This is a genomic window from Advenella sp. S44 (genome assembly GCF_002810445.1).
Classification (GTDB): Bacteria; Pseudomonadota; Gammaproteobacteria; order Burkholderiales; family Burkholderiaceae_B; genus Advenella.
Genome location: NZ_NEXS01000005.1, coordinates 115,344 through 173,014, shown reverse-complemented (window position 1 = coordinate 173,014; position 57,671 = coordinate 115,344). Strand labels below are relative to the sequence as shown.

The 57,671-nt window shown below is 54.0% G+C and carries 53 protein-coding genes, 1 pseudogene and 1 riboswitch (1 of these 55 only partly in view); of the genes and pseudogenes, 27 read left to right on the top strand and 27 right to left on the bottom strand.

Translation table 11 applies throughout. From position 1 onward, the window contains the following. Positions 1-107: 107 nt before the first annotated feature. The 5 genes from CAP48_RS12395 to CAP48_RS12380 form a co-directional block, all read right to left on the bottom strand. Positions 108-470, bottom strand: a complete 363-nt coding sequence (locus CAP48_RS12395) for a hypothetical protein (RefSeq protein ID WP_100697148.1) — start codon at positions 468-470, stop codon at positions 108-110. A 453-nt stretch (positions 471-923) separates the two neighbouring features. Further along, positions 924-1,292 (bottom strand): hypothetical protein, encoded by a 369-nt coding sequence (locus tag CAP48_RS12390; RefSeq protein WP_153045694.1) that lies wholly within the window; start codon positions 1,290-1,292, stop codon positions 924-926. 227 nt (positions 1,293-1,519) lie between these two features. Next, complete coding sequence (locus tag CAP48_RS20550; protein WP_255411709.1) at positions 1,520-1,651, bottom strand: hypothetical protein; 132 nt, start codon at positions 1,649-1,651, stop codon at positions 1,520-1,522. 292 nt (positions 1,652-1,943) lie between these two features. Next, the gene (locus CAP48_RS12385; protein ID WP_100697144.1) at positions 1,944-2,165 is read right to left on the bottom strand and encodes a hypothetical protein; all 222 of its coding nucleotides are present in this window, start codon (positions 2,163-2,165) and stop codon (positions 1,944-1,946) included. 355 nt (positions 2,166-2,520) lie between these two features. After that, positions 2,521-3,021 carry a 6,7-dimethyl-8-ribityllumazine synthase gene (locus CAP48_RS12380; protein WP_100697142.1) on the bottom strand — a complete coding sequence of 167 codons (501 nt, stop codon included), beginning with the start codon at positions 3,019-3,021 and terminating at the stop codon, positions 2,521-2,523. A 173-nt stretch (positions 3,022-3,194) separates the two neighbouring features. Further along, a riboswitch (FMN riboswitch) is annotated at positions 3,195-3,360 on the bottom strand. Positions 3,361-3,951: 591 nt separating this feature from the next. Between CAP48_RS12380 and CAP48_RS12375 the strand changes: the two genes are divergently transcribed. Both CAP48_RS12375 and CAP48_RS12370 read left to right on the top strand, forming a co-directional pair. Further along, positions 3,952-4,590, top strand: a complete 639-nt coding sequence (locus CAP48_RS12375; protein ID WP_100697140.1) for a class I SAM-dependent methyltransferase — start codon at positions 3,952-3,954, stop codon at positions 4,588-4,590. A 137-nt stretch (positions 4,591-4,727) separates the two neighbouring features. Next, on the top strand, positions 4,728-5,009 hold the full coding sequence (locus tag CAP48_RS12370) for an I78 family peptidase inhibitor (RefSeq protein ID WP_100697138.1): 282 nt from the start codon (positions 4,728-4,730) through the stop codon (positions 5,007-5,009). 593 nt (positions 5,010-5,602) lie between these two features. Here CAP48_RS12370 and CAP48_RS12360 read toward each other — a convergent pair. Beyond that, a complete protein-coding gene (locus CAP48_RS12360; RefSeq protein ID WP_100697136.1) occupies positions 5,603-5,782 on the bottom strand; it encodes a hypothetical protein in 180 nt (59 codons plus the stop codon). A gap of 535 nt (positions 5,783-6,317) precedes the next feature. Here CAP48_RS12360 and CAP48_RS12355 point away from each other — a divergent pair. Then, positions 6,318-6,554: a hypothetical protein gene (locus CAP48_RS12355; protein ID WP_100697134.1), complete on the top strand. Its 237-nt coding sequence runs from the start codon at positions 6,318-6,320 to the stop codon at positions 6,552-6,554. Between the two features lie 124 nt (positions 6,555-6,678). Next, positions 6,679-7,494: a hypothetical protein gene (locus CAP48_RS12350; protein ID WP_100697132.1), complete on the top strand. Its 816-nt coding sequence runs from the start codon at positions 6,679-6,681 to the stop codon at positions 7,492-7,494. Positions 7,495-7,763: 269 nt separating this feature from the next. Here CAP48_RS12350 and CAP48_RS20075 read toward each other — a convergent pair whose 3' ends face one another. Then, entirely contained in the window at positions 7,764-8,096 is a 333-nt protein-coding gene (locus CAP48_RS20075) for a hypothetical protein (RefSeq protein WP_153045693.1), read from the bottom strand. Positions 8,097-8,230: 134 nt separating this feature from the next. Here CAP48_RS20075 and CAP48_RS20645 point away from each other — a divergent pair. The 5 genes and pseudogenes from CAP48_RS20645 to CAP48_RS20225 form a co-directional block, all read left to right on the top strand. Next, a pseudogene (locus tag CAP48_RS20645) lies at positions 8,231-8,329 on the top strand (ESPR domain-containing protein); the annotation flags it as partial. Between the two features lie 42 nt (positions 8,330-8,371). Further along, the gene (locus CAP48_RS12345) at positions 8,372-12,886 is read left to right on the top strand and encodes a YadA-like family protein (RefSeq protein ID WP_153045692.1); all 4,515 of its coding nucleotides are present in this window, start codon (positions 8,372-8,374) and stop codon (positions 12,884-12,886) included. Positions 12,887-12,959: 73 nt separating this feature from the next. Further along, on the top strand, positions 12,960-13,784 hold the full coding sequence (gene bamE, locus CAP48_RS12340) for an outer membrane protein assembly factor BamE (RefSeq protein ID WP_192871331.1): 825 nt from the start codon (positions 12,960-12,962) through the stop codon (positions 13,782-13,784). Positions 13,785-14,156: 372 nt separating this feature from the next. Next, entirely contained in the window at positions 14,157-14,411 is a 255-nt protein-coding gene (locus tag CAP48_RS12335) for a CsbD family protein (RefSeq protein ID WP_100697128.1), read from the top strand. 83 nt (positions 14,412-14,494) lie between these two features. Beyond that, positions 14,495-14,641: a hypothetical protein gene (locus CAP48_RS20225; RefSeq protein ID WP_161495248.1), complete on the top strand. Its 147-nt coding sequence runs from the start codon at positions 14,495-14,497 to the stop codon at positions 14,639-14,641. A gap of 659 nt (positions 14,642-15,300) precedes the next feature. On the opposite strand, the gene CAP48_RS12325 is transcribed toward CAP48_RS20225, so the two are convergent. Beyond that, a complete protein-coding gene (locus CAP48_RS12325; protein WP_100697124.1) occupies positions 15,301-15,600 on the bottom strand; it encodes a hypothetical protein in 300 nt (99 codons plus the stop codon). A gap of 369 nt (positions 15,601-15,969) precedes the next feature. Here CAP48_RS12325 and CAP48_RS12320 point away from each other — a divergent pair, with 369 nt between their 5' ends. The 7 genes from CAP48_RS12320 to CAP48_RS12290 all read left to right on the top strand — a co-directional run bounded on the left by CAP48_RS12320 (position 15,970) and on the right by CAP48_RS12290 (position 23,520). Then, positions 15,970-17,001: a TRAP transporter substrate-binding protein gene (locus tag CAP48_RS12320; RefSeq protein WP_100697122.1), complete on the top strand. Its 1,032-nt coding sequence runs from the start codon at positions 15,970-15,972 to the stop codon at positions 16,999-17,001. A 41-nt stretch (positions 17,002-17,042) separates the two neighbouring features. Next, on the top strand, positions 17,043-18,881 hold the full coding sequence (locus CAP48_RS12315; RefSeq protein ID WP_100697198.1) for a TRAP transporter large permease subunit: 1,839 nt from the start codon (positions 17,043-17,045) through the stop codon (positions 18,879-18,881). Between the two features lie 55 nt (positions 18,882-18,936). Next, positions 18,937-19,710 (top strand): SDR family NAD(P)-dependent oxidoreductase, encoded by a 774-nt coding sequence (locus tag CAP48_RS12310; protein ID WP_100697120.1) that lies wholly within the window; start codon positions 18,937-18,939, stop codon positions 19,708-19,710. A gap of 47 nt (positions 19,711-19,757) precedes the next feature. Further along, positions 19,758-20,924 carry an acetyl-CoA acetyltransferase gene (locus tag CAP48_RS12305; protein ID WP_100697118.1) on the top strand — a complete coding sequence of 389 codons (1,167 nt, stop codon included), beginning with the start codon at positions 19,758-19,760 and terminating at the stop codon, positions 20,922-20,924. A 65-nt stretch (positions 20,925-20,989) separates the two neighbouring features. After that, positions 20,990-22,564, top strand: a complete 1,575-nt coding sequence (locus CAP48_RS12300; protein ID WP_192871330.1) for an acyl-CoA synthetase — start codon at positions 20,990-20,992, stop codon at positions 22,562-22,564. After that, positions 22,551-23,114 (top strand): PCC domain-containing protein, encoded by a 564-nt coding sequence (locus tag CAP48_RS12295; protein WP_100697114.1) that lies wholly within the window; start codon positions 22,551-22,553, stop codon positions 23,112-23,114. The genes CAP48_RS12300 and CAP48_RS12295 overlap by 14 nt, the downstream gene beginning before the upstream one ends. A gap of 13 nt (positions 23,115-23,127) precedes the next feature. Continuing rightward, entirely contained in the window at positions 23,128-23,520 is a 393-nt protein-coding gene (locus CAP48_RS12290; protein WP_161495247.1) for a PPC domain-containing DNA-binding protein, read from the top strand. A gap of 111 nt (positions 23,521-23,631) precedes the next feature. Here CAP48_RS12290 and CAP48_RS12285 read toward each other — a convergent pair whose 3' ends face one another. Then, positions 23,632-25,149 (bottom strand): UxaA family hydrolase, encoded by a 1,518-nt coding sequence (locus CAP48_RS12285; protein WP_100697110.1) that lies wholly within the window; start codon positions 25,147-25,149, stop codon positions 23,632-23,634. A gap of 43 nt (positions 25,150-25,192) precedes the next feature. Continuing rightward, positions 25,193-26,176 (bottom strand): FadR/GntR family transcriptional regulator, encoded by a 984-nt coding sequence (locus tag CAP48_RS20640; protein ID WP_100697108.1) that lies wholly within the window; start codon positions 26,174-26,176, stop codon positions 25,193-25,195. A gap of 162 nt (positions 26,177-26,338) precedes the next feature. Here CAP48_RS20640 and CAP48_RS12275 point away from each other — a divergent pair, with 162 nt between their 5' ends. From CAP48_RS12275 to CAP48_RS12260, 4 genes are all read left to right on the top strand, one after another. Continuing rightward, positions 26,339-27,022 (top strand): amino acid ABC transporter permease, encoded by a 684-nt coding sequence (locus CAP48_RS12275; protein WP_100697106.1) that lies wholly within the window; start codon positions 26,339-26,341, stop codon positions 27,020-27,022. Positions 27,023-27,038: 16 nt separating this feature from the next. Beyond that, on the top strand, positions 27,039-27,686 hold the full coding sequence (locus CAP48_RS12270; RefSeq protein WP_100697104.1) for an amino acid ABC transporter permease: 648 nt from the start codon (positions 27,039-27,041) through the stop codon (positions 27,684-27,686). 151 nt (positions 27,687-27,837) lie between these two features. Continuing rightward, positions 27,838-28,611, top strand: coding sequence for an amino acid ABC transporter ATP-binding protein (locus CAP48_RS12265; protein ID WP_100697196.1), 774 nt, complete (start codon positions 27,838-27,840; stop codon positions 28,609-28,611). Between the two features lie 209 nt (positions 28,612-28,820). Then, positions 28,821-29,627, top strand: a complete 807-nt coding sequence (locus CAP48_RS12260; RefSeq protein WP_100697102.1) for a transporter substrate-binding domain-containing protein — start codon at positions 28,821-28,823, stop codon at positions 29,625-29,627. A gap of 41 nt (positions 29,628-29,668) precedes the next feature. Here the strand turns inward: CAP48_RS12260 and CAP48_RS12255 are convergent, their stop codons facing one another. The 3 genes from CAP48_RS12255 to CAP48_RS12245 form a co-directional block, all read right to left on the bottom strand. Next, positions 29,669-30,601 carry a LysR family transcriptional regulator gene (locus CAP48_RS12255; RefSeq protein ID WP_100697100.1) on the bottom strand — a complete coding sequence of 311 codons (933 nt, stop codon included), beginning with the start codon at positions 30,599-30,601 and terminating at the stop codon, positions 29,669-29,671. A 72-nt stretch (positions 30,602-30,673) separates the two neighbouring features. Further along, on the bottom strand, positions 30,674-31,459 hold the full coding sequence (locus tag CAP48_RS12250) for an NRDE family protein (protein ID WP_100697098.1): 786 nt from the start codon (positions 31,457-31,459) through the stop codon (positions 30,674-30,676). 99 nt (positions 31,460-31,558) lie between these two features. After that, the gene (locus CAP48_RS12245) at positions 31,559-32,164 is read right to left on the bottom strand and encodes a PIN domain-containing protein (protein WP_100697096.1); all 606 of its coding nucleotides are present in this window, start codon (positions 32,162-32,164) and stop codon (positions 31,559-31,561) included. 225 nt (positions 32,165-32,389) lie between these two features. Between CAP48_RS12245 and clpB the strand changes: the two genes are divergently transcribed. From clpB to CAP48_RS12220, 5 genes are all read left to right on the top strand, one after another. Next, on the top strand, positions 32,390-34,987 hold the full coding sequence (clpB, locus tag CAP48_RS12240) for an ATP-dependent chaperone ClpB (protein WP_100697194.1): 2,598 nt from the start codon (positions 32,390-32,392) through the stop codon (positions 34,985-34,987). A 288-nt stretch (positions 34,988-35,275) separates the two neighbouring features. Continuing rightward, positions 35,276-35,485 carry a cold-shock protein gene (locus CAP48_RS12235; protein ID WP_014750808.1) on the top strand — a complete coding sequence of 70 codons (210 nt, stop codon included), beginning with the start codon at positions 35,276-35,278 and terminating at the stop codon, positions 35,483-35,485. Between the two features lie 440 nt (positions 35,486-35,925). Then, complete coding sequence (locus CAP48_RS12230) at positions 35,926-36,801, top strand: energy transducer TonB (protein WP_100697094.1); 876 nt, start codon at positions 35,926-35,928, stop codon at positions 36,799-36,801. Positions 36,802-36,816: 15 nt separating this feature from the next. Further along, entirely contained in the window at positions 36,817-37,611 is a 795-nt protein-coding gene (locus CAP48_RS12225; RefSeq protein ID WP_100697092.1) for a MotA/TolQ/ExbB proton channel family protein, read from the top strand. 17 nt (positions 37,612-37,628) lie between these two features. After that, positions 37,629-38,156: a biopolymer transporter ExbD gene (locus tag CAP48_RS12220; RefSeq protein ID WP_100697090.1), complete on the top strand. Its 528-nt coding sequence runs from the start codon at positions 37,629-37,631 to the stop codon at positions 38,154-38,156. A gap of 255 nt (positions 38,157-38,411) precedes the next feature. Here CAP48_RS12220 and CAP48_RS12215 read toward each other — a convergent pair whose 3' ends face one another. Together CAP48_RS12215 and glnE are read right to left on the bottom strand one after the other, a co-directional pair. Further along, positions 38,412-39,083, bottom strand: coding sequence for an epoxyqueuosine reductase QueH (locus CAP48_RS12215; RefSeq protein WP_100697088.1), 672 nt, complete (start codon positions 39,081-39,083; stop codon positions 38,412-38,414). A gap of 91 nt (positions 39,084-39,174) precedes the next feature. Then, positions 39,175-41,982, bottom strand: coding sequence for a bifunctional [glutamate--ammonia ligase]-adenylyl-L-tyrosine phosphorylase/[glutamate--ammonia-ligase] adenylyltransferase (gene glnE / locus CAP48_RS12210; RefSeq protein ID WP_100697086.1), 2,808 nt, complete (start codon positions 41,980-41,982; stop codon positions 39,175-39,177). 91 nt (positions 41,983-42,073) lie between these two features. On the opposite strand from glnE, the gene CAP48_RS12205 reads away from it, so the two are divergent. After that, positions 42,074-45,907, top strand: a complete 3,834-nt coding sequence (locus tag CAP48_RS12205; RefSeq protein ID WP_100697084.1) for a YhdP family protein — start codon at positions 42,074-42,076, stop codon at positions 45,905-45,907. Positions 45,908-45,969: 62 nt separating this feature from the next. After that, the gene (locus CAP48_RS12200; protein ID WP_100697082.1) at positions 45,970-47,343 is read left to right on the top strand and encodes an L-serine ammonia-lyase; all 1,374 of its coding nucleotides are present in this window, start codon (positions 45,970-45,972) and stop codon (positions 47,341-47,343) included. 290 nt (positions 47,344-47,633) lie between these two features. Here CAP48_RS12200 and ureG read toward each other — a convergent pair whose 3' ends face one another. The 12 genes from ureG to urtB all read right to left on the bottom strand — a co-directional run. Then, entirely contained in the window at positions 47,634-48,251 is a 618-nt protein-coding gene (ureG, locus tag CAP48_RS12195) for an urease accessory protein UreG (RefSeq protein WP_100697080.1), read from the bottom strand. 249 nt (positions 48,252-48,500) lie between these two features. Beyond that, positions 48,501-49,220 (bottom strand): urease accessory protein UreF, encoded by a 720-nt coding sequence (locus CAP48_RS12190; protein ID WP_242444474.1) that lies wholly within the window; start codon positions 49,218-49,220, stop codon positions 48,501-48,503. 9 nt (positions 49,221-49,229) lie between these two features. Further along, positions 49,230-50,126, bottom strand: a complete 897-nt coding sequence (gene ureE / locus CAP48_RS12185; RefSeq protein WP_100697078.1) for an urease accessory protein UreE — start codon at positions 50,124-50,126, stop codon at positions 49,230-49,232. A 26-nt stretch (positions 50,127-50,152) separates the two neighbouring features. Next, the gene (ureC, locus tag CAP48_RS12180; RefSeq protein ID WP_100697076.1) at positions 50,153-51,868 is read right to left on the bottom strand and encodes an urease subunit alpha; all 1,716 of its coding nucleotides are present in this window, start codon (positions 51,866-51,868) and stop codon (positions 50,153-50,155) included. Beyond that, entirely contained in the window at positions 51,865-52,173 is a 309-nt protein-coding gene (locus CAP48_RS12175) for an urease subunit beta (protein WP_100697074.1), read from the bottom strand. Before CAP48_RS12175 ends, ureC begins: the two co-directional genes overlap by 4 nt. Positions 52,174-52,182: 9 nt before the next feature. Then, positions 52,183-52,800: a HupE/UreJ family protein gene (locus tag CAP48_RS12170; protein WP_100697072.1), complete on the bottom strand. Its 618-nt coding sequence runs from the start codon at positions 52,798-52,800 to the stop codon at positions 52,183-52,185. Between the two features lie 60 nt (positions 52,801-52,860). Continuing rightward, complete coding sequence (locus CAP48_RS12165; RefSeq protein ID WP_100697070.1) at positions 52,861-53,163, bottom strand: urease subunit gamma; 303 nt, start codon at positions 53,161-53,163, stop codon at positions 52,861-52,863. Positions 53,164-53,218: 55 nt separating this feature from the next. Next, the gene (locus CAP48_RS12160) at positions 53,219-54,079 is read right to left on the bottom strand and encodes an urease accessory protein UreD (protein WP_242444473.1); all 861 of its coding nucleotides are present in this window, start codon (positions 54,077-54,079) and stop codon (positions 53,219-53,221) included. Positions 54,080-54,085: 6 nt separating this feature from the next. Next, positions 54,086-54,781, bottom strand: coding sequence for an urea ABC transporter ATP-binding subunit UrtE (urtE, locus tag CAP48_RS12155; RefSeq protein WP_100697068.1), 696 nt, complete (start codon positions 54,779-54,781; stop codon positions 54,086-54,088). 16 nt (positions 54,782-54,797) lie between these two features. Next, positions 54,798-55,646: an urea ABC transporter ATP-binding protein UrtD gene (gene urtD, locus CAP48_RS12150; RefSeq protein WP_100697066.1), complete on the bottom strand. Its 849-nt coding sequence runs from the start codon at positions 55,644-55,646 to the stop codon at positions 54,798-54,800. Beyond that, positions 55,643-56,791 (bottom strand): urea ABC transporter permease subunit UrtC, encoded by a 1,149-nt coding sequence (gene urtC / locus CAP48_RS12145; protein ID WP_100697064.1) that lies wholly within the window; start codon positions 56,789-56,791, stop codon positions 55,643-55,645. The genes urtD and urtC overlap by 4 nt, the downstream gene beginning before the upstream one ends. A 5-nt stretch (positions 56,792-56,796) precedes the next feature. Then, positions 56,797-57,671: the 3' portion of an urea ABC transporter permease subunit UrtB gene (gene urtB / locus CAP48_RS12140; RefSeq protein ID WP_100697062.1), read on the bottom strand. The gene runs 772 nt beyond the window's last position; the window shows 875 of its 1,647 coding nt (coding positions 773-1,647); its start codon lies beyond the right edge, outside the window; it ends in the stop codon at positions 56,797-56,799.

Genomic DNA, 57,671 nt, shown 5'->3' with positions numbered 1-57,671 from the left:
AAATAGGGAGTTTACTGTACAAATACCCGGAAAGTTTAGGCCTATACCAAACACCGATGCTCCATACTACATATAAATCTTGATCCAACAGTACGGCTAAAGCGCTCCTATTTATGTACTTTCTTTTTCACATACCAGTCAAAATAAAACCATTTCACTATCATCCCCCAAGATTCGCCGTTCCGGGTTTCATTTGATTCAGCGTACAGATTACCGTCGTAATGCTTGAGAATATGCCGATGGGCAACCGTCTCCAGCTTGTCGACCCACAGTGGCCAAGCGTCAAGGCCGCAATCATATTTGCCATAAATCGCCAGAAATCGGTGCAAAGCGTTTTTTCCGGTGTTGTTGATGTGCGAGATCAGTTGATATTGATTCAGTGATTCGCAACTGCAAAACAATTCCTTTACTTCCTCGCGCGTAACCTTGCGCTTTGGATTTGGGTCGTTTATTGACCAGTCGATAGCCATGTTAAAAAATACTGTATAAATAAACAGTATTTATACAGTAAGAAAAGTGCCGGAAGTATAAAAACAGGAGGGCGGTTACATGTGCGGAAGAATCATGCAGGCAGAACCATAATGTGAGTATATTTCCACGCGCTTCACAGGCATGAGCAACATATTCAATGTGGAGCCAGGTTTCAAATCCAATGTACCGCCGGGCTCAACTCCGATGGTGATTTGCAAACTGGCGGGCAGCGCGTCGATTGACCGCCAGTTTTGGAGGATGCGCTACTCTGGTATAAGCGATCACCGGCCAGTAATGCCCGCCTGAATAAGATTCAGAAGCAATGTGTCGTAGGCAGGTATGCGATCTGACTATGCTCTATGGCAAGCAGAGCAGACCAAGCATGTTTTTTTTTGTCGCAAGCGATGGCACAAAGTCTATGCTACTCCCAGTCATGGAAAGTAGCCGCCAGATTACAAAAAAGCGCCTGTTTTATTTCGCATTTCCTCGCTCTCGTCATAAGGCATCCAACCCATAACCGGCTCGTTGGTCTTTTTATTGATTCGGGGCATGCCATGTTTGTCGGTCACCGGGCCGCGATACATGATTTTTAAGCCGCGTGTGCGCATATGCTTCTTGGCAAGCTCAATCCAGTCCTGGCAGAATTGCGGCGCATCGAAGGTGAGGGATACCTGCCGGTGCGCGCCTGTTTTGTATATATGTTCTTCATAATTGTCATAGAAGGCCTCTGTAGAGGCATTCCATTCGGGCGGAGGGGCTTTCTTACTTGCCGATTGTCTAGCGATGACATCTGTCATGCCGAATACACAAAATGCACTCATAACTATAACGTCAGATGGGAAAGGGTAAAGATGCGAGATTTTATATGCGCCCCGCAGTTTAAGCAAACGGTATGCGTTTAATTCGGCCTCGCGATTAAACCCTGTCTGCGCAAATCCTCTTTCGCTTAGACCCGCGTTCACTCATTCGATGAAGAAATCAATGCCCGCGAGCTGCGCTAGCTGTTCATCGCTGACTGTTGCCGAATTGGATCCCATAAATGAACCGATCAAATAAGCGAATCAATCAATACCAAGATCAGGCAAACGATCACTAAGGCGGGCATAAAAACGATCGGGAAACCGTTGCCTTCCCATAGTTTCGGAACGCCAAACGGTTTGTTTTTGGTGTCGTCAATCATGAGTGTGCTCCTGTCGAATCAATTCTGTATTGGAATCGTTCAAACCAGTCTACCACAATTGGCATAAACGGCTCTTTTCTCTGATAGCGGCTATTGCCGATGTTGCGCGTTACTTGATTTAGTCATAAAAAGTGGCTGCGCGCTTGATGTTCGCCATGGGTGATTGCCGCAAGTCCAACTTGCGCATGTATTTCAGGCGCTTGCGTCCTGGAATAAACCCAAGCCAGTTCATTCAGAACAAACTGTAGACGCGTCGGCGGGCAACCGGCGCGTCAATATTGGTTAGTGATAATCAGCCTGATAATTTGACAGACGCGGGATCAATGCCTGCATCTGTCAGTATCGCGTCAAGTTTTTGCTCTAATGTCAGGCTGTCTTCTTTCGTGTCCGGCGCAGGTAACTTTAATTCAAAAACGAGTTCTTTTTTTAAAGTCACTGGCTCGGCGTCGTCCAAATCTTCGTCGGCGTTAATTATTTCACGCGACCCGCCAAATTTCGAATATGCGATGTCCATAAATAATCCTCCAAGTTAGATTGATCGTTTATTGTACTTCGATATAACCAACGACAGTCAAAGAACAACAGGTCGGCGCCTTGGTCGATTGTAGCCCTATCTTTGGTGAGTCTGGCTCCATCTTTGCCGAGTCAGCCCGCATGCTCAACGGAAGCGGTAGAAGAGTTTCTCGGCAATAGAGCACGAAAGCCCAAACCGATGGCGTAGGCAATACCAAGCACTGGTTTGGGCTTTTTCTTCCAAAAATATAACGTGGTTACTCTTCTGGAAAAAACGTGGTTTATTTACCAGAAATATAATGAGGCCGATCTTCCAGTTAATATATCGTGAACAAGCTTCCAGCAAGATCACGTTGTTAATTCACCTGTCGAGCATGACTAAGGTCTTCCAGGGACGCGATAGTTGCAATGCACGCCTGAGCGGCTTCTTTGCCCTTGATCCGGAAATGTTCGAAGAAATAGCGGTGTTGCTCCTCACCTTCAAATAATTCACGCGGAGTGAGCACGCAAGACAATACCGGTACGCATGTTTCCAGTTGAACTTGCATCAGTGCAGAAATGACGGCCTGCGCCACGAACTCATGGCGGTATATGCCGCCGTTGACCACCAGGCCGGCAGCCACTACTGCAGCGTAGCGTCCACTTTCGGCCAGCAGCTTGGCGTGCAGGGGTATTTCAAAGGCGCCCGGAACATTGACAATATCAACGCAGGAAGAATCCTGGTCAAGGCACGACAGTTCTTGCAGAAAGGACAATCTCGCCTGCTCGACGATATCGCCGTGCCAACCGGCTTCAATGAAGGCGATACGACGGGATTCGTGCACCGGGCAGGGCTGATTGACAACGTTTTTAAGCATGGTAAAACTCCTGTTTTTGAGAACATAAAAACAGGGCATGGATAGACAGGAGAGGCATGGCGCGCACAGTAAAACTTTGGGCTTGCATGCAAACCAAAAACAATGGCAGCAAGAACAAGCGCAAACAGTTCACCACAAAGCACCCGGCCAACACGCTGGCGTGACCAGCGTAGTCCCGCTCTCTCTTTATCCGGACTGTGACCGTCGGCTCTGGAATCTCACCAGATCTGCTGACCTTGCTAGTGCGTGAGGTATGCTGCACAGGCAAGCGCTCGCGGGCTTAGCGTCTAGGACGCCATTACCGCCGGTGGGGAATTACACCCCGCCCTGAGAACGTGCGGCTCTTTGTCAGCAACGCCGAAGAAGAGCCCGCGCGCAAATTGTAGCACTACGTTCCCATGCGCAGAGCGATATGTCGGCAACGAATATCACGAATCCAGCGTGTCCAGGTATCCGAACGTTCAAATTGCGACGTTATCCCAATTTGGATTGAGATTCCCACAGGCCAGAGCAAATAAGACGGCAGCTCGTCGCCGCGTGCAAAGAAGACTGGCGATGCATGCCTGGAAAGCCCGTATTGTTTTCCGTTGAGCGTTAACGGCCGGGTAAGCACCAATTAATACTAAAATTGAGCGTGTTTCACAAGTATTGACCCGACCTGACCTTATTGAGCGCACTCTACATATCAAGAGTGCATTTCATAAATTGCACGCATCCCACAAGGATTCAACGCGCACGTTTATTGAAAGCGCGTCACACCTACTGAGCGTACCTTGTTCCTAAGCGCGCCTTGGCACTGAGCGCACCTCCTCACGTATTGATGTCCCTAACGTAATGACAGTACCTTACATATATTGAACACACCCCGCATGTACACAACCCGCATGTATTAACCGTATCTCAGATGTGATTTTTAAAAAAAGGTAGTCGATGAAAGATTATTACGCAGCGCGAGCGAATGAATACGACAGAATCTATGCCAAGCCCGAACGACAGGCCAATCTCCAAAAATTGCAGCTTTGGCTGCCAGCGCTTTTTGCTGATCGGTCAGTTCTTGAGATCGCGTGTGGTACCGGCTATTGGACTCAGTTCTACGCGCCATTAGCAAAGCGGGTCGTGGCGCTGGACGCCGCAACGGAAACGCTGCGTATTGCAGCTGGCCGCATCGCCACAAGCAATGTGCATTTAATGCAGGCAGATGCATACGATCTGCCGGCTTTCGACGGCTTGTTCGATGCGGCTTTTGCCGGATTTTGGTGGTCTCATATTCCACAGGCGAGCATCGCCCCGTTTCTCGTTGGTCTTCATCAAGCGCTTAAGCCAGGTGCCAGGATCGTCTTTCTTGATAATCGTTTTGTGGCCGGCAGTAGCACGCCCATTGCGGACCGTGACAGTGACGGTAACATCTATCAAGTGCGCAGGTTGGATGATGGTGCAACACACCGGGTGCTCAAGAATTTTCCGACGCGTGAACAATTGCTCGCCGCAGTGTCTCCGTATTCGACATCTTGCAATTATCACCAGTGGCAATATTTTTGGGCGCTAGAGTACACTCTGGATTCTCCTTGAGCAGATCAGGAAAACAGACCAAACAAAGCAAGCGAGGGCTCGCCGTCCCAATTGCAAACGTAATCAAACCGTATGATTTGACAAAGTCACAGACCCATTTAGTGTATAAATGAAGGGGTCGATCAAAAGGAGCATTTATGAAACAACTCATCGCCGTCATTCCACTCTTTGTGCTTGCTGCTTGCCAGGCGCCCATGCCCACGTCTGCATCAGGACAGGCTCAGGCAGAAGATCAATGTGGCGCCAGTAGCCGCCAAAGCCTGGTGGGTACGCAGGAAACCGCTTTGGACAAATCTACCTTGCCCAAGACCACCCGGGTTATTCATCCAGACACCGTCGTCACGATGGATTATTCAGCACATCGTTTGAATATACATGTTGGCAAGAACGGAAAGATTGACCGTGTAACCTGCGGCTAGAACAACAGGGCATGACAATTGTGTTGCCGCATTCTCGCAATGTAGCAAGGCGGCTGGTGAGCGATGGCCGCGCGGGCAAGGCCGATATAGTTTAACCGACCATTGTCCAAGCCAGCTACTCAGATTGGAAGAAATTCATGCCATTTGCCCAGCTTACAAGGTAACGACCCCCATGCGCCGAGCAACAGGTTATTTCCTTAAATAACTCTTGCGCCCGGAATCGCTATAGCAAAACTTTCCGCCCCTGGGGCCGGTGCAATATGTGCCGCTACGGCAACGACAGTTGTCATCTTTTTGGGCAGACGGGGTCATGTTGCGATTATTGGAGAACAGGTGGGCTGCGGATGCGTTGCCGCGCCCGAGCGTTGCTCTGCAATCCTTTTTTGACGCACTCACGGACCCGTCGTTGCATATGAACGTTTCGCCCTGGCAATGGGATATACCGCCTTTGGCGCCAGAGCACGGATAGTTTCGGGCTTGCGCCGGCGGTATGAGCAGAATGGAAAGCATCACAAGCGTGCATACTAGCGCAGCGTTTCGGATTGATGACATATGAAAAATCCTGCTTTGCTTGTGCATGCTTTCTATAACTGTCAGCTAATCTTTCTGCCCCGGGCTGCATGATCCTCGCGCTGGCGCTCAAGGTACCATTTGCGCGATGCCAGGTCGGTTACATTCGTGTCCAGCCACCTGCGCAGCTCCGCTTCTTCCCGCTGAAACTCGCTCTCTAAAGTCGTCAGATAATTTGTATTTTGTTGACTCAAATCGTCCATCCTGGCCTCCTGGTTGTGGTTCGCGGTCAAGCATCAGGCCGCAAGAAACCTTTGCGAACGCCTCCTTCTGTGAATATAACATTTATCTAACAAAATACATATTCGGTTACGTGATGTCGTGATTTTTCAAATATCCGCCGCAAAAAATGGCGCCCGTCAATACAAATGAAATGAGAACAAAGTTGCGCAGCCCACAGCCGATAACGGTAGCAAAAGGGACAAGGTGTGAAGATCGCAAGTGTAATTTGCCGAAGCAGAGCTACCGACTTTCGAAGAATTGGTGCTACTTCAGGTCTCGATATATTGTTGCAAGTTCAATTCGTTTAATACTTTGACGGCCTCGTTAGCCCATTCTTTGCTCAAATAAAAGCATTTCAAGCTTAATCTCAATCATCATAAAACGACCCTCGCTGCCAGAACACAGCCCATAAACCCGCATGCGTGTTTACCCGTTTCGCGAGCTTGCTGTTTCCCGCGCCCTGTACCGGCGAACCTCCTATAAAATGGTTCTTTTTGATTCTGCAGGAGTACATCGGTGTCTATTCAATGGCTGCGTCGACTTGGCCTGATTCTGTGCCTGGCCATCTTCTTGTCCGGGTGTTCAGGAGGCGGTCGCATCGGTTCGGCTCTAGGCGGCGAGTGCGCTTGGTATCGCGGCGGCTGCTCTTATGAGGGGTCTTATGACGCCGATGAGCGAGACTACGCCGAAAGAGAAGCGGCAAGGCTAAACAGAGCCCAGTCTTCGCGGTTGGGCGGCGGTTGGTTCTGGTAAGCATTTTTTCTGATAAGCCTTTTTATCAAACTTGCAATATCACACCGCGGGCATACTACCATTACCTTTTTTTCCTGGCTTGCCAGGTCGAATCGGCAATTATCGGAAGCAAGGAGTATCACAAATGAAAGTTCCTGTTCTGGGTTTCACGATCGTGTTGGCCTCGTTCTTCTCGTACGAAGCCGCCGCCCAAAATATTGCGCTCGATTCCAGGGAATATAAGGTTGGACTTGCAGTCGAGCGCCTGCCGAAAGAGCCGGCTGCGGTTGATACGGCAATAAGAAAGCGTCTGGATTCGGTTCGAAGAATCGAACCCGGGCGCTCGAAGCAGGCGCAGGTGCAGTTTCTTGATACCGACTCGTGCGCGTTGACCAAAAACGCCTTGCTTTTGCGCGCTCGGTCCATATCAGGCAAAGAGCCGCGGCTCACGTTGAAGATCCGCAATTCGGACATTCTTGCCGTTGACACAATGCCCATTGCCTTGGCCAGCCAAAAAAGCGTGAGCATTGAAGACGACTTCAATATCGGAGAGGACGGCAAGCCGGCCAGTGATTTTTCGAAGTCACTGTCGTTCGATGGTCCCATTCCCAATCGCCTGGCAAACATCAAAAGCCATATTGTTAATCTCGAACACATTGGGCCAGGCGTCTTGCAGCAAGATCTGTACAGCGGGCCGCAGATTGCCGAGACCGTCTTTGTGTCCAAGCCCGTAGCCATTACAGATCCATTGGAAGCCGAAGTCGAGCTTTCGCTTTGGTATGATCAGGCAGGTGGGGCATTGCTGGCTGCAGACCTTTCCTTTACTGTGGAAGCGCCATTTGAATATCCGCAATTGCAAGCAGCGGAAAAGTTGCTCCTTGATTTTGCCGACGCTTTGGGCGACTTCAAGGGTCATTCTGCCGAAAAAGCGAAGGCTGCCGTTCCTGCTGCCTGTCGATAAAAAATCAATGCTGCAGGGTTGTTAATAATTCCAATAATTCCCTCGCACGCAAGGCGGGCACGTTTAACAATAGCATTGCGTATCTCATTAGGAATGGGGCGCACTACCGGGCTGAAGTGAACACGCCTACCTGCGCATGCTTCCCCTTGCGACAACGGCAATAAGTTGCCTGCCACCAGGTGCGACTGCTACGCCGGCCGTGCGGGTTCGCGTTTAAACCAAATGTTAGCGTCTGTCGTCTATTCCTGCGCGAATCTATTTTGCAACACTCAATGAGCAGTACCCATTTCAATTGAAAAGCTCCCCTTATCGTGATGCGCGTCCCATCCGGCCGATCTCGTGGTGGCATCGTGCCCGTATTCCCAGAATGCCGGGTGCTCGAATCGTGCGATGGTAATACCAGGATGGGCTGAGTTTTCTTCTGCGGAAAAAACAAACCGAGCAGATAACTGAAACGTATCGCGCCGGGCGGGTGTCTGAGTACAGCCGTGATGACACTGAAACCACAATTGCGCATAAGTTTTATATTGTTGACGATTCAAATCGCGAATCTTAATACAGATCAATTTACTGTTTTCCACATAACCGTAGGATTCTGTCACTGAAATGCTTGCGTCTGTGCAACGGGGACTGTTAGAGCCATACGCGTCACATGCTCTGCAGTTTTACTGGCGATGATTCTGCACAACGATAAATCATCGCCAATATTCAGATTGATTGAATTGAGGGTTTGCTTGTGAATAAAATTTTTCGCGTCATTTGGAATGCGACGACTGGCAGTTGGGTCGTCGTCTCGGAAATCGCCAAGACGGTATCATCAAAATCACATCGCGTTGGCTCGTCACGAAAGCGGACGGCGGATGTACGTCAAATAGCTATGAACTCACCGGGCCAGTGGAATTTAACGAAAATCACTGCCGCGTGCTTTGTTGCGGGAATGACGGCAACTGCTTCTCCGGTCAATGCACAGAACGTCCTGGGTACAATTTACACTGGTGTAGCAGGTTCGATAGGCTCCTCTCAACCGTCTCCGAATGGCAATGGGGTTGCTATTGCCGCTGCCGCTGCCCAGAATCTTGTCGACGGTTGCCGGCCTGCGGAGGCCCCGGACGTCGGAAGTGTTTCGATTGGTTGTAGTGCTAAGGGAGCACCTAGTGCCATTGCGATGACCGATAGAAGGAATCCATTCGATAAACACCCGGCCAGGACCGAAAATGGTGCTGTCGCGGGAACCCCTGCTACAGCGGTTGGCGCTTATTCTAATGCTGCCGGGTCGTCCGTTGCGTTGGGTGCTCATGCGAACGCCCTGGATGGGTTGGCGGTGGCAATCGGGCCGTTTGCGCGGGTGGAGACCTCCTCTGGTATAGCAATCGGCCCAAGAAGTTGGTCAACCGGGAACACCTCTCTTGCAGTGGGCCGGCAAACCGTAGCAACCGCAGACTTTGCTCAAGCGTTGGGGAATGTTTCGGCTGCAACGGGAAAGGCCTCCCTGGCTATCGGGCATTCAACAATTGCAACCGGAAAACGTTCAATCGCAATTGGCTCAGCAGATCCCGACTCTAGCGCCAGTGACTTTGCCGGAGTTTACCGTCCCTTAACACAAACCAAAGCAACAGCGATTGGCGCGGTCGCTATCGGGCCGAGCGCGGTTGCGACGGCTGATTCAAGCCTGGCCCTTGGAGAAAGCGCTAAAGCCGAACGCGCCAATTCTGTGGCCTTGGGCAGTGGTTCGACTGCCGAAGCTGGCGCGTCCGCGATTAGAGAGGCCACGGTTGGAGGAATGACTTACACTGGCTTTTCGGGTGTCGTGACCGATGAAAACAAAGTGGTATCAGTGGGCGCAGCAGGAGCTGAACGCCAGCTCAAAAATGTAGGTGCCGGAGAGATTTCCGCCACCAGTACCGATGGGATCAATGGCAGTCAATTGCATGCAGTCATGACTGAAGTCGGTAAGGGATGGAAGCTGCAAGCCAACGGCGATACCGCCAGCAAAGTGGCGCCTGGGGATACGGTGCAGTTCCTTGATGGTAGAAACATCAAGGTCACGCGTGCAGGTAACGACATCACCGTGGGTACGGCCGACGATCTGACGGCAAACAGCCTGACAATCAACAATGGCGGCCCAGTCATTAACGGCAATGGCATCGCCATGGGCGACAAGAAAATCACGGGTGTGGCAGACGGTACGGATCCAAAAGATGCGGTTAACGTCAAGCAATTGAATGCCGTGAACGAGACCGCCAACAAAGGTTGGAACCTGCAAGCCAATGGCGATACCGCCAGCAAAGTAGCTCCAGGCGATAAAGTTCAGTTTCTCAATGGCACCAACATCAATGTGACCCGTAACGGCAATGACCTGACTATCGCCACAACCCCTGCGTTGACGGCCGATAGCCTGACAATTAACAACGGTGGCCCTGTCATTAACGCCAATGGCATCGCCATGGGCAACAAGAAAATCACGGGTGTGGCGGACGGCACCGACCCGACAGATGCGGTTAACGTCAAACAATTGAACGCGATGAATCAAGCCGTTAACAAAGGTTGGAATCTGCAAGCCAATGGCGATACCGCCAGCAAAGTGGCCGCTGGTGATACGGTGCAGTTCCTAGACGGTAAAAACATCATGATCACACGTGCCGGTAACGATATTACCGTGGGTACGGCAGACGATCTGATTGCCGATAGCTTGACCATCAGCAATGGCGGCCCTGTCATCAATGGCGAAGGCATTAACATGAATGACAAGAAGCTGACCAATGTTGCCCGAGGCACCTTGTCTGCTGACAGTAAAGATGGTGTTAACGGTAGCCAGTTGTTTGCCGTCGGTGATAGCACTGCAACAGCACTGGGTGGTGATAGCACGTTTGACCCTGCAACGGGTAAAGTTACCGCTGCGCTGAAAGTGGGTGATCAAACCTTCAACAATGTGAACGACGCCCTGGGCGATGTTGCGACGACCGCCAACAAAGGATGGAACCTGCAAGCCAATGGCGACACCGCCAGCAAAGTGGCGCCAGGCGATACGGTGCAGTTCGCTGATGGTAAAAACATCAAGATCACACGTGCCGGTAACGATATTACCGTGGGTACAGCAGACGATCTGATTGCCGATAGCTTGACCATCAACAATGGCGGCCCTGTCATCAATGGCGAAGGCATTAACATGAATGACAAGAAGCTGACCAATGTTGCCCCGGGCACTTTGTCTGCCGATAGCAAAGATGGGGTTAATGGTAGCCAGCTGTTTACTGTCGGTGACAGCACGGCCAAAGCACTGGGTGGCGATAGCACCTTTGATCCCGCAACAGGCGTGGTTACGCCATCACTTAATGTAGGGGACAAGAAATTCACAAATGTGAACGAAGCGCTGGGTGATGTTGCGACGACCGCCAACAAGGGTTGGAACCTGCAAGCCAATGGCGACACCGCCAGCAAAGTGGCGCCAGGCGATACGGTGCAGTTCCTAGACGGTAAAAACATCATGATCACACGTGCCGGTAACGATATTACCGTGGGTACGGCAGACGATCTGATTGCCGATAGCTTGACCATCAGCAATGGCGGTCCTGTCATCAATGCCGAAGGCATCAACATGAATGACAAGAAGCTGACCAATGTTGCCCCAGGCACCTTGTCTGCCGATAGCAAAGATGGTGTTAACGGTAGCCAGTTGTTTGCTGTCGGTGACAGTACAGCCAAAGCACTGGGTGGCGACAGCACCTTTGATCCCGCAACAGGCGTGGTTACGCCATCGCTTAATGTAGGCGATAAGAAATTCACAAATGTGAATGATGCGCTGGGCGATCTGAACACCACTTTGGCCTCAACCACCGCTGAAGCGTCTAAAGGCTGGAACCTGCAAGCCAATGGTGATACCGTCAGCAAAGTAGCTCCTGGTGATACGGTGCAGTTCATCAATGGTGACAACATCAATGTGATCCGTAACGGCAACGATTTGACCATTGCGACAACGCCTGCGCTGATTGCCGATAGCCTGACCATCAATAATGGCGGTCCTGTCATCACTGGCGAAGGCATCGATATGAAGGACAAGAAGCTGACCAATGTTGCCCCAGGCACCTTGTCTGCCGATAGCAAAGATGGTGTTAACGGTAGCCAATTGTTTGTCGTAGGCGATAGCACCGCCAAAGCATTGGGTGGTGATAGCACATTCGATCCTGCAACAGGTAAAGTCACCGCTGGGATAAAGGTAGGTGATCAGGTCTTTGATAACGTCAATTCTGCCCTGGGTGCCATCAACACCAATCTTGGTGTTGTAGCTCGCGGTTGGGAAATTGCGGATGCTAAGGGCGTTGTCGGTTCTGTTTCCTCGGGCTCAAAAGTGAGCTTCGTTGCTGGCAACGAGCACACCAACGTGACTGTGAAACAGGACAATGATGGATCGACTGTCACTGTGTCTGCTGCGGCCTCACCGATCCAGTACACATCGACCAACAACGCAAACGGAACAAACGTCCCGAACGACAATCCGTTTGAGAAGTCCAATTCTGTCACCCTGATTGGCGCAGATCCATCGGCACCGGTTACCGTAAATAACGTCGCGAACGCTGAGTTATCTGCCGATAGCTTGCAGGCCGTCAACGGTCAACAGCTATATGGACTGGGACAGAGTATTGCCAGCACCATCGGTGGCGATACGCGATTCAATCCCAACACTGGCACGCTCGAAACGACGTTTAACGTTGGCGGCAACACGTATAACAACGTGGGCGATGCATTGAGCAATATTGGTGACACTGCAAGTCGTGGCTGGCAGCTTCAGGTCGATGGCGATACGTCACAAAACGTGGCTGCAGGGGCGACGGTAGGCCTGAACCACGGCAATAACATCATGCTGGAGCGTAGCGGCAACCAGATTACCATTGCGACAGCGCCGAATGTCACATTCGACTCGGTCAATGCCGGCAACGTGGAAGGCGAAACGATCTCCGCGAAATCCTATCTGGGTATCGTAGATGGTCCAAGGATGACGCAGGCTGGTATTGATGCTGCCGGCAAGCCGATCACCAATGTACAGGCCGGTGAAATAGCAGAGGGTAGTACCGATGTGATCAACGGTGGCCAGATTTATAACCTGGCCGGCAAGACAGCGGCGGCGATCAACAACCTGCAAAGCAACCTGGACCGTGTCGCCAAAGACGCCAACGCCGGCAGTGCTACGGCAGGCGCCATGGCCAATCTGCCGCAAGCCTACCTGCCTGGCAAGAGCATGTTTGCCCTGGCCACTGCCCGATACTCTGGCCAACAAGGTTTTGCGGCCGGTTTGTCCAAGGTATCCGATAACGGCAACTGGATTATCAAGGGTAGTGTAAGTGGTAATACACGTGGCAAAACTATGGTAGGCGCAGGTATCGGTTACCAATGGTAAATCGGTAAAGCGAGGGGCAGCCCTGGTTCCATCCGGGGCTGCATATTGACAGATTCATGATTTTTGGACGACGATGAAATATTCAATAAACAAACGTGTAATGGCGGCAACGGCTATTGTTGCTGGTTTGCTTTTGGGTGGGTGTTCCTCACTGAGCAAGGTCGCGGCTGACGGAACCACCGAAGACCCTGTGTTTCCAGATGCCCGCAAAGTAACATTCAACGATAAACAGGGTACATTTCCGAATCGCGACTCCTTAAAAGAAGTCAAGGCCGGAATGACCAAAGACCAGCTGTACCATCTGCTGGGACGACCACATTTTCAGGAAGGTTTCTTTGGTGTACGGGAATGGGATTATCTATTCCATTTTCATACGGCTAATAACGGCACAAACGGCGTAGCGACCTGCCAGTTCAAGGTGCTGTTCGACAAGTATCATCGTGCGCAGAGCTTCTTTATGCGTTCTGTCGGCGAACCGAATGAGATATGTACGCTGGGGGACAGTCCAAAGGTTCAGCAGTTTGACTTGGCAGCAGACGGTGTATTCGCTTTCGATAAAGCCGATCTGAAAAACCTGACGGCATCGGGCAAAGCGAAATTGCAGGATCTGGCACGCAAAATTGGTCAGCTTGGTGCTGTGGATTCCATTGAAATAACAGGTTATACCGATCCTCTCGGTTCCGCCGCTTACAATCGCGCTTTGTCGGCACAGCGGGCCATGACGGTCAAGCAATACTTGGCGACGTTGGGCGTCCCGGCAAATGTGATGAGCGCAAGTGGAGCAGGTGCAACCACGGCATTTGCGCAGTGTGACAGGAGAATGGGCAAAGCGCAACTGATCGCGTGCCTGTCACCGAATCGTCGGGTCACGCTCAAGGTCAGGGGAGCACGCAAGTGACCCGCCACTAATAGCGACTTGCTCGCGCGACTGCAAGTTGCATACACTCTCATGAGTGAAAAGGCTCAATTGTGAGATTATCGCAATTGAGCCTTTTTCCTTTTCATGAGTATCGGCAACGGACCAGCGATTCAGGCTGTCGTTAATCGCCATAGGTAATACCTGGGCGGTTCCCCCGTTTGCATCTGTCATAACAGTGGCTTATAAAAAATATCGACTATGCCTGTCCACCTTGGTGCACAGAAACTTATCGTCCTGATCGCCCAATATCGATCGTAAACCCGCCCGATTTATGGTAAAGATAAGGTAAGAGGCATTTTTAACGACAACGCGAATGAACGGCCTCTCGTTTTTTCGCTTAAGGATGAATCTATGGCTACTGCAAACACAATTAAGAGTAAGGCAGAAGAACTTGCTGGAAAAGGGCAATCTGCTTTGGGCGACATGTTGGATGACCCGCAAATGCAGGCAGAAGGCAAAGTGCGGCAGGCCTCGGGCCAAGCATCATATGCGGTAAATTCACTGGTCGATTCCATTGTTGACGGGGCCCGCAGCAATCCGCTGGCCGCGCTGCTGGCTGCTGGTGCAATTGGCCTGGTACTTGGGCGTCATCTATATAAAAAGTGAGCAGGGGCTATATCCTGCGCCCTATAGCGCCCGGCCGAAATAGGCCTGAGGCCGGGGATTTGTATGGGGCGTTGCCTTAGCCCGTGACAGGGCCGGCTGGGGCCGGCATACAGGCACCCATTGGGCCGCGCCAGCTGTTTGAACAGGCGGGGCAATTGCTGCTATCTGCGATGATGGCCTCGGCCACGATGACCACGGTCTTGATGGTCGTGGTGGGAATGACGGTTTGAATACCCATCGCGATCATGCCCCCGTCCGCCCCGACCGTGATCATGAACGATACAGCCCGACAAAAGTATCAACGACAAAAAAATTGCGGTTGTGCTAAGTAATTTCATTTTTTTATACCCCCTAATACAGGTAAGTTTGCGCTTCGATCATAAGGCAAAAATGAGGGAAGGCGGCTATCCAGATCGTTAAGGGCATTTCAGGGTGTTGCTCTCTTGAAGAGGCCATTCCTTGCGTGCGTGCTTGAACGAGAGCGCCCGACACTGGCTAATGATGCAGTTGTGAACAGACTAAGCCGCGTACGCTCCACAATGTCGGAGGAACGCGGCGATTGTCGCCTATTATTCGGATCGGGATTCGTCGCCCGACACTCTAATCGGCGCCTGTGTCAAGAATCCGTATCGCCGGTGTATGCGCAGACTCCGCATGCTTAGCATCGATGTTTGACGGTTCCTCGGCTCGTGATCAGTCCGCCCAAAACCACTCGGACGAAACCAGGCTATCAGGGGTCGATCGGCTCGAAGATCTGTAGACTGGACATCAATTTTCTCAATATTCATGCGTAAAAGGCCCGTGTAGGAAGGACCCATGTGCGAAAGGATCCATTTACTTAGGGCCCGTTTGCGTGGGCTCCTGTGTCTAGATTATATTTGTTTGGCTTCTATTTGCGATCGTTCCAGTCGCTGTTGTTACGACCGCCACTATGGTTGTCGCGATTCTGCCAGTCGCGATTGGTTTTGTCGTTGCTGTTCCAATTGCCGTCGCGGCGGCTATCCATGCCAGGTCTATGAGTGCCGTCCATGCCCGGTCTATGGGTTCCGTCTGTCCGGTTGTATCCCGAGCCATCTTGCCCGGATGTCGTGCGGTCGTGATGACGGTTTCGATCGTCTGAACCATGCATGGCGCACCCGGTGATGGCGGCCAGAGAAAGAACTACTGCACCTGTTGTGATGGCTTTCATTGACTTTCCTTTTTGATGGGAGATGAATTTTCAGTTAACCACAGGAAAGGGAAGTGCAACCGTTCGCATGGGTTACGCCCAGTATCGGAATGTAACGCGGGATAGATATTTTGGCTGGAGCAATTCGGGCATACCCCTGTTGAAAATTCATCGAAATAAATGCACTATCTCGGCTAGAACAGATGTGATCACACAACAGACAATAGAGCAGGCGCGCTTTTGAGGCACCGGGGATGAAGCCCACTTGCGCAGCACTTGGCTAAAAAACCGCAGTTGAATCCAAGCGAATGAATACCGGCAATTGAACACAAGCGCTTGAATACAAAGCAATTGAGACAATAAGCATATTGAGTCCTGGAGGAGGGAATAATGGCTGCTGTAAAACGTAGGAGTTTTTTGAAATCGATCTCGGCTGTTACAGCGGCGTCGGCGTTCGGGCTGAGTTATTCAGATGTAATTCTGGCGCGGCGCGCCGATTTTCGGCTCAAGTTTGCCAATAATCTGCCGGTGTCCCACCCCATGAATATCCGGGCCAAGGACATGGTCGCAGCCATCAAGAAAGAAACGGATGGCGCTGTCGATATTCGTGTCTATCCAAGCAGCCAGCTGGGTAATGATACCGATACGCTCTCTCAGATCCGTGCCGGCGCCGTAGACTTTTTTACGCTCTCGCCCATTATCATGGGTACGCTTATTTCCAAAACGCAAATTTCCGGTATCGGTTTTGCTTTCAAGGACTACGACCAAGTCTGGAAGGCCATGGATGGCGAGCTGGGCGCTGCGGTGCGCGAGGAAATCGAAAAAAGCTCAAATCTGACCGCTTTTGACAAAATCTGGGACAATGGTTTCAGGATCATTACCACCAGTTCCAATCCGGTCAAGACGCCGGACGACCTGACCAGCGTCAAATTACGTGTGCCGCCAAGCCCATTGTGGACATCCATGTTTAAAAGCTTGGGTGCATCCCCCACGACCATCAACTTTGCCGAAACCTATTCGGCATTACAGACTCATATCGCCGATGGCCAGGAAAACCCCATTACGCTGATAGAGACAGCCAAGCTCTATGAAGTACAGAAATATGCCTCGCTGACGAATCACATGTGGGATGGATTCTGGTTCTTGGCCAATCGGGACAAACTGGAAAAGATCCCCAAAGATATTCAGGATGTCATTCGTAAACACGTAATGGACGCCAGTCTCAAAGAGCGGGACGATCTTGCCAAATTGAGTATGACCGTCAAGCAGACGTTGGAAGGCAAGGGCATGGCCTTTAATGACGTGGACACTGACGTTTTCCGCGGCAAATTGAAAGATGCCGGTTTTTACGAAGAGTGGAAGAAATCCTTCGGTGATCCGCTTTGGTCAAAACTGGAGCAATTTACCGGAGCGCTGTCTTGAATGTAAGTGTTGCCAGCCAATCGGCTGGCGTCAATACCCACATGCTCTGCAGAAGTGTTCTCGCCGTCAAGACCGCAGTCATGCGGTTGGTCGGTCTGTTGGCTGTCGTAATGCTGGTTTTCGAATCGACGTTGCTGTTTACCGGCGTGGTGTTTCGCTATTTCCTGCATCAGCCCATTATCTGGTCAGACGAACTGGCCCAGTCTGTATTCATCTGGTTGTGTATGTTCGGCGCTGCGCTGGCGCTGGACCGGCACGAGCATATGCGGCTGACTGCCGTGGTGGCACGATTTTCCAGGCAGGCTCAGAACTGGTTTGAAACGCTGGGTCTGGTGATTATTCTGTTGTTTGCCGCGTATCTGATCGGGCCCGGATTTCACCATGCCGCCGGCCAGATGGTCGTGACCTCGCCCGCGCTGGATATTCCCGATGGCTATCGGGCCCTCGCGATTCCCGTGGGCATGTGTCTGTTTACCTTTATTGCCCTGAGCCATTTGCTGGCACACTCACGTTTGCAGGACATTGTCTCTGCGGCCGCCGTTGTTGCGGTGGTGGGATATGCGCTCTGGTATTTTGCCGATTTTATGTATGACATCGGCAATCTTAACCTTATCGTCTTCTTTGTGCTGGTGCTGGGTGCGTGTGTCATGAGCGGGGTGCCTATTGCCTTTTGCTTCGGCATTGCCACGCTGGCTTATATTGTGAATATTGCAGAAGTGCCGCCGTCCATTGTCGTGACGCGCATTGACGAAGGGGCCTCGCATCTCGTGTTGCTGGCCGTGCCGCTATTCGTGGTATTGGGTGTATTGCTGCAGATCAGTGGCATGGCTCGCAAGCTGATTGATTTTATGTCGTCGGTACTGGGCCATATTCGTGGCGGGCTCAATTACGTATTGCTGGGCGCCATGTTCCTGGTGTCGGGGATTTCCGGCTCCAAGGTGGCAGACATGGCCGCGGTAGCGCCGGCCTTGTTTCCCGAAATGAAACGCAAGGGTGCCGATGAAAATGACCTGGCGGCCTTGTTGTCTGCTACAGGCGCGATGACTGAAACCATTCCGCCCAGTCTGGTGCTGATTACCATTGGCGCTGTATGCGGGGTATCAATCAGTGCACTTTTTATTGGTGGGCTGGTGCCGGCGCTGGTGTGTACGCTGGCCATTGCCTTTGTCTGCTATCTGAAATCCCGCAGAAACGCGCAGGATACGCGTGACCGCGCCAAGGCCGCCGAGATTGGCCGCACTTTTGTGTGGGCGTTGCCGGTGCTGGTGCTGCCGATTATCATTCGGGTATGCGTGGTCGAAGGCGTGGCCACGGCGACCGAGGTTGCATCCATTGGTATTGTGTATGTGATTATTTATGCAATCATTGTGCAACTGGCTACCGGCGGCGTGGAAAAATCACGCATCTATCCCATGCTGATAGAGGCCACCTCGCTCTCGGGTGCCATTCTGTTGATTATTGGCGTTGCCACGGCCATGGCCTGGGCCTTGACGCAATCGGGCTTTTCGACAACGCTCGTTGAGTTCATGACGCATATTCCGGGCGGCGTATTTGGCTTCATGACGGTCAGTATTGTACTTTTCGTTTTGCTGGGCAGCATCCTGGAAGGTATCCCCGCCATCGTGCTGTTCGGGCCATTGATTTTCCCGGCGGCCCAAGCCATGCACATTCACGAGGTGCATTACGCCATTGTGATCATTCTTGCTATGGGTATCGGGCTATTCGCGCCGCCATTGGGCGTGGGTTTTTATTCGGCCAGCGCGATCAGCAAGGTTAATCCGGACAAGGTCATTCCAAAGATGTGGCTGTATCTGGCTGTCCTGCTGGCAACGACATTTGTCATTGCGTTCGTACCCTGGTTTTCCATCGGGTTCCTTTGATAAATTTGCTCTGATTCCTGATTCCTGATTCCTGATTCCATATAGGCGGTGCTGTATGAGTGAAGGTTCTGCAAACAAGGCGCGCGTTGCTGTGATCACCGGCGGCGGTAATGGTATTGGCCGGGCAATTGTCGAGGCTTTTGCATATGCCGGCTACCTGACCATAATCGCCGACATCAACCAGGCAGACGCGCTGGCGCTGGAGGCGGCGCTCAACGCGCGATCACTGCAGGCCCGCTATCTCGGGCTGGACGTAGCTGACGCAGATAGCATTGCACAGTTTTTTGCAACTGTAGAGCGCGATTATGGTCGCTGCGATGTGTTGGTCAACAATGCAGGCATTGCCAAATCCGTGGCCTACCTTGATTACCCCAAGGATCAGTGGGAAAAAGTGATGCAGATAAACATAACAGGTCCCTTCCTGATGTCGCAATGTGCAGGGCGACTGATGCAAAGAAGGCAGTCGGGGCGCATCGTCAATATTGCCTCCGTGAGCGGTGAGCGTGCAAGCTGGGGCAGGGCCGCTTATGGTACATCGAAGGCGGCAATTTTCGGGTTAACACGGCAGATGGCATTGGAGCTGGCTGAATTTGGCATCACGGCCAACGGGGTTGCGCCGGGACCGGTCGATACGCCGCTTACCCAACAGTTGCATACCCAGGTCACCAGGGATAAGTTCCTTGACGCGATACCGATGCGGCGTTATGGCACGCCGCAGGAAATTGCCCAGGTTTGCCTGTTTTTGGCGTCGGAGGCTGCATCTTATGTGAACGGTCATGTGATACCGGTAGACGGCGGTTTTCTGGCCGCCGGCATTACCGACCATTGACGGTTTATGCCAATTGGCATGATTTGAATTAAAGGGAGGCGATTGCAATGCGTGTGTCAATGACGGGGTGGGCCCATTCGAAATTCGGAAAAATGGATGGCATTGATCCGGAGCAGATGATCGGCGAGGTGGCGCTGCAGGCGATTGCCCATGCCGGTCTGGAGCATGACGATATTGATTCGCTGCACGTTGGCCATTACAACGGTGGATTTCTGTATCAGGATTTTCCGTCCTCACTTTTGTTCAACGCGATTCCGGCATTGCGATTCATTCCGGCTGTACGACTGGAAAATGCCTGCGCCACCGGTTCGGCGGCGCTGCATTCGGCCCTTAACGCGGTTGCCAGCGGACGCAGTCGTTATGCACTGGTGCTAGGCTTTGAGAAAATGTCGGAACTGACTACGCCGCAAATCGGCGACGTTCTGCTCAAATGTTCTTATGCCAGGGAAGAGGCAGGGGTCGCCGGTGGCTTTGCCGGCCTGTTTGGCAATGTCATTGCCAAAACCTATTTCGATCGCCATGGCGACCAGTCTGACGCGTTGGCCATGATCGCAGCCAAGAACCACCGTAACGGCCTGTCCAATCCGTATGCGCATATGCAAAAGGATTTTGACTTCGCGTTCTGCCGCAATGAGTCGGGAAAAAATCCCTTCGTAGCCGGCCCGCTTAAGCGAACCGATTGTTCACTGGTCTCCGACGGGGCGGCGGCCATTATCATCTGCCGGGATAATGATGTTCGCAATAGCGACAACCACGTGCGTTTTCTGGCAACGTCGCAGGTCAATGACTATTTGCCCATGAGCCGTCGCGATCCTATTGCTTTCGAAGGCGCAGCGCGTGCCTGGCAACAGGCGCTGGCCGATAGCAATCTGACGGTGAATGAGTTGTCGTTTGTTGAAACCCATGACTGCTTTACCATCGCCGAATTGATCGAGTACGAGGCCATGGGGCTGGCCCGACCGGGGCAGGGCGCACGTGTCATTCTGGACGGCATCAGCGCCCGTGACGGGCGCTTGCCTGTGAACCCGTCGGGCGGTCTCAAGTCAAAAGGCCATCCGATTGGCGCGACTGGCGTATCCATGCACGTGATGGCCGCCATGCAGCTTAGCGGGCAGGCGGCAAACATGCAGTTGCCGGTGGCGGATCGGGCAGGTGTCTTTAATATGGGCGGCTCGGCAGTCGCCAATTATGTCAGTATTCTGGAGCGCGTCTGACGCGCGCGTGATATACCTGCGATACCGCGATAAGCGCCGGTATCGGATCAATCGGAAATCGTGCCATGCTCAAGCCGGTAAAAAATATTGGTAACTTTCTGACGGATGTCAGTTTACGTTTTGCGGACTCGCCCGGCCTTATTCATGGTGACCGTAGTTATAGCTGGGGTCAGCTCAATGCCCGGGTCGATTCGCTGGCCCATGCCCTAAGGCAGCTTGGTATAAAGAAGGGCGACCGTATTCTGATTCATTCATCCAATAACGTGCAGTTGTTCGAAAGCTGCTGGGCAACCTTCAAACTGGGTGCGATCTGGGTTCCCACCAACGTGCGGATTACGGAGGCGGAGATTGCCTATCTTGCCTCTGCAAGTCGGGCATCAATTGTTATTTATGACGATGGCTACGCCGACCACGCCAGCAGTTGCTGCCACGCCGCAGACTCCGTCAGGCATGTAGTCGCCATTGGAGCGCCGCAACAAAACGAGCACAGCTACGAGGCATTGCTGGCGCAGCACCGTAGCGACGGGTGTTTTGAGGCGGTGCAGGTGGATTATGAAGATCCCTTGTGGTTTTTCTTCACTTCCGGCACCACCGGGCTCCCCAAAGCCGGTGTGCTCTCGCATGGGCAGATGGCGTTTGTGATTACAAATCACCTGGCTGATCTGCTGCCCGGTATTGACCAGCATTCGCGCTCGCTGGTCGTGGCGCCACTGTCGCATGGTGCAGGAATTCATGCCATTGCCAATACCGCCCGGGGTGCGGCCAGCATATTGCCGGTTTCGGCACGGCTCGATTGCGCAGAAGCATGGCAGCTGGTAGAGCAATATCGCGTTGACAACATGTTTACGGTGCCCACGATTGTCAAACGGCTGACCGAAGACCCAGCGGTCGACCAGTTTGACCATTCATCATTGAAATACGTGATTTATGCCGGTGCACCCATGTATCGCCAAGACCAGAAACACGCCTTGAGCAAACTGGGCAAGGTGCTGGTGCAATATTACGGGCTGGGCGAAGTGACAGGCAATATCACGGTACTGCCTGCGCATATGCACCAGCCGGACGATACCGCCGCTGATGCCAGGATCGGCACCTGCGGCTATGCTAGAACCGGCATGGAAATCGCTATTCTGAATGAACAAGGCCGCCGCTGTGATGCCGGCATGACAGGCGAAATTTGTGTGCGTGGCCCGGCTGTATGCATGGGATATGACAACAACGCTGCAGCCAATGAAAAGGCATTTCGGTTTGGATGGTTCCATACTGGTGATCTGGGCTATCTGGATGAACGAGGCTTTTTGTACATTACCGGGAGTCAGTCCGATATGTATATTTCCGGTGGCTCGAATGTGTATCCGAGAGAAATTGAAGAGGCTTTGCTGACCCACAACGCGGTCTCCGAAGTGGCCGTGTTTGGCGTACCGGATGAAAAATGGGGCGAGTCCGGTGCCGCAGTGGTAGTCTGCAAAAGCGGCTGCAGAACAGACGCTTTAGCGCTGAACCGGCATCTGAATGGAAAAGTGGCGCGGTACAAGTATCCGGCCAGATATTACTTCTGGGATTCCATGCCCAAATCCGGCTACGGGAAGATCGTAAAAAAAGACTTGCGACGCATGGTGCAGGACGATGCAACGGCTTAGTTCAAGAGTGCTGTCTTTGGCCGGGTCGGGCCAAAGCAATTGGGTGCTTGATTTGTCTGAAGGCGCATCTATCGGCGATTGCGTGTTAAACGCATTCGTCCGGCACGACATTCAAAGCGCGCATCTGGATTTGATGGGCGGGCATCTTCTTTCTGCCATTTTTTTCACCGGATATCCTGATCCATCGGGAAAACGCATCGCGCAATATGGCGCGCCCAACCACACCGGCAGTGCAACACTTATCTCGGCCATGGGCATATATGGAAAGGACAGGCAAGACAAGCCGCTGTTGCATTGCCATGGCTGTCTTGTGACCGACCATGGCCTGACGCAGGGCGGACATCTGGACACGCAACAATGCATTGTGGGGCATACCGGGATACGTATTTACATAACGGCGACGAGCGAGGTTCAATATGTCGCCAGGCTGGATGCCACCTCTGGCATGTATGTATTTCATCCGCAATTGGCGGGAAATATGGAGCGTGCCGCAGACTGTGTTGCAGTGCCCGCTGCGCACGAGCATGAACGTGTACCACCTGAACGGTAAAGGAACAAGACGTATGCAATCGGCTATCAGGCAATGTCGTGCGGGGCGTGTGGTCAATGCCAGGTTTTTCTGCAATGACGATCTTGTCACCGGCATGGAAGACCTCTGCCGCGAGCACCAGATCGTCCAGGGCGTTATTAAAGGTGGGCTTGGCAGTCTGTTCAAGTCCGGTCTGGAAGTCATGACCGATGAAGGCGTGCCGCGCACGATTAATGTGCAAGGATTCGCGGTGGAGATTCTGAGCATGCACGGACATGTGCGTTGTGATCGCGATGGAAATACCGAAGTGGAACTCTACGGGATTGTGGCCAATAATGCGGGCGAAGTGTTTGCCGGCAGGTTCGTCAAAGGCAGTTCCCCCGTGTGTATCACGATCGAAGTCATGGTCCAGGAATGGCTGGATTAAGCCGGGTCGCTTGACGAGGCGGGATATGCCTGGGACCGGCCCATGGCGTCGTATGACGGCGACGCCCCGGGCTTTGATGTCATCGGCCCCAACAAGCGATATTATGCGCGCTTACATTGTGACACCCAACGGCCATGGCGCAAATTCGTTCTGTCCATAGCCGTGCAATTCACTCTTGGTTTTTTTGCCGGATGCCGCATCCAGCATCATGCGATAGATTTTTTCGCCCAGGGTATCGATGGTTTCCTCGCCGCTGATGATCGTGCCACAGTTGATATCGATATCTTCCTCCTGGCGTTGCCACAAGGCGTTGTTGGTGCTCAGCTTGAGCGAAGGCGAGGGGGTACAGCCGTAAGCCGAGCCGCGGCCGGTTGTGAAACAAATCAGATTGGCGCCCGAGGCGACCTGTCCGGTTGCTGATACGGGGTCAAATCCGGGCGAGTCCATAAACACCATGCCTTTTGCCGTCACGGGCTGTGCGTACTCGTAAACGTCATTCAAGTTGGTGGTGCCGGCCTTGGCCACCGCACCCAGCGACTTTTCCAGGATAGTCGTTAGCCCGCCAGCCTTGTTGCCGGCAGACGGATTGTTATTCATTTCAGCAAAATTGCGTTCGCAATAATCTTCCCACCATTTGATGCGGGCTACCAACTTTTCTCCGACTTCGCGGCTGACGGCGCGCTGAGTCAGCAGATGTTCTGCACCATAAATCTCGGGTGTTTCCGACAGGATGGCGGTGCCGCCGGCGCGCACCAGACGATCAACCGCCGCACCCAGCGCCGGGTTTGCGGTAATGCCCGAATAGCCGTCGGAGCCGCCGCATTGCAGGCCCACGGTAAGATGCGAGGCGGAAACCGGCTCGCGTTGAACGTCGTTGGCGGCAGGCAGCATGGACTTGACTACGGCGATGCCCTTGGCGACGGTTTTCGCGGTGCCGCCGGTATCCTGAATGGTAAAGGTTTGCAGGTTGACACTCTCTTTCATGTTTCCGGATGCAAGAATCGCCGAGATTTGATTGGACTCACAGCCCAGGCCAACCATCAGCACCGAATGAAAGTTAGGGTGTTTTGCATAGCCGACCAGGGTGCGCCTGAGGGTTTCCACAAACAGGCCCTCAGCAGCGTGTCCACAGCCAGTGGCATGGGGCAGGGCGACCACGCCATCAACGTTGGGAAAGTCTGCCAGCGCTGCGGGGTTGATGTCGCGGCGGAAATAATCAGCGATTGCCTTGGCAGCGGTCGCCGAACAGTTCACAGAGGTCAGAATGCCGATGAAGTTGCGCGTTGCAACCCGACCGTCTGGCCGCACATATCCCATGAACTGGTCGGCATTTTCGTTGACTGACACTTCCTTGGTATTAGAACCGAAGTCGTAATCACGCTCGAACTGCATCATGCTCATGTTGTGTGTATGGATATGCTGGCCGCAGCGGATGTCGCGCGTGGCCTTGCCAATGATTTGGTTATAGCGACGCACTGGACTGTCTTTTGCGATGTCCTCGGTGGCTATTTTGTGTCCGGCGGGAACCAGCCCAAGGATGTCGATTCCATCCTCTGTATTGCCCTGCATCAGCTGTTCAGTTGCAATAATGACATTATCATTGGCGTGCAGTCGTATCGTCTTCTTCATTGGATCCCCCTGGATTTCATTTTAAGCAATAATTGGTCGTGTGTTAGCCGATGATGGTCATCAGGCGCTGGTGGGCGCGGGTCAAATGGCGTTGCATGGCGGCCTGCGCCTGCAACGGGTCGCGCTCTTCGATCGCCTGGCAGATTTGCTCATGCTCCTGCATGGCCGCCAGCCAGGCCTGCTGGTCGTCAAAATGCCGGTGCATGGTGCGTGCGATCGGCCGGTAGCGCTGATCGAACAGGCTGGTAATGGTTTGTATGACTAGTTGATTGTCCGAGCTTTGCGCCAGTGTCGTATGAAAAAGCCGGTCTGCATCGGCCATGCGGGCATTGGTCGACAAATCGCTTTGCGCCATTGCCGTCTGCATGTCGGTCAGGCTCTTTCGCAATGTTTTACGCAGATCGGCCGACATGAACCGGGCCGCTTCGGCAGCCACGGCAGATTCCAGAAAATAGCGCATTTGGTTGACTTCTTTCGGGCTGTCTTCGGCAATGCTGTGCAGCATCAGGGCCGCGTGGGCATCAGGAGTGCTGTCCGGATCGGCTAACGATATATCTTGCGTCAGAGCCAGACGGGTATTGACAGGCGGGTCTGTTACCGGCTGATCCGCTTGCGGCGAATCCATACCATGTGCATTGCTGGCGCCGGTATTGGCTGGCTCTTCTGCGTTGGCATTGTCCACCCGTCCTGAGCCGATTTCGCCCGTCTGTCCCGCACGAGCATTGTCTACCCGTCCTGCGCTGGTATTGTCCCGCTGTCCCGCTGACGCTGTATGAACGGCGTTATTTTTAACGTAGATGCCCGAGCCGATGCGAATTTCAACCTCGTCCTGTAGTTCCAGAACGATCAGTGCTTCGCGCAGCGTTGGGCGCGATACCCCCAACTGTTGTGCAAGTTCTCTTTCCGACGGCAGGCGAGCGCCGGGGTCCAGTTGCAAATCGGCGATAACCGTACGCAATTGCGCAGCAGTCTGCAGATAGGCTCTTGCCGCTATTTTGCGCGACGGGGAAGACATGTCGGTAGTCATATTTTCAATTGAAATCCAATTAAACCCAATATAGGGGATTCAACTTAAGTGGTCAAACCAATTGTGGCGTAGATAGACATTTCATAGGGTTTTCTATAAGTGGTTTTACCAATTAGTGCGTGTAGGATGTCTTACTTCACTAAGGTCAAAAGCGGATCAGACATGACTTATGAATTCGATTTCAGCTCTGTCTTTGCGTACTGGCAGTTTTTCCTTGAAGGGGCACGCACGACAGTTGTCATGTCGTTCTGGTCCACGTTGGCCGGGTTTATTCTGGGGGTCATGTGTGCGATCGCCCGCAGTTCGTCGATTTCGTGGCTTAGCAAAACGGTCGGCGCCTATGTCGAAATTATTCGCAATACGCCACTGATCATCCAAAGCTATTTTCTGATTTTCGGTATGTCTAGCGTGGGGCTGACCATGCCGATTCTGGTCGGCGCCATTCTTGCGCTTGTCATCAATATTACCGCCTACACCTGTGAGATTGTGCGGGCCGGTATTGAATCGGTGCCGCGCAGCCAGCGCGAAGCCGGCGAGTGCCTGGGGTTATCGCCTTTGCAGGTGTACTGGCATATTATCCTGGTGCCGGCCCTCGAACGGGTGTATCCGGCCCTTACCAGCCAATTTATTTTGCTCATGCTGGTGACCAGTGTGCTGTCAGCGGTAGGGACCGAAGATTTGTTCGGTGTGTCGGGTCAGGTGCAATCCATGACATTCCGCAATTTCGAAGTGTTTATCGTTCTCTGGGGGATCTATCTGGCCATGTCGCTGATGGTCCGGGCTATTTTCTGGATGTTGGCCAAGTTGCTTTTTGTACGCAGGCGTCGCCTGGGCACGTTGCTTTGAATCGGAGCGCCGAACGATGAATCATGAACAGTTGGTTTTTCTGTTGCAGGGGGCTTGGGGCACCTTTGTACTGTCCGTCCTGACATTTCTGTTTGCCAGTGCAGTGGGGCTGGTGATCGCACTGATGCGCGTGTCTGGCAATCCCATTGTCCGCGGCGCGGCCTTTACCTACATTCAAGCGATTCAGGGGACGCCGCTACTGGTGCTGATGGGCGTCTGTTTTTACGGCCCCACCATCCTGGGCTTTACGTCGGTACCGGCGCTGACGGCTGCCGTGCTCGCCTTGAGCATTCAGTCATCGGCATTTCTGGGTGAAATCTGGCGCGGCTGCATCGAGTCGGTGCCGAAAAACCAGTGGGAAGCTGCAGAGTGCCTCGGCCTGAGCCGCCTTCAGCGTATGTTCCAGGTGATTTTGCCGCAGGCACTGCGTATTGCCGTGCCGCCCACCGTAGGATTCTTGGTGCAGATCGTGAAAAACACCTCGATCGCTTCTTTGGTTATCGGTTTTGCCGAACTGTCCTATAACGCGAAAATCCTCAATAACGCGACGTTCCAGCCATTTCTTTACTTCGGGCTTGCCGCGGTCTTGTATTTTATTATTTGTTATCCGTTGTCGCGCCTGAGCCTGAAGCTGGAGCGTAAGCTGAACGTGTCTCGCGGCTGAACGGCAAAATCACAATAAGGAGCCAGTTATGAACTCAGTGCCTTCGCAGCCGCCGCCACCGATCCGTAGCGGCAGTAACGTCGCCGCTACGTTTGGCGTTCAGTCAGATCCTGCCGGGGTTGTTGATCCGGGCGCTGCTATTTCAAATGACATGGTGTCCGCCGAGCTTGCCAGCCAGAGCAGTGCTATTTCAAATGACATTGTGCGTCTGGACAATGTCCATAAGTGGTTTGGAGACAATCACGTACTCAAGGGAATAGACCTTAGCGTCAGGCCCGGCGAAATTATTGCCATTATTGGCCAGAGCGGTTCTGGCAAGAGCACGGCGCTGCGCTGCATGGACCATCTGGAGCAGATCGATAAGGGATCGGTAACCGTATGCGGACACACCTTCGGCGCCGATATCCCCAAATCCGATCTGAAGATGCTGCGTCAGGATGTCGGTATTGTCTTTCAAAGCTATAACCTGTTTCCGCATCTGACTGTAGAGCGCAATATCACACTTGCGCTGACGTCGGTCAAAAAAATGGGCAAGGGCCAGGCAAAGGAAATTGCCCAAACCGTACTGGCGCAGGTTGGCCTGTCTGAGAAAAGTCAGATGTATCCGGAACAGCTCTCGGGCGGGCAGCAGCAACGTGTTGCGATTGCCCGCTCACTGGCCATGGGCCCCAAACTCATGTTGTTCGATGAGGTGACCTCTGCGCTGGACCCACAGCTCACCGGCGAGGTATTGCGTGTGATTGAGAAATTGGCGCGCGAAGGAATGACGATGGTGCTGGTGACGCACGAAATGGCATTTGCCATGAAGGTTGCGCATCGCATTGTTTATATGTTCCAGGGAAAAATCCATGAACAGGGCGGGCCGGATATGCTCCGTCATCCTCAAACCCCTGAGTTAAAGCATTTTCTGGATAACGGTCTGTAATCCTGATTGCAGTAAAGATGCTGAACGGCCGCTTTCATTCGGTCTGCAGTAAAGGAGCTAAGCCGACTCTTTAATCCGGCGTGCGGTTAAGCAGCTGAACCGACTCTTTGATCCCGTCTGCGCTATAGGCTAAGCGGGCGCTTTATTAAAACTAAAACGTACTTTTTTGTTGATTCGTAATAAAACAATATTCCACTCAGGAGACAATAATGATTTATTCACTTAAGCCCGCAATAGCGGCAATGACCATTGGCACGGCGCTGCTGGGCACGGCGGCGCCCGCCGGTGCCAATACGCTGGAACAAATCATGCAGCAGAAAGTGTTGCGGGTCGCCATTGATCTGAGCGCTCCGCCGTACGGCATGAAGAACGACGCCATGAAGGAGGTGGGTTCAGACGTTGAAACGGCCAATCTGCTGGCAAAGGACTTGGGCGTCAAGTTGCAAATTGTCCCAACCACCCAGGCCAATCGGATTCCATTTCTGCTTACCAATAAGGCCGATATTGTGATTTCAAGTTTGTCGATTACGCCTGAGCGCGCCAAGGTAGTTGATTTTTCCGTACCTTATGCGGTGATCCAGTCGGTGATTGGGGCGCCCAAGGATGCTCCCATCAAGCAGATGGAAGATCTGGCAGGCAAGACTGTGGTCACGGCGCGGGGCACCACCAATGACCAGAACGTGACCAGGCTGGCGCCACCGGGAACCAATATTGTGCGTTTTGAAAACGATGCGACCGCCATTACCGCGATCACCAGCGGTCAGGCGAGTATTTTTTCGACTGCGCCTTCGATTATTGCCGCACTCAATAAAAAGGATCCGGCCAAGGCCCTGGATATCAAGGTTGTGATGTCCACGTCAAAAATGGGTATCGGCGTGGCGCGCAACAACCCTGAACTGAAGGAAAAAATCAATGAACTGGTACGCGAGAACTTGAAAAATGGCCAATTGAATACGATTTTCAAGAAATATCACGGCACTGATCTGCCGGACGATCTGTTAGCCGACGCAAAATAGCGGTTGCGGCAGGCACCTGACGTGCATGCCGCGCCGAGAGCTCAGACCGGCGTTGCCGGATGGGTCAGCGCGTCCCAATACCCGTCGGTCGCGTAATGTTGCTTGAGCATATCAATAAAGCTGCGGGTTCGCTGCGGCAGGTGCTTGCGGTTGGGTAGCACGGCATATATCCCGTTGGGCGAGGTTGCGTAATCGTCCAGCACCGTGACCAGTCGGCCGGCATTCAGATCGGCCTGCACCTCCCATAAGGACCGCCATGACAGGCCGAACCCGTGCAGCGCCCATTCGTGCAGCACACTGCCATCGGAACAGGCGAGCCTGCCGGTGGGTTTGAAAGCCTGCGTGTTGTTGCCTTTTTCCCTGAACAGCCATCCCTTGCTTTGGCTGCCTTGCGGTCCGAAAGACAGACACTCGTGCTTGACCAGGTCAGCCGGCACCTTTGGCGTGCCGAAGCGTTCAAGGTAGGCGGGAGAGGCGACCACGACGCGGCGGTTTTCGGCCAATTTCAGGGCTATCAGCTGCGAGTCCGGCAGATCGCCAATGCGGATGGCGCAGTCATACTGTTCTTCGAACATATCGATGATTCTGTCGGTCAGATCCAGCGTGACGCGGATGTCGGGATGACGACGGCAAAAATCCGGAATATGCGGGGCCACATGCTGCCTTCCGAAGCCGGCTGGCGCAGTCAAGCGCAATGGGCCGGCAATTTTGACTTTGCCCTGGGTAATCTGGCTCTCGGTTTCAGCCAGGTCCTTTAGTATGCGTTGGGCTTCTTCGACAAAGGCGTGGCCTTCCGGTGTGAGGGTGAGCTTGCGCGTGGAACGAATCAGCAATTTCACCCCAAGGCGCTCTTCCAGCGCATCGATGCGTCGGCCCATCATGGCAGGTGCAATGCCGTGCTGCTTGGCTGCAGCCGAGAGGGTGCCAAGCGTGGCAACGGCGACAAAACTTTCCAATTGGGTGAAACGATCCATGGCTTGCGCGTACAGTGTCAGATTGAGTGGTTAACCCGTTCATTGTACCGCCAATGCCAGGGCGCTGCGCAATCAATAGCGATACGGGGCGAGCATGCTGAACGACCAGTCGCGGCGGCCGGTTTGCGTCGCATCGGGCGCATAGCTCAGTTCGCTGAAGATGGCCTCGCCCGCGCGATCGACTGCAATAATGGTGGAGCAGCGGGTGCCATAGTCTTCGCTGATGATAAATGGGCTGCTCAACAGACGTTCGCGCTCCAGTGCGATGCCGGTAGACGGCAAGGCTTCGTCGGGCGCTGGCGTCGTATCTTTAAGCAGCGCAAATACCTGCTGCAGAGCATCGGGGCCACAGTCGGGCGTTAGCGCATCCAGTCCGTGGCGCAGGCGTTCGGCTTTGGGCCACGGGGTATCCAGCAGATGGTTGGACAATATATAGCTGCCAGGCGCCAGTTTTTGGGGTGGGGCATCGTGGCGGTTACCGGTATAGTAAACCTCGGACACATCGCCTACGATCAGGTTGAAGCCGTTATAAGCGCTGCCGTTTTTCCATGCGCGTTCGGCATAGTCGCCGGCAGTCATATCGCCGTCGACAAAATCGCTTACCAGCAGACCCCGGGTCGGTGCTTGCGAGATGACACCCGACGGGTCGCGAAAGTTGGTGAGCATGCCAAAGCGACCGTTACGGTTGATCGCCAGCCAGGTTCCGCCACCGCTTTGGTCAAGCCCGGAAAAAATATCATGATTGGCATCCCATGGCGCGGCTGCCCGCGTCGGCCTGGCATGAAATTCGTCACGGTTGGCCGCGATATACAGTGGCCAGTCGGGATCTTTAGCAATAGACAGATAGATGATGCACATGGCAAGTGTCCTTCATGACTGTTTTTAAGAGATGGTGTTGCAGCAGACCCATTGATCAGACAGCGGTATTGCCGTGTTGCCCGATAGCATACGCATTGATCAGGCGGCCGCATCGGCATCGTGCTTGATCAGGTTATTCAGGCGAAACAGGCGTTCTCGCTTCAGAACGGTCTGCAGCGGCTCACGCGGTCGGCCGATTTTGACGGCATCGTCCGGAACCCGGTCCAGCAATTGCATGAACCGGTCTGGGTCCCGTTCGTAGCATTTGATCAGGAACTGGTCGGGCTCGTACAGGGACAATCCGAGCAGACGCAGCTCGCTGCGGTTGAAGTCCCTCAGATTTCGGGTCAGAATACATACAGAACGACCCGGGTATAAGGTCAGCGCGGCACGGCCGGCGGCAATAACATGCCAGTCCTTGGGATCGCTTTTGGTCAGGCCGGTTTCAAAGGCGCTCACAATCCCCATATCGGCGCGGGGGAATGCGGTTTGCATGTCCTGCCATAGCAGGGAGATTTCGTCGTCGGACACGGTCCATACGCGGCTGGCATTGCGACGCCATTCCTGTCCGATATAGTCGGCCCATACCGGCTCGAACATGCCCGATTGCGCCAGGCGCAGCAACAAATTTTTAAGGACGGTTGACATCAGGACACAGGTGTCCAGAACAGCACACTGGGGCAGCAGGTCGTTGCCAGGGGTCATTATCGGAGCACGTACAGCGGTGTGGGTAACGCCTGAATTCATTGAACGTCAATCAAAGCAGTTGAAAAATTGATTGTACCGGCTGTGGTACTGTGTTCGGGCGACGTTCTTTATCTTTGGTCAAAAACGCTGTTGTATTACATCTTGAAATGTGGGTAGTTGCCATTATGTATTAAGCAACCTGGCCATATATGCATGGCCGTAATGAATGACATGGGAACAATCATGAGATTTGACAAATTAACCACGAAATTTCAACAGGCGCTTGCTGATGCCCAAAGTCTTGCGGGGCGCAACGATAATCAATACATCGAACCGGTCCATGTGGTATCGGCACTACTGAACGATACCGACAGCGGCGCCGGCAGTTTGCTGGCGCGCGCCGGCGTTGCCGTCAACCGTGTCGGCCCGGCGCTGGATAGCGCTATCAAGTCGCTGCCGCAGGTGCAGGGCGGTGATGGCAATGTGCAGATCAGCCGCGAGCTCAATGCACTGCTTACTGCGACCGACAAGGAAGCGGCCCGGCGCGGCGATGCTTTTATTGCAAGTGAATTGTTTTTGCTGGCCGTGGCCGACGACAAAGGCGAGGCAGGGCGAATCCTGCGCGACTCGGGCCTGCAGAAAAAGGCCCTGGAAGCGGCTATCGAGGCGGTCCGCGGCGGCGCTGCGGTCCAGGACCAGGAAGGCGAGAGCAACCGTCAGGCATTGCAAAAATATACGACGGACCTGACCGAAAGAGCTCGCGCGGGCAAGCTGGATCCCGTTATTGGCCGAGATGACGAAATTCGCCGTGCAATCCAGATCCTGCAGCGTCGCACCAAAAACAACCCGGTGCTGATCGGCGAGCCCGGTGTGGGTAAAACGGCGATCGTCGAAGGGCTGGCGCAGCGCATTATCAACGATGAAGTGCCCGAAACCCTGCGTGGCAAACGCGTGTTGTCGCTGGATCTGGCTGCATTGCTGGCCGGCGCCAAATATCGTGGTGAATTTGAGGAACGCCTCAAGGCGGTGCTCAAGGAGCTGGCCCAGGACGATGGCAGCAATATTGTCTTTATCGACGAGCTTCACACTATGGTCGGGGCCGGCAAGGCTGAAGGCGCCATGGACGCGGGCAATATGCTCAAACCTGCGCTCTCGCGTGGCGAGTTGCATTGCATAGGCGCAACCACATTAGACGAGTACCGCAAGTACATTGAGAAAGACGCGGCGCTGGAACGGCGTTTCCAGAAAGTGCTGGTAAACGAACCCGATGTTGAGTCCACAATTGCCATATTGCGCGGCTTGCAGGAGCGCTATGAACTGCATCATGGCGTTGATATCACCGACCCGGCTATTGTGGCGGCAGCAGAGCTGTCCAATCGTTATATCACCGACCGCTTCCTGCCCGACAAGGCCATTGACCTGATCGACGAAGCCGCTGCGCGTATCCGCATGGAAATCGACTCAAAGCCTGAAGTGATGGATCGTTTGGATCGTCGCATTATTCAGCTGAAGATCGAACGCGAGGCCGTGCGCAGAGAAACGGACGATGCCTCAGCCCGCAGGCTCAAGGTCATTGAAGATGAACTTGAGAAACTGCAACGCGAGTACAATGATTACGAAGAGATCTGGAAATCTGAGAAAGCGGCAGTGCAGGGCGCGCAATCGATCAAGGAAGAGATCGAGAAGGTCAGGGCGCAGATGGCAGAGTTTCAGCGCAAGGGTCAGTACGAGCAATTGGCTGAGCTGCAATACAGCCGTTTGCCGGAACTTGAAGGTCGCCTGAAGGCGGCCGAATCGGAAGAGTCTACCAAGGAGAAGCCTCGTTTGCTTCGGACCGAAGTGGGGGCCGAGGAAATTGCAGAAGTGGTATCGCGTGCCACAGGTATTCCCGTATCCAAAATGATGCAGGGCGAGCGGGAAAAACTGCTGGCTATGGAAGATTTCCTGCACAAGCGGGTGGTAGGACAGGACGAAGCGGTCACGCTGGTTGCTGATGCGATCCGGCGTTCACGCGCCGGATTGTCTGATCCCTCACGGCCTTATGGATCCTTTTTGTTCCTGGGCCCAACTGGGGTGGGTAAAACCGAGCTGACCAAAGCGCTGGCCGGCTTCTTGTTCGACTCAGAAGAGCATCTGGTTCGCATCGATATGAGCGAATTCATGGAAAAGCACTCCGTGGCCCGGCTGATTGGCGCGCCTCCCGGCTATGTGGGCTATGAGGAAGGCGGTTATCTGACTGAAGCGGTTCGTCGCAAGCCATACAGTGTCATTTTGCTGGATGAGGTGGAAAAGGCTCATCCTGATGTCTTCAATATTCTGCTGCAGGTTCTGGATGATGGCAGGTTGACTGACGGGCAGGGGCGAACGGTCGATTTTCGCAATACCGTGATTGTGATGACCTCGAACCTGGGCTCGCATCATATCCAGAGTATGGCCGGTGAGTCTTATGATGCGATCAAGGAAGTGGTATGGGAAGACGTCAAACAGGCATTCCGGCCTGAATTCCTGAACCGCATTGATGAGGTGGTCGTATTTCACTCGCTGGATAGTTCGCAGATATCCTCTATCGCGCGAATACAGCTGGATCGTCTGGCAACGCGCATGGCGGGTCAGGATATGCATTTGCATATTTCTGATGCGGCATTGGCCATGCTGGCCAAAAGCGGATTTGACCCGGTGTTCGGTGCTAGACCTTTGAAACGTGCAATTCAACAACATGTTGAAAATAGCATGGCCAGAAAAATTCTGGAGGGTCAGTTCGCGCCTGGCGATACGGTATTGGTCGACGTCAAAGACGATGCCTTTGTGTTCAGCCGCGAAAACATTGAGGTTACGGGCTGACGCAGTTGGTTCGTGATAAAAAAGCCCGGGGTGGTCCCGGGCTTTTTTTGTATAAATGAAGATTTAATGACAGTTGTATTGGTGCCAGTGCATAAAAATTCATTGACACAGATTCTTTTTACCGACATAGTGTCACACATAAGATATTCAAGTTAAAGGAAGCCGTACTTCGGTTAAACGAATTAGGCTTCTGGTTACAGCGGTACTGTTTGTATGTGTCGTCTCCTTGAAGTCTTGTCCCAAGAGATAGGATTTTATCTCAGTTTATTTATATATCAGGAAATCGACATGTCGACAGAATCAGGAATTGTAAAGTGGTTTAATAACGAGAAAGGCTTTGGTTTCATCAAGCCCGCCTCTGGTGGTAAAGATCTGTTTGTGCACCACACAGACATCATCGGCACCGGCTACAAATCACTGCAAGAAAACCAGGAAGTGACTTTCGTGGTTGCTGAAGGTCCTAAAGGCCCTCAGGCTAAAGAAGTTTCAGCCAAGTAATTTAGCTGCGCTTCACAAGAAATACCGCCCACGGGCGGTATTTTTTTGTCCGAAATTTGTGGAAAATCGGCAACATCCCAGGCAGTTTTGTTGTTTTCGAAGATTTGATCACAAAAAGATACAAAAAAAAGGGATATAAACTGGTTTGGCCGCGCCTTACAGTAGGCGACGTTATATTGTGGTTCGCGTTGGTTTCGCGCTGTTGGTGACACACAATATAGGGCAATCACACCACATAGTACTCTGCCGTTACCTTAACCTAATGAATTATTTGGCACAGAGCAAAATTTTTATTGAAAATGAGAATAGTTATTATTACAATAACAGGCTGACCTGCAGATGTATATTGCCTTTGTACTGGCACATGTATCTCGCTCGGTACGGTACCCGACCCGAGCGCTGTCTGCTGTAACTGCCTGCACAAGGCACGCATTTTGAGCATGTTTAACGTATCAAACTCTTCCACCGCAGTTCCTCTGGCTTTCCGGCTTACCGGTCTGGCAACTGCACTGGCGTTACTGTCAGGTGTTGCCTGGCTTGGAACACTGGATCTGACGCCGCCTATAGTGAGAGCGCAGGACGCACCAGTACAGGTAACGATTATTGATGAGCCGGTACGGCCACCGCAAAAAGGCGAAGAAGTGGCGCCTCCACCCGAGCCGCAGGCGCAGCCGGAACCCGAGCCAGAGCCGGAACCCATTCCTGAACCGGAGCCAGAACCCGAGCCGGAGCCCGAGCCTGTCCCTGAAGAAATTATCCCGCCACCAGAACCCGTTCCGGAGCCGGTGTATGAACTCAAGCCAGAACCCAAGCCTGTGCCCAAACCCGAGCCAAAACCGGAACCCAAGCCCAAACCTAAACCGAAGCCGAAACCGAAACCCAAGCCTGTGCCTAAGCCCAAGCCCAAGCCAGAACCGAAGCCCGCAGTGAAACCGGCACCAGACCTGTCCAATATCAAGATAGATCGTAATATCTCGCTCAAACCGGTCGGGTCTAAAAATGGTGCAAGCAACAAGCCATCGGGTGCTCAGCCTAACCAGGCGCCCAAGGTCGTGTCTTCGGTGAGCTATCTGGTAAAGCCCAAACCCACGTATCCACGTTCGGCAAAAATGCGCGGCGAATCCGGTACGGTTATTGTGCGGGTACATATCACAACGGGCGGTACTGTGAAAAGCGCCAGTCTGCGCCAGGCACTGCCCTATGATTCGCTGAACGATGCGGCCCTGAGTGCGGTGCGTCGTGCGCGTTTCAAACCCTATAGTGAAAATGGCGTTCCGCGTGAATCCATTGCCGATATACCTATTGTTTTTCAATAAAGGAATTTATTCATCATGACTACCCCCTGGCTGTCATCCACCTACATCGCCTTGGCGCAAGCCGTAACGGACGTTGAACCGCAACGGCCCGGCATCCTGGATTTTCTGATGCAAAGCGATATCGTGGGAAAATCACTGTTCGGCATCCTTGTCCTGATGGCATTGGTGACCTGGTATCTTATCGTCGTCAAGCTCTTAATGAATATTTCCGGCACACGCCGAGGCAACCGGTTTTTGCAACGTTTCTGGAGCTCGCAATCGCTGGATCAGGTTGATCAGGATCTGCATAAATTTGGCGCTCGCGATCCTTTTTCACGGCTTGCAGACCAGGCTCTGCATGCGCGTGATCACCATAGCCGTTATGGGGCCAGCAATCTGGCTGAGCTGGGCAGCAACTCGGAATTTATTGCACGCCGCATGAAAAAGGTGATTGACGAAGAAACCGCGCAGGCCGAGAACGGGCTGTCTATCCTGGGTTCCATTGGCTCCACGGCGCCGTTTGTCGGGTTGTTCGGAACCGTGTGGGGTGTTTACCATGCCCTGATCGGTATTGGCATGGCAGAAGCCGGGGTGACAATCAATAAAATTGCCGGCCCGGTCGGCGAGGCGCTGATCATGACGGGCCTTGGCCTGGCCGTTGCCATTCCGGCAGTGCTGGCCTATAACGCCTTTGTTCGCCGCAACCGTGTCATGCTCGCCCGCCTGGATGCATTTGCCCACGATTTGTACGCGTTTGTGACCACCGGGCAGCAATTTGAAAGCCATCATCACCCCAAAGTGCGCAATTTGCGTGGTGGTGGCGGCCGTTAGTCAAACAGGAGATAGCCATGGCTTTTGGAAGTTTTGATCAGAAAAACGGTTCGGCCAGCCCGATGACCGAAATCAATATGGTGCCGCTGATTGACGTGATGCTGGTATTGCTGGTGATTTTCATCATTACTGCACCGCTGATGGCGCATTCGATCAAAATCGATCTGCCCCAGGTCAGCAGCAAGCCAGTAGAGCAGGAACCGGTCATTATTGATCTGGCGATGGACAAGTCAGGCGCCATTTACTGGAATGATGAACCGGTAGAACAGAATGACCTGAGGGAAATGTTCGTCAACGAAGGTAAGCAAGACCCGCAGCCAGAACTGCGAATTCGCGCTGATGCCGATACGCGTTATGAGGAACTGGCGCAAGTGCTTTCCCTGGCAAAAGGGTCCGGATTGAAAAAACTGGGCTTTATCACTCAGCCGGGCAGCGAAAGCGCTGCTGGTGGTTCGGAAAAATCCGGGGATAGTGCCGCCGCCACGCCGCCAGCGGGGGCGCCGGCAGCAACGGGTGCGGAGGCAGCGGCAGCACCAGCCCAATAAGGAATGGCATTAAGCACTGGCGTCCGGCACGCGTGGTCATATAGATAGCGTGCCAGATGAAAAAAGGACTGAAACCCGTGAAGTATGGGATTCAGTCCTTTTTTGTACCCTTGCAGCGCGGGTGTTGGCGGTGGCGTTTGTACGGTTATAGAGTGGTTATAGAGCGACTATATAGGGGCGATAAAGCAGCTATAGAGAGGGTAGTGAGGCGGCAATAGGGCAGCAAATATCCACGCGTTATAGCCAACGCCTGATTTATAGCGTTTCTTCCTGCCGTCCGTAGAATTTCACCCCGATGGTGATTCGCTCGCGCCCCTGGGCGCGGCGATGACGGTTGGTGTCGCGCAATGAATAAACACACCCGCAATATTCCTGTTGATAGAATTCCTCGCGTTTGCTGATTTCGATCATGCGGGCCGAACCGCCGCCTTTACGCCAGTTGTAGGTCCAGTAAACCAGTTCAGGATAACGCGCAGCGGCGCGTTCGCCACAGCCATTGATCTGTTTCATGTCTTTCCAGCGCGAGATGCCAAGCGAACTGGTGATCGTATCGAAACCATGTTCATGGGCGTACAGCGCAGTGCGTTCAAAGCGCATATCGAAGCATGCGGTACAACGAATGCCCCTTTCGGGTTCATTTTCCATCCCTTTGACCCGGTCGAACCAATTATCTACGTCGTAATCGGCGTCGATAAATTCAATACCGTGTTGTTGCGCAAAGCGTATGTTTTCTTCCTTGCGGATTTCATACTCACGAACGGGATGAATGTTCGGATTATAAAAAAAGATGGAATAGTTGATGCCCGAGGCAAGCATGGCTTCCATGACTTCGCCCGAGCATGGGGCACAGCATGAATGCAGCAGCACTTTGCCGTGTCCTTCGGGCAGGGCAAGGGCGGGGCGTTCAATATCGGTAACAGTAACCATGGCGATAAGGGGGTGATAATGGTTTCTCAATCCATCATTTTAGGATATTCCCGGGCAGATTGACAGTTTACAGCAAGAAATCGCTTTATTTTCAAGTGTTTTCTCCGAAAACATCAGTCCAAAGCGTACATACTGCAGCTCGTTCTTCTGTGAGCAGCGAAGGATCGATCCTGGCCTTTTCGTCACCTTTGAGGCGCACGGCATGCTGCATGCGTCGCAGGACACGATAGCTGTCTGCCGTTTTACGGGCGTGGTCGGCGTCCAGAATGCCAACCTCACCGGCAATATTGAGCAGGGCAATGTTGCCCAGGTTTTCCAACAGTTGCTTATGCTGGTGCGCGTAGGCAAGGACGCAATACTGGGTAATAAATTCGATATCCACCATCCCACCGTGATCGTGCTTCACATCGAACAATTCGGTTTTATTCGGATGTCCGGCGCGAATTCTGGCACGCATTTCGATCACTTGCCGTCTGAGCTTGTCGGGATCGCGCTGCTGCAAAAGGATGTCGCGGCGGATACGTTCGAAGGTTTTGCCAATCTCGGGGTCGCCTGCCGAAAAGCGGGCTCGCGTCAGCGCCTGATGCTCCCAAACCCAGGCATGTTCGCGCTGGTATTTTTCAAAGGTATCAACCGAAACCGCCAGCAAGCCGGCATCTCCGTCGGGGCGCAACCGCAAATCCGTCTCGTACAGCCGGCCCGACGACGTCATGCTAGACAACCAGGTACTGAGACGACGCCCCAGCTTGGCATACACTTCCAGCGCATAGTCGCCCGGGTCATCAAACAGCAGGACCAGATCCAGGTCGGATGCATAACCCAGTTCTTTGCCCCCCAGCTTGCCGTAGGCGATCACCGCAAATTTTGGCATGTGATAGAGGGGATCGTCCGGCGGTATCTGTTTTGGTCGCACCAGCGGCCAGACCCGCTTAAGGCTTTCCTGCAGCAGTGCGTCGGCCAGCCCCGAGAGCTGGTCAGCCAGTTTTTCTACTGTGAGTACGCCCTCCAGGTCCTGCGCCAGCAACTGGAAGCTGACCTGGCGTTGCACATCACGCATGACATTCATTTGCTGTTCCACATCCGGGCTGCCGTCATGCAAAACGCAAGCGTCCAGTTCTTTATCCAGCTGCTCGGCGGTCAGAGCGATGTTGACCGGCTCCATCAGGCTCTTCCATTCAATCAGGCTATCGAGCAGAATCGGATTGGCGGTCAGATAGCTGGCTGCCCAGGGGCTGGCCGCCATGATGCGCGCCACACGGGCCAGCGTGTCAGGAAACTCGGCAAGCAGGGCAATGTAAGCGCTACGTTGCGCAATGGTTTCAATCAAATCGAATAGTCGCGCGCAAGCCGTGTTAGGTAAAGGCGTGCGCGAGGTGGCCTGGATAACGGCGGGCAGCAGTTTTTCCAGGCGAGCCCGGCTGCTGTTGGACAAACTGCGAATGCGCGAACTGCTTAGCAGAGCCTCAAGCCGATGCTCGACATCGTCCGAGTCATGTTCGGCAAAGTGCTGTTTAATAATGTCTTCGAGGTTTCTGTCGTCGCGGTGCTCCGTATCGCAGGTTTGTGGTTGCTGGCCGCAGCTTTGGTCATCGTTCAGACCGGCAATGCGAAAGGCATCGCGAAAAGTATCCGCCACAAACTGCCGATGGGCAGCCAGCCTGGCGGTGAAATCGGCTGCAGGAAAGCCCAGCACCGAGGCCAGTGCCGCCATGCGCGCCGGATCGTTGGGTAGCAGATGGGTCTGTTCGTCTTCACGGTATTGCAGAAAATGTTCTACGCGGCGTAAAAAGCGGTATGCCTCTTCGAGCTTACAGCCGGTATCCTCTGCAATCAGCCCCGCGCTGACTTCGGCGTGTAGCGCCTTAATCAGGCAAGGCTCCTGGATGGTGGGCATGCGCCCGCCCTTGATCAGTTGCGACAATTGCACGACAAACTCGATCTCGCGGATGCCGCCTTCCCCAAGCTTGATATTGTGAACGGTGTCGACGCCATTTTTGGACAGGGCCCGCCGCTGCCAGTCCTGCCGGATCCGCTCACGCAGCTGGCGTAGCGAGGCCAGCGTATCAAAGTCGAAATATTTGCGATAAATAAAGGGAAGCCGCAGACTTTCCAGCTGCTGCGCGTAGGGCGCCGGGGCGCTGCCTTCGAGCGCCTGTACCTGGATAATACGCGCCTTGAGCCACGCGTAGCGTTCCCATTCGCGCCCTTGGGCGATCAGGTAATTCTCCAGCGCGTCCAGGCTCCAGGCCAGGGGGCCTGCGTCGCCATCGGGGCGCAGGCGCAGATCGGTGCGAAATACCTGGCCGTTGGCATCCTGATCGGACAGGATCGGCATCATGCGCCGGGTCAGGCGGCCATAAAATTCGTGATGGCTGAGTGGCCGCCGCCCGGTAGTTTCGCCTTCTTCAGGGTACAGCATGATCAAGTCAATGTCAGACGAAACATTCAGTTCGTATCCGCCCAATTTGCCCATTCCCAGAATGATCATTTCCATGGGTTTGCCGGTGTCCGGATCCGTTGGGGCACCGTGGACCTGGATCATATCGGTCATGACGCTGCGGTACGCCTGGGCAATGGCGAAGTCTGCCAGGAAGGACATGGCATGTGTTACCTCTTCAAGCGTGGCCTCGCCGCTCGTATCCCGTAGAACCAGTGTGTCAAACACACGGCTGCGCAACTTGCGCAGGATGAGTCGACAGTGCTCGATTTCCCAGGCCTGCGTATCTGGAACCTCCGCGGCCGTGGCCAGCTCTTGCGCCCATTGCTCAATACGGGCAGAGGTAATGGGCTCTGCCGAGTCAGCCAGTATTTGCTGCTGGATTTCGGGCCGCGCATCAAGGCGGCGGCGCAGATAGCCGGACCAGGAGAGCGCGCTTTGCAGGGATTGGATACAATTCATGAGTTGCCGATGTGGTGACGGGATGCTGTATATAATGATACCCGAACCAGACTGCCCCATGAACAGACCCACGTCCCACGAGAATCACTGAGTGAATTTGCCGTATCGACTGCTGAAATCCGCCGGCATCATCCTTATCGCGCTTATTGTCCTGGCCATGGCGGCGGCACTGGCTGTCCGTTTCGTCTTTGCTCCCAATATCGATCACTTTCGCGAGCAGATTGAACAACGGCTGAGCGCTCGAACGGGCCAGCATGTGACGATAGGAAAATTGGCGATTGACTGGACGGGGATTGTGCCGCGATTACGATTGCGGGCGCTGCAAGTCGCCGACCAGTCCGCCGATCCGACCGATACCCCCATGTTGACCGTCGGCGAGGCCGTTGCCAGCCTTGATTGGGCGAGCGCATTGCAGCTGCAATTGGAGCCAGCCGCTGTAGAAATCCAGCAAATTCACTTGAATATGACGCGCGACCGGCAGAACCGGATCTGGTTGCTTGGCCGGCGCCTGGACAGTGATAATGCGCATTCGACCCCCGAGGCTGTTGATGCCGGTCACATTACGCTGGCGCCGCTATCGGACTTGCTGCAGTCCTTGCCGGAAATCACTGTGCTCAATGGCAGCTTTAGCTGGATTGACCAGACGCGGCCACAGGCGGGTCCGTTTACCCTTTCCGATTTCACCTTGCAGTTGACAAAAAACCGGACAAAGCGGGTGCTCAGTGCCAGCGCTCGTTTACCGGCGCACGTCGGTCATTCGATTCAGTTACTGAGCAGCCTGCAGCAGGACAGCAGTGCCGGCAAACAAGCCCAGGATGGCGGTGCGAGCAAACCAACTCAGGGCAGTAGTGCAGGCAGGCAAATGCAGGGCAGCGGCGCAGTTAAACAAGTACAGAACAGCGGTACAGGCAAGCAAACGCCGGTCTGGTCGGGCAATATGCGGGTGTCTGTGCTTAATACAGATGTGCTGGCCGCCCGGCCCTGGTTCGATATCCCGCCAAAAGTAAAATCAGGCCTTGTCTCGCATGCAGTGGTTGATCTGCAGATTGATCGCAATGTGCCTCAAAACATGATGGTGGCCTATGGACTGGAAAAGGTTCGCATTGAAGATCGCATCCGCAATCACGCGTTTATTATCGCGGCAGACAGCCTGACCTCCCGACTAAGCTCGTCATTCACAAGCGTGGTCAATGAGTTCAACCGCTGGCGTGTGTCAGAGCATGAGTCCGGGGCGACCGAAAACATCAGCTACCCGTCGGTGCAGTTCGAGTCCAGCGTCAGGGGCTTTTATTATAAAGACCCGGTGATATTCGAAAACCCGCTGTTGATTGACGAGGCAAGTGTTCGTGGTGATTTCAGTCGCAATTCTGTGCAGGAACCACGAGTCAATTTTACCCGGGCGATAGTAAAAAACCGCGATTTGCAGATGGAAGGGGCGGGCACCTGGCGTTCCGATGTCAACAGCGATAACGGTATTGTCGATTTGAGCGGATCGCTGCGGGCTGTGTCATTGCCACATCTGCACAATTATCTGCCTAATGTGATGGATCCCGATGCGCGTGAGTGGCTCAAGGACGCCTTTCAGAGTGGGGAATTGTCTTCGGCCGAATTTGAGCTCAAGGGCATTGTTGACGATTTCCCTTTCGGTCTGGCGCCGGACTCGGGCAGCTTTCGGCTGCGCGGGACTTACGCGGACTTGCTGCTCAATTATCACCAGAAGGATATCCGGGGCAAACGCTGGCCGGTAGTCAATTCCGATAGCGGCACCATTCATTTTCAGAATGATCAGATTATTATCGACTCCGTTCAGGCGTTCTATACCATGCCTGACGGGCAAAGGCTGGATCTGGATGCGTTCCATGGCGTTGTTTCCAGTCTTGAGAAAAATACCACTGTGGATTTGCAGGCAAAGGCAAAGGGACGCGCCGAGGATTTCCTGACCTTTACAAAAATCAGTCCGCTGGGCGATCTGATCAATAATGTGCTGGATGAGGCACAAGGCAGCGGCCAGTGGACTATTCCCATTGATCTGTTCATTCCGGTGCTAGATGCGGATAACTCGCGAATATCCGGTTCGATTCATCTGCAAGATGGTCGTTTCCGGCTCACTCCGGATTTCCCATGGGCCGAGCATCTGGAAGGAGAAATGCCGTTTACTGAAACGCAATTGCAGGCCAAAGCCGTTAAGGGTGTCATGCTGGGCGGTAAAGTGGTGTTCGACGGGCCCATCGGCACCGTCGGTAAGCCGCTATCCATTAATGGCACCCTGACAGCTGCCGGCTTGCATCAATTGATACCCGTGCAAGGCATGCAGCGTATTAGCGGCAGCACCAATTACACCAGTCAGGTCCACTTTTCGCCGGGGGGCCGGGTAAAGGTTCAATTCAAATCCGATCTGTCGGGCCTGGCGACTCGATTTCCTGATGGGCTGTCCAAGCCAGCCTCGGCGCGTTGGCCGACCACGATTATCTGGCGGGCAAACGACGGCGCCAAGGATAACGGCAAGCGCTACCTGGATATCCGCATTGACGGCACCCGCACGCAAGCGATTCTAGAGCACGATGTTAATAGCAGCAAGGGACCGTATTTCAGTCGTGGCACAATCGGTGTCAACAGGGCCGCAGAGCTGGGCCAGCCGGGCCTGACGGTCCTGGCGCAAAACCCGACGCTGGATGCGCAGGCGTGGGATGATATTGTGGACGAATTTGCCGACAGCGGCAGTACTGATCGTGAACGGCAGATTTTGCCGGATGTGTCATACGTTGCCATACAAACGCCGGCATTTCTGGTCAAAGGCCAAACGCTGACGGACGCTACGCTGGCGGCGACCAAGACGGGTGGCCTATGGAACCTGCAATTGAATGCCGATCAGGTACAGGGTAGTGGGACCTGGGCCCCGGGTGTGCGCGCAAGGGCGCCGGGTAACCTGATCGTCAGGCTCGATACCTTGAATATCATTGAATCGGTCAATGATCGTGCCGACAAGCCTACGCCATTGCAAACCGATAGCGACGCTGCGAAGGCACGTGCGGGCACAACGCAACCGTTACCGCGTCTTGATTTTTCAGTAAAGCGCCTGACGGTCTATGGCAAGGAAATGGGACAGATGATACTCAAAGGCTACCCGTTACCGGATTCTAATGACTGGCAGGTTGACTACTTCAGCCTGGTCAACGAGGGAGGATCTCTCGCGGCACAAGGCGCGATCCGTCAGCAGGGCACGGCAAAGGATCTGCAACTGAAAGGCAAAATTGTGGTGTCAGACCTGGGCCGGTTTCTTGAAACCTATCAATGGGGTGGCGTCATAAAAAACGGCAACGGGCAAATGGATGCCGAAATTGATTGGAGAAACGTGCAGGATCTGGATCTGGCCATGCTCAATGGGTCGCTCAGCGGCAGCCTGCAGCAGGGGCGTCTGGAAAGCGTGCAGTCGTCTGCTGTCAAGGCGTTGGAGCTATTGTCTTTGCAATCGTTCCGACGGCTGCCGAAATTTGGCGAGACGCTGGGCAATTCGGTACAGTCGGGGCTGACCTTTGACACGATGCGCAGCCGCCTGCGTTTGGATGCCGGTCGTCTGTTTGTTGAGGATTTCCGGTTAAATGGGCCCTCATCGGCCATCGTGGCTTCGGGGGCGACAAATCTGAAAACCGAGAGCCTGGACTTTCAGGCTGTGGTCGTGCCCAAACTGGATGTGAGCGGCGCTTCTGTGCTGGCCGGAACGATCGTCAATCCAGCGGTCGGGGTGGGCGCTTTTCTGACGCAATGGCTGCTGCAGGCGCCATTGCAGCGTGCGCTGACGGTAAAATATCATGTCACCGGAAATTGGGATAAGCCGTTGTTTAACGACATGGCGCTGCCCAGCGACGCTGAATTGAAAAGTCGCGAAGCCGAAAAGAAAGTGGATGAACTGTACCGGTCCCAGTAGGCGCTGAACCAAATTAGGCGCTGGACCAAGTCAGGTGGCGAACTAACATAGTCGAGGAAAAAATGGCCTTGAGCGTATTTGATATTTTCAAGGTGGGTATCGGGCCTTCGAGTTCTCACACCGTCGGTCCGATGATTGCCGCGTTGCGTTTTGTAAACCGCCTGGACCAGGCCGGGTTGCTTGAACGCGCGCAACGTTTTCATATAGAGATGTTCGGTTCGCTGGGTGCGACCGGCAAGGGTCATAAAAGCGACATGGCAGTTGTCATCGGTCTGCATGGCTATCAGCCCGACACGCTGGATCCGGACATTATGCCGACACTGATCGAGCGGGTGCGCTCTAGCGGCAAGGTCCGGCTGCTTGATCGCCATGAGCTTGCCTTTGATGAGAGCCTCCATATCAAATTCAACCGGCGCGACACCTTGTCGCAGCATTCGAATGGCATGCGCTTCAAGGCGTTTGACGCTACCGATCAATTGCTTATGAAGAAGGAATATTATTCCATTGGTGGCGGCTTCGTGATGAATTGTGAGCGCGTTCGTGTGAATCTGACCCCGGAAATTGCCATCCCGTATCCATTCAATTCGGGTCAGCAATTGCTCGATCTGTGCCAGCGGCACCAGTTAACGATCGCGCAGTTGATGATGCAAAATGAGCGGCATTATAGGCCAGAAGAGCAAGTCAGGCAGAAAATACTGGAATTGTGGGCGGTGATGCAGGCTTGTGTGAAGCGCGGATGTTCGGCCAGCGGCACCCTGCCGGGATTTCTTCACGTCAAGCGCCGCGCCCGTCAACTGTATGAACAGCTGTGCAGCCGTCCTCATGAATCGCTGAAAGATCCGCTTTCTATGCTCGATTGGGTGAACCTGTATGCGCTGGCAGTGAACGAAGAGAATGCAGCCAGCGGCAAGGTAGTGACCGCGCCCACTAACGGGGCGGCAGGGGTGATTCCCGCGGTCCTGCATTATTATGTGAATTTCGTACCCGACGCCAATGAACAGGGCGTGATCGATTTTTTGCTCACGGCTGCAGCTATTGGCATTCTTTACAAGGAAAACGCCTCTATCTCCGGTGCCGAGGTGGGCTGCCAGGGAGAGGTCGGCGTTGCCTGCTCCATGGCAGCAGGCGCACTGGCAGCCGTACTGGGAGGAACGGTTCCTCAAGTGGAGAACGCCGCCGAAATCGGCATGGAGCACAACCTGGGCATGACTTGTGATCCTGTCGGAGGCATGGTGCAGATTCCTTGTATCGAGCGCAATGCGATGGGCGCAGTCAAAGCCATCAACGCCGCTCGCATGGCCTTGCGGGGTGATGGGACGCATTACGTGTCGCTGGATAAAGTGATTCGAACCATGATGCAGACGGGGGCAGATATGCAATCGAAATACAAGGAAACATCGCGTGGCGGGCTGGCTGTCAATATTATTGAATGCTAATGATGAAAGATTAAAGGCGGATGGCCCGCGTGACACCATGTTTATCGGTTGCCGCCGGATGCCGTGATGCCGCGATAGCAGGCTGACGACCGTACGTGGCGGCAATCATCGTTACACCGCAGTCCGGTTTTCAAACCGCATATCTCAAACGGCCAGTACTGGCGCGTGCGCTCGGTCATCTCAGGTGAACATGCCGGCTGGTTCGAGGCATTGAATGATGGCATCTGTCGTTGCCAGTATTCATATTGCACATCACAACTGAACGATACTGGCGCGTGCGCTCTGTGTCTTCAAGTGAGCATGCCGGCTTTTTCAATGAATTGAATGATGGCGTCGACGCCGTCACCGGTTTTCATATTACACATCACAAATGGCCGATTCTGGCGCATGCGCTCGGTATCCTGACGCATGATTTCCAGAGACGCGCCAACATAAGGGGCCAGATCAGTTTTGTTGATGATCAGCAGATCGGATTTGGTGATGCCAGGGCCGCCTTTGCGGGGAATTTTTTCGCCGCCCGCCACGTCGATGACGTAAATAGTCAGATCTGACAACTCCGGGCTGAAGGTTGCCGCCAGGTTGTCGCCACCAGATTCGATAAAAATAATATCAGCCTGCGGAAAACGCTGTAGCATCTGATCGATCGCGCGCAGATTAATGGATGCGTCTTCCCGGATCGCGGTATGCGGACAGCCGCCGGTTTCGACGCCCATGATACGTTTGGGGTCAAGTGCACCGGAAAGCGTCAGCAGACGCTGATCTTCTTTCGTATAGATGTCGTTTGTGATAGCAACAAGATCATATCTGGTTCCCATTTTTTTGCACAGAACTTCAAGCAGAGACGTTTTTCCAGAACCGACGGGGCCGCCGATACCGACGCGTAGCGCAGGCAATGTCTTGGTCCGCAATGTATGGGGCGCCTTTATCCCTTGAGTTCCCTCAGTTGCAGGACTTGCACGAGTTCCAGAAGTGCCAGAAGTGCCAGGAGTTGCCTTGGGCGCCTGAGTTCCTTGAGTTCCCACAGTTCCGTTAATGACGTTGGTCATGGTAAATGCCTTTTGCTCAATAAATAATGTATAGAAATGCCGTTGATCTTTAGCCGGGGAGCCAGTGTCTGACCAGTCTGCTTGCAGAACTGGAAAATCAAGATGGGCCCCTTAAGAACGAAACAGCCGGGAAAACTGGCTTTCGTGTCGGGCAGCAACAATGGAATATTGCGGCGCCAGCGTCATGATTATTGGGGGCGAGCACGACGCTGCTTTCTGGGCGGCCAGTACTGCATGATCTAACTGAGGCACTAATGCTGAAAGCACCCGTTGCCCGGCAGTTTGCCCCAGAGGCACCGTTTTGATGGCAGCCATAATCTGATTTTCGAGCCAGGTATAGAGAAACGCCGTGATTCCTGCGTCTGACGGCAGGGCGAGCGCCTGAACGCAAAATGCATGTGCCGCCGGGAAGCAGGGCGGACAAAGCGCACCTAGATGGCTGCGCAGCGCATCGGCTCCCCATCTGAGTTCCTGTGCCAGGTTGATCAGTGAAACAGCCATCTGGGTAGTCTCGGCCCTTGCCTCTGCCGTTTCCCGACTTGCGTAATACCATCGGTTCCATCGGCACACCGTGTCGGTATCCTGATCGCACCACGCCCGGTAAACCAGCAGCCATATCGTTGCATCGCATGGAGCCATGACAGCGTGCAGGGTGTTCTCGATCCAGCGACGCGCAGTGTCTTCGTCAAACACAATACCCAGTTCGACGGCAGATTCGAATCCCTGGGAATAGCTGAACCCGCCCACCGGCAGGGCCGGCGAGGACAGGTGCATTAGTTGCGCATAGCGTTGGACAGTGATGGCATCCAGCGCATTCATGGAGATGTGCATGGTGTCAGATTACTCGTCCGGACAATGACAACTGTGATGATCCCGGCCATGATCATGACTATGATTGCGATGGTTATGTTCAGCAGGCTGTTTTGCTGCATTGGCAGTAGCGTTATGCTGGTGTTGGTCATCGGAAACGTTATTCTGAAGACGTTCGTGGTCGTGGTCGTGGTCGTGGTCGTGCTTGTGGTTGTGGCCATATGAACGCACGCGATTGTGTTCGTTGCCGTAGTTGTGTTGGTGGTCGTGTTTGTGGTTGTCGCTGTGTGAATGTGCGTGAGTGTGTTCGTGTAAGCGCGTGTGATCGTGATTGTACGAAGGCGTGTGTTCACGATCGTGGGCGTGTTCTTGCGGATGCGTATGTTTTTGGTCGCGCCCGGAATGTGCGTATTCGTGGGCTTTATAGGCAGCCTGCGCCAGCGCGTAATCTTCGTCGAACGTTTCATCATGACCGTGCTTATGGCCGCCGCCATAGGCCCCGTGTTCGGGGTTGAAAGCCTGACTGACGCTCGAGGTATGAACCCCAAGCCGGTCCAACATTTCCACCAGGACGGGATCGTATTGCAGATGGAGGAAACCATCGCCGACTTCGACCGTAACATGGCGGTTTCCCAGGTGATAGGCCGCCCGCGCCAGGTTTTTCGAAGTATCAGCGGTGACGCGCACCAGCGACTCGTGTTGTGCCTGTACGACAATCAGGCCGCCGTCATCGGCCACCAGGACATCTCCAGGGACCAGAACCTGGCCTCTGTCGATAACCACGTTAATGGTTTCCTCATTGTTTAGGGTCACTTTCTGACGGCTGCGGCGGCGCTGCTCAAAGGTCATCTGCGCGATGGGGGCATGTTGCAACAACGCGGCAGACAGGCCGCTGTTGCGTAGATATTTGCGCACGAAACGTGTCATGTCTAAGCGTTCCTGAAGTGTCAACATCAAAACAGAAAATATCGCTGGGCCATAGGCAGGATCTGGGCTGGTTCGCAGCGCAGCAGTTGCCCGTCTGCAAAGACCTGATAGGTTTGCGGATCGACACGGATATCTGGCAACCAGTCGTTCAGAACCATGTCGCGCTTGCCAATATTGCGGCAGCCGTTGACGGCGCAAAGCGTTTTGGTCAACTTTAAATCGTGCACAGCAAGGTTGTTCAATCCTGCCTGCGAGACAAAGGCCAGCGACGTTTTTAGTGCGCGACCGTAGGAGCCGTACATGTTCCGGTAATGGACAGGCTGAGGGGTGGGGATAGACCCATTCGGATCGCCCATGACTGCCTGTGCGATCATTCCCCCTTTGAGGATCAGGCTGGGCTTGACGCCAAAAAATGCAGGCCGCCATAGAACCAGGTCAGCAAACTTGCCGGGCTGTACGGATCCGACCTTGTGAGCAATACCATGCGCGATGGCGGGGTTGATCGTGTATTTGGCAATAAATCGCTTGACCCGGTTATTGTCGGAAGTGGCAGAGTCGCCAGCCAGACTGCCGCGCTGCCGCTTCATTTTGTCTGCCGTTTGCCAGGTTCGAAGAATGACTTCGCCAACACGGCCCATTGCCTGGGAATCGGAACTCATAATTGAAAATGCGCCAAGGTCATGCAAAATGTCTTCGGCGGCAATGGTTTCCCGCCGGATGCGGCTCTCGGCGAAGGCAAGGTCCTCGGCGATGGCCGGATCCAGGTGGTGGCAGACCATCAACATATCCAGATGCTCATCAATCGTATTGTGCGTAAACGGCATGGTCGGATTAGTCGAAGCGGGCAGGACATTGGGCATGCCTGCGGCGCGAATGATATCGGGCGCATGACCGCCACCTGCGCCTTCGGTATGGAAGGTATGGATGGTGCGCCCCTTGAACGCGGCTACAGTGGCCTCGACAAAGCCCGATTCATTCAGAGTGTCACTGTGGATGGCGACCTGAGTATCGGTTTGCTCGGCCACGTTCAGGCAGGTGTCAATGGCTTGCGGTGTCGTGCCCCAATCTTCATGCAGTTTCAGGCCTATTGCTCCGGCCTGTATCTGTTCCAGCAGGGGGGCGGGAACACTGGCGCTGCCTTTTCCCAATAGGCCGATGTTCATGGGGAAGGCGTCGGTTGCGCCAAGCATGGCGTGGATATGCCATGGGCCGGGCGTGCAAGTGGTAGCGAAGGAGCCCGTTGCCGGGCCCGTGCCCCCGCCAATCATCGTGGTCACGCCAGACGACAGCGCTTCGTCAATTTGCTGCGGGCAAATGAAATGAATGTGCGTATCGATGCCGCCTGCGGTAACAATAAAACCTTCTCCGGCAATAATCTCGGTGCCTGGCCCGATCACGATGGTGACACCGGGCTGGATGTCCGGATTGCCCGCTTTGCCGATGGTAGCGATATGGCCGTTTTTGATAGCGATATCGGCTTTGACTATTCCGGTCATTGCGTCGACGATCAGTGCATTGGTAATGACCGTGTCTGCACAGTCTGCCGAGCAGCGCTGGCTTTGGCCCATTCCGTCTCGAATGACCTTGCCGCCGCCAAATTTGACCTCTTCGCCAAATACGGTGAAATCTTTTTCGACTTCAATGAACAATTCAGTGTCGGCCAGGCGAACCCGGTCGGCGCGACCACTTGCAATGGTCGGCCCAAAGATTTCGGCATAAGCTTGTCTTGATATGCTTGTCATTCCAGTGCTCCCATGACACTTCCAGTAAACCCGAATACTCGCCGGTCGCCCGCCAGCGCCACCAGCTCTACTGTCCGAATTTGCCCGGGCTCAAAGCGTATTGCCGTTCCAGCGACAATATTGAGTCGATAACCACGCGCCAGTTGCCGGTCAAACAGCAATGCGCCGTTGGTTTCCGCAAAATGATAATGGGATCCGACCTGGACGGGACGATCGCCAGTATTGGTCACCTCTATAACCAAGGTATTTCGCCCGGTATTGATGTCGATTGCCCCTTTGGCGGCAATGATTTCACCTGGGATCATGCGTGCTCCTTATTGGACGGTTAAGAACAGCACCGCACCATAGGAGGCGATGCCTGCGCCTGTCAGGCGGGCCATCCAGGTTCTGTGGCGAGCCAGGATGGCGCCGGCGATCATTCCGACGCAGTGGATGAACAGGGTGGAAAGCATAAACCCCAGGATAAACAGGCTTGCGGCGCCACCCTCAGGCAGTTCCATGCCATGGGCCGCGCCATGGAAAAAAGCAAAGAACGCAACCAGTGCCGAGCCTGTGGCCAGAGATAGGCGCGCCATGCCCGCCAGCATCAGGCCCAGCACCAGCAAAGAGGCCATGATCAGCGGTTCTACCAGCGGAATTTGCATTCCGGCCATGCCTAAGAGCGCGCCCACAAGAAGAATGCTGGAAAAGGAAAGCGGGATATAAATGGCTCTTTTCAATGATGGGTATGCCATGGCACTCCAAATGCCCACCGCCAGCATGGCCAGCAGATGGTCCGGCCCCGTCAGCGGATGAAGCAGGCCTTCATTGAACATGGACATGGGGTCAACGTGCTCGAAGTGACCGGGATGGGCCAGCGTGGCCAGAGGCAGGCCGGCCAGAGCAAGCGCAGCCAGGCTACAACGTGACTGGTTGGAAAAAGGTTGAATCATGATATTTTCCTTTGCGAATCTATAAAAATAAAGGGACGGGCTATTTGTCGTTGTGTGTACTCAGACAATCGGATGGTGAACGGTTACCAGTTTGGTACCATCGGGAAACGTGGCCTCGACCTGGATGTCGGGGATCATTTCCGGCACGCCCTCCATGACATCATCTCGCGTAAGCACTTGTGTGCCCGCATGCATGAGCTCGGCCACCGTCTTGCCTTCGCGGGCCCCCTCGAGCAGCGTCGCGGTAATCAGCGCCACCGACTCCGGGTGATTCAGTTTCAGGCCCCGGTTGCGACGCCTTTCAGCGAGCAGCGCAGCGGTAAATATCAGTAATTTGTCTTTTTCTCGTGGTGTCAGATCCATGGTCGTCCCGCAGTATTAAGTCGAATGTTTAGAATGGGCCGCAAGCGCAGTGCTATCAGGTGAGCCAAAGCCGCAAGGGCATCGCGACAACGCCCAGATGCTGCGGTCGCAGGCGTTGCCAGCAATCGACCATCAGTTGCCTGATTTGCTCGGCACGCGTGCCAAGCAGGCGTACCAGGACCAGACTGTTGGACGAATCCAGCTGAATCTGGCTGACCCCAGCCCGCAGTTTGTCGGTCCACGGCAGGCTCGCAGTCATGGACTCCATGTGGTGGGCGGCGATGATCGGTCCTATGCTCCAGACGGTTGCCATGACCGGAAAGCTCCCCAGTCCGGCACTACTTTGCCGCACAGGGTGTTCGGCGTCGATCAGGCCGGCTTCTGTCCAAACCAGTTGGTCGTCATAGTAAAGGGCGGTATCGACGGCAAGCTTGCCCTTATGCCAGTATCCCTGTGTGGCCACGCTGCCCAACTGGAAACAGTCCCAGCCGATTGCGCGGGCGCCTGCAGCGAGCCGGATTACGCTGGTGTTGCTGGCCTGGGCCTGTTCAAACAGCAGATTCTCAAGAGGAAGCCAGTCTAGTTTTGCATTGGGAGCGATGCAAAGCTCAATGCGTTGTGTTGCTGTCCCGCCATTGGCCTTGTACCAGCGTGTTGCGCCGGGGGTGGACAGTACTGCATGGGCGTTTTCATGAATGGTTGCGGCAATGCTCAGTTCGTCGCCGCCTGCAATGCCTGATGGCGGGTGCAGTATGGTGGCGTGACAGATGGCCGGACCTTCCGGATAGAGCGACTTCTGCACCAACAATGGCCCGGTATGGGCATTGTGGGTCAGGGCACTGCGCCCGGACGGTTGGCAAGAAAATGCCAACGAGAGAGTCGCAGCCCAGCTTTCGGTTTGCATGACAGCTGACATTTGCGGTTACACACTAATGTGACGTTCAATACCGTCTGCATCAATATTTGCGCCTTTTCCCTGGGCAATAATGACGCCGCGGTTCATGACAAGATAGTCATCGGCAATAAGTTTGACGAAATCCAGATATTGTTCAACAAGAAGTACGGTCATTCCATGATCTGCAACAAGAAATTTGAGTGTTCTGCCAATATGCTGAATGATATTCGGCTGAATGCCTTCGGTCGGTTCGTCCAGAATCAGCAGTCGTGGCTCACTCATGAGGGCACGGGCAATCGCCAATTGCTGCTGTTGTCCACCAGATAAATCTCCGCCGTTGCGATGTTCCATTTCCTTGAGAACCGGAAAAAGCTGGTAAATAAAGGCTGGTATTCCTTTAGGCGTTTTGCGTGATGCTGCCCCAACCAGCAGATTTTCCTTGACGCTCAGTCGCGGAAAAATATCGCGGCCCTGGGGCACATAACCAATGCCCTGGGCTATACGGCTGGCCGTTCCCATTCGACTGATGTCTTTGTCGGCATAATTGATCTGCCCGTCACGAATGGGTACGACGCCAAGCAGGCTGCGCAGCAGTGTGGTTTTGCCAGCACCGTTGCGGCCAAGCAGGGCGGTCAGGGTATTGGCTTTTATATCGAGTGAGATATCGCGAAGAATATGGCTGCCCCCATAATACTGATTGACGTTGTGTACGCTGAGCTGCATGATGCGTGTTCCTTGATTAGCGGCCGAGATAGGATTCAATAACTTGCTGATCCTGCTGCACCTGTTGCATGTTCCCTTGCGCCAGTACTGTGCCGGCAGCCAGGACGGTAACTGTGCCCTGATCGCCTGCCAGGTTTGAGACAAAGCCCATATCGTGCTCCACCACGACAATGGAGCAGGTACCACGAATGCGATGGAGTATTTCAGCCAGCTCGGCCGTTTCGTGGTCGGTCATGCCGGCAACTGGTTCGTCCAGCAGCAGCAATGCGGGTTTTTGCATCAGCAGCATCCCGATCTCCAGACGCTGTTTCTGGCCGTGCGACAGTTCACCCGCAGCCCGATAGGCAACAGCCTCCAGCTTCATGATGCCTAGCGTGCTTTCAATGCGGTGGCGCACGTCTGCGGTGATGCGCGCGTTTAAGGCGGCGTGCCAGCGACGATCTCCGGCATCGGCCAAATAGAGGTTTTCCCAAACCGGCTGGCTGTCGAATACCGACGGCTTCTGGAACTTCCTTCCGATACCCATTTGTGCGATCTGGGGCTCCTGCATGGTCAGCAAATCCAGCGTCTGGCCCAGATACACCTGGCCTTCGATAGTGGCATTACGGTGACCGGTCTTTCCGGTAATGACGTCCATCAGCGTCGTTTTGCCGGCGCCATTGGGGCCGATAATGCAGCGCAGTTCGCCTTCTTTGATGTACAGGGACAAGTCATTGATCGCGCGGAAAGCATCGAATTTAACGGTCAGGTTTTCGACATACAGCACGATGCCGTGCGTCGTATCAATTTTTCCGGCTTCGGCAAAATGGGCCAGATGGGTAATCGTGCCACCGGCGCTGGCAGTGTCAGCATGGATATCAGTCATACCGCCTCCGAGGCAGACGCCGCGTTCGAGCCTGTTTTGAGCGGTGGTGGACGACGACGTGCAAACAGGCCGATCAGCCCTTTGGGCATGAACAGGGTCACCACAACAAACAGGCCACCGAGGACGTACAGCCAGTATTCCGGCATGAACGCAGTGAAAAACGTTTTTGCACCATTGACTGTAAATACGCCCAGGATGCTGCCGATCAGCGACCCGCGACCGCCCACGGCGACCCAGATCACCATTTCAATTGAATTGACGGGCGACATTTCGCCTGGATTGATAATACCCACCAGAGGTGCATATAAAGCGCCTGCAATTCCGCAAAGCATGGCGGACAGCGTCCAGATTGCCAGTTTGTATTGCAATGGATTGAATCCGATGAACATGACACGACTTTCACTGTCGCGGATCGCAGTGATTACCTTGCCGAATCTGGATTTCATAATCCATTGGACCAGTACAAACACCAAGATGAGCACCACAAAGCTGATCAGGAAAAGTACCGTACGGGTGTCGGTAGCGTTGATGGAATAGCCGGCGATGGATTTGAAATCGGTGAAGCCATTGTTGCCGCCGAATCCGGTCTCGTTGCGAAAGAACAGGAGCATGGCCGCGTAGGTTACTGCCTGTGTCATGATGGACAGGTACACGCCCTTGATGCGCGAACGGAAGGCGAAATAACCGAAGATGAACGCCACAATTGCTGGCACCAGCGCCGCCAGGATGAGTGCGCAGGTCAGAGTCTGGGTACCGGCCCAGTACCATGGCAATTCGGTCCAGTTAAGCAGGAAGGTAAATGCCGGTAGTCCCGCCGGCTCCTGGCCGGGCGCGGGTGCCTGCACCAGATACATGCCCATGGCGTAACCCCCCAGGGCAAAATACAGGCCATGCCCCAGGCTCAGGATGCCGCAGTAGCCCCATACGAGATTAAGCGACATGGCCACAATGGCATAGCAAAGCATCTTACCGACAAGCGTGAGCGTATAGTCGCTGATATGCAGCGCGCTACCGGGTGCGGCCCATTGCGTACCCAGCAGGGTCGCCAGAAATATGCCGATTACTACGACGCATAATGTCAACCAGCCGCGACGCGAGAACAACGGTGCCCGTTCAGGAATATTCAGTTCGAATGATGTGGTCATGAGTGTTAAGCCTCTGCCGCGCTGCGGCCTTTCTGGGCAAACAGGCCCTGGGGACGTTTCTGAATAAAGGCGACGATCAGCAGCAGAACGATAATCTTTACCAATACCGCGCCCAGCAACGGTTCACCAAGCTTGCTCAGCACGCCCAGGCCAAAAGCGCCAAGCACGGTACCGATAAGCTGGCCGACGCCGCCGAGCACCACAGCCATAAATGAATCAATCAGATAGGCCTGGCCGAGATCCGGGCCAACGTTGCCAATCTGGGACAATGCGACGCCGCCAAGACCGGCGATACCCGTTCCCAGCGCAAAGGCGTAGGCATCCACCTTGCGGGTCCGGATGCCTACGCAGGCTGCCATCGTGCGGCTCTGGGTACACGCGCGGATGAAAAGCCCCAGGCGTGTGCAGTTCAGGACCAGATACAGGCCAATTACAACTGCAATAGAAAAAGCGAGAATAATGAGTCGGTTGTAGGGAACCACGAAAGCCGGAAGCCATGCCGCAAGGGGTGCAAAGGAGCCGCTCATCCAGATTGGATTGGCCACGTCCACATTTTGCGCGCCAAAGATCAGACGTACCGTTTGCAACATCAGCAGGCTGACGCCAAAAGTGGCCAGCAGGCTTTCCAGGGGGCGACCGTACAGGTGACGAATAATCAGCCATTCGACCAGAATACCCACGGCAGCTGCTGTCAGAAAGGCCACGGGCAGTGCTGCAAGCAGGTAGTAGTCGAACCACTCGGGCATCCAGATCTGAAAGGCGCGTTGTGTCAGATAAGTGGCGTAGGCGCCCAGCATGAGAAATTCACCATGCGCCATATTGATCACGCCGATCAGGCCATAAATCACGGCCAGGCCCAATGCAGCCAGCACCAGTACAC

Excerpts from the sequence above, each read along its gene's own strand:
- CAP48_RS12380 (WP_100697142.1), bottom strand. The coding sequence starts at position 3,021 with ATGCTTAAAAACGTTGTCAATCAGCCCTGCCCGGTGCACGAATCCCGT.
- CAP48_RS12215 (WP_100697088.1), bottom strand. The coding sequence starts at position 39,083 with ATGGTTACTGTTACCGATATTGAACGCCCCGCCCTTGCCCTGCCCGAA.
- CAP48_RS12245 (WP_100697096.1), bottom strand. The coding sequence starts at position 32,164 with ATGACCCCTGGCAACGACCTGCTGCCCCAGTGTGCTGTTCTGGACACC.
- CAP48_RS12295 (WP_100697114.1), top strand. The coding sequence starts at position 22,551 with ATGCAACGGCTTAGTTCAAGAGTGCTGTCTTTGGCCGGGTCGGGCCAA.
- CAP48_RS12230 (WP_100697094.1), top strand. The coding sequence starts at position 35,926 with ATGTTTAACGTATCAAACTCTTCCACCGCAGTTCCTCTGGCTTTCCGG.
- glnE (WP_100697086.1), bottom strand. The coding sequence starts at position 41,982 with ATGAATTGTATCCAATCCCTGCAAAGCGCGCTCTCCTGGTCCGGCTAT.
- ureC (WP_100697076.1), bottom strand. The coding sequence starts at position 51,868 with ATGACAAGCATATCAAGACAAGCTTATGCCGAAATCTTTGGGCCGACC.
- ureE (WP_100697078.1), bottom strand. The coding sequence starts at position 50,126 with ATGACACGTTTCGTGCGCAAATATCTACGCAACAGCGGCCTGTCTGCC.
- CAP48_RS12325 (WP_100697124.1), bottom strand. The coding sequence starts at position 15,600 with ATGAAAGCCATCACAACAGGTGCAGTAGTTCTTTCTCTGGCCGCCATC.
- CAP48_RS12385 (WP_100697144.1), bottom strand. The coding sequence starts at position 2,165 with ATGGACATCGCATATTCGAAATTTGGCGGGTCGCGTGAAATAATTAAC.
- CAP48_RS12190 (WP_242444474.1), bottom strand. The coding sequence starts at position 49,220 with ATGCACATCTCCATGAATGCGCTGGATGCCATCACTGTCCAACGCTAT.
- clpB (WP_100697194.1), top strand. The coding sequence starts at position 32,390 with ATGAGATTTGACAAATTAACCACGAAATTTCAACAGGCGCTTGCTGAT.
- CAP48_RS12290 (WP_161495247.1), top strand. The coding sequence starts at position 23,128 with ATGCAATCGGCTATCAGGCAATGTCGTGCGGGGCGTGTGGTCAATGCC.
- CAP48_RS12255 (WP_100697100.1), bottom strand. The coding sequence starts at position 30,601 with ATGGATCGTTTCACCCAATTGGAAAGTTTTGTCGCCGTTGCCACGCTT.
- CAP48_RS12235 (WP_014750808.1), top strand. The coding sequence starts at position 35,276 with ATGTCGACAGAATCAGGAATTGTAAAGTGGTTTAATAACGAGAAAGGC.
- CAP48_RS20640 (WP_100697108.1), bottom strand. The coding sequence starts at position 26,176 with ATGACTACCGACATGTCTTCCCCGTCGCGCAAAATAGCGGCAAGAGCC.
- CAP48_RS12165 (WP_100697070.1), bottom strand. The coding sequence starts at position 53,163 with ATGGATCTGACACCACGAGAAAAAGACAAATTACTGATATTTACCGCT.
- CAP48_RS12265 (WP_100697196.1), top strand. The coding sequence starts at position 27,838 with ATGGTGTCCGCCGAGCTTGCCAGCCAGAGCAGTGCTATTTCAAATGAC.
- CAP48_RS20550 (WP_255411709.1), bottom strand. The coding sequence starts at position 1,651 with ATGATTGACGACACCAAAAACAAACCGTTTGGCGTTCCGAAACTATGG.
- CAP48_RS12390 (WP_153045694.1), bottom strand. The coding sequence starts at position 1,292 with ATGAGTGCATTTTGTGTATTCGGCATGACAGATGTCATCGCTAGACAA.
- CAP48_RS12375 (WP_100697140.1), top strand. The coding sequence starts at position 3,952 with ATGAAAGATTATTACGCAGCGCGAGCGAATGAATACGACAGAATCTAT.
- CAP48_RS12170 (WP_100697072.1), bottom strand. The coding sequence starts at position 52,800 with ATGATTCAACCTTTTTCCAACCAGTCACGTTGTAGCCTGGCTGCGCTT.
- CAP48_RS12310 (WP_100697120.1), top strand. The coding sequence starts at position 18,937 with ATGAGTGAAGGTTCTGCAAACAAGGCGCGCGTTGCTGTGATCACCGGC.
- CAP48_RS12270 (WP_100697104.1), top strand. The coding sequence starts at position 27,039 with ATGAATCATGAACAGTTGGTTTTTCTGTTGCAGGGGGCTTGGGGCACC.
- bamE (WP_192871331.1), top strand. The coding sequence starts at position 12,960 with ATGAAATATTCAATAAACAAACGTGTAATGGCGGCAACGGCTATTGTT.
- CAP48_RS12370 (WP_100697138.1), top strand. The coding sequence starts at position 4,728 with ATGAAACAACTCATCGCCGTCATTCCACTCTTTGTGCTTGCTGCTTGC.
- CAP48_RS12285 (WP_100697110.1), bottom strand. The coding sequence starts at position 25,149 with ATGAAGAAGACGATACGACTGCACGCCAATGATAATGTCATTATTGCA.
- CAP48_RS12395 (WP_100697148.1), bottom strand. The coding sequence starts at position 470 with ATGGCTATCGACTGGTCAATAAACGACCCAAATCCAAAGCGCAAGGTT.
- CAP48_RS12300 (WP_192871330.1), top strand. The coding sequence starts at position 20,990 with ATGCTCAAGCCGGTAAAAAATATTGGTAACTTTCTGACGGATGTCAGT.
- CAP48_RS12275 (WP_100697106.1), top strand. The coding sequence starts at position 26,339 with ATGACTTATGAATTCGATTTCAGCTCTGTCTTTGCGTACTGGCAGTTT.
- CAP48_RS12345 (WP_153045692.1), top strand. The coding sequence starts at position 8,372 with ATGAACTCACCGGGCCAGTGGAATTTAACGAAAATCACTGCCGCGTGC.
- CAP48_RS12175 (WP_100697074.1), bottom strand. The coding sequence starts at position 52,173 with ATGATCCCAGGTGAAATCATTGCCGCCAAAGGGGCAATCGACATCAAT.
- CAP48_RS12320 (WP_100697122.1), top strand. The coding sequence starts at position 15,970 with ATGGCTGCTGTAAAACGTAGGAGTTTTTTGAAATCGATCTCGGCTGTT.
- CAP48_RS12250 (WP_100697098.1), bottom strand. The coding sequence starts at position 31,459 with ATGTGCATCATCTATCTGTCTATTGCTAAAGATCCCGACTGGCCACTG.
- CAP48_RS12305 (WP_100697118.1), top strand. The coding sequence starts at position 19,758 with ATGCGTGTGTCAATGACGGGGTGGGCCCATTCGAAATTCGGAAAAATG.
- CAP48_RS12160 (WP_242444473.1), bottom strand. The coding sequence starts at position 54,079 with ATGTCAGCTGTCATGCAAACCGAAAGCTGGGCTGCGACTCTCTCGTTG.
- CAP48_RS12315 (WP_100697198.1), top strand. The coding sequence starts at position 17,043 with ATGCTCTGCAGAAGTGTTCTCGCCGTCAAGACCGCAGTCATGCGGTTG.
- urtC (WP_100697064.1), bottom strand. The coding sequence starts at position 56,791 with ATGACCACATCATTCGAACTGAATATTCCTGAACGGGCACCGTTGTTC.
- CAP48_RS12200 (WP_100697082.1), top strand. The coding sequence starts at position 45,970 with ATGGCCTTGAGCGTATTTGATATTTTCAAGGTGGGTATCGGGCCTTCG.
- CAP48_RS12360 (WP_100697136.1), bottom strand. The coding sequence starts at position 5,782 with ATGGACGATTTGAGTCAACAAAATACAAATTATCTGACGACTTTAGAG.
- urtD (WP_100697066.1), bottom strand. The coding sequence starts at position 55,646 with ATGACTGATATCCATGCTGACACTGCCAGCGCCGGTGGCACGATTACC.
- urtE (WP_100697068.1), bottom strand. The coding sequence starts at position 54,781 with ATGCAGCTCAGCGTACACAACGTCAATCAGTATTATGGGGGCAGCCAT.
- CAP48_RS12260 (WP_100697102.1), top strand. The coding sequence starts at position 28,821 with ATGATTTATTCACTTAAGCCCGCAATAGCGGCAATGACCATTGGCACG.
- CAP48_RS12220 (WP_100697090.1), top strand. The coding sequence starts at position 37,629 with ATGGCTTTTGGAAGTTTTGATCAGAAAAACGGTTCGGCCAGCCCGATG.
- CAP48_RS12335 (WP_100697128.1), top strand. The coding sequence starts at position 14,157 with ATGGCTACTGCAAACACAATTAAGAGTAAGGCAGAAGAACTTGCTGGA.
- CAP48_RS12225 (WP_100697092.1), top strand. The coding sequence starts at position 36,817 with ATGACTACCCCCTGGCTGTCATCCACCTACATCGCCTTGGCGCAAGCC.
- CAP48_RS12350 (WP_100697132.1), top strand. The coding sequence starts at position 6,679 with ATGAAAGTTCCTGTTCTGGGTTTCACGATCGTGTTGGCCTCGTTCTTC.